The organism is Sphingobacterium tabacisoli (assembly GCF_017908035.1).
In the GTDB taxonomy this organism is placed as follows: Bacteria; Bacteroidota; Bacteroidia; order Sphingobacteriales; family Sphingobacteriaceae; genus Sphingobacterium; species Sphingobacterium tabacisoli.
Window position 1 is genome coordinate 288357 of sequence record NZ_JAEQMU010000004.1, and the last position, 57671, is coordinate 346027.

The 57671-nt window shown below is 39.6% G+C and carries 54 protein-coding genes and 1 pseudogene (2 of these 55 cut by a window edge); 36 read left to right on the forward strand and 19 right to left on the reverse strand.

From position 1 onward, the window contains the following. The 4 genes in view from JKG64_RS15570 to JKG64_RS15585 are tightly spaced (at most 60 nt apart) and all read left to right on the forward strand, a layout consistent with a single transcriptional unit that may run on beyond the window. On the forward strand, positions 1-2362 hold the 3' portion of the coding sequence (locus tag JKG64_RS15570; protein ID WP_210355233.1) for an ABC transporter permease. It extends 53 nt beyond the left edge of the window; the window shows 2362 of its 2415 coding nt (coding positions 54-2415); its start codon lies off the left edge, out of view; the stop codon is at positions 2360-2362. A 60-nt stretch (positions 2363-2422) separates the two neighbouring features. After that, positions 2423-4807 (forward strand): ABC transporter permease, encoded by a 2385-nt coding sequence (locus JKG64_RS15575; RefSeq protein WP_210355234.1) that lies wholly within the window; start codon positions 2423-2425, stop codon positions 4805-4807. A 29-nt stretch (positions 4808-4836) separates the two neighbouring features. Next, on the forward strand, positions 4837-5745 hold the full coding sequence (locus JKG64_RS15580; protein ID WP_210355235.1) for a DUF4097 family beta strand repeat-containing protein: 909 nt from the start codon (positions 4837-4839) through the stop codon (positions 5743-5745). A gap of 6 nt (positions 5746-5751) precedes the next feature. After that, on the forward strand, positions 5752-8157 hold the full coding sequence (locus JKG64_RS15585; protein ID WP_210355236.1) for an ABC transporter permease: 2406 nt from the start codon (positions 5752-5754) through the stop codon (positions 8155-8157). Positions 8158-8257: 100 nt separating this feature from the next. Here the strand turns inward: JKG64_RS15585 and JKG64_RS15595 are convergent, their stop codons facing one another. Next, complete coding sequence (locus JKG64_RS15595) at positions 8258-8932, reverse strand: hypothetical protein (protein ID WP_210355237.1); 675 nt, start codon at positions 8930-8932, stop codon at positions 8258-8260. 135 nt (positions 8933-9067) lie between these two features. Between JKG64_RS15595 and JKG64_RS15600 the strand changes: the two genes are divergently transcribed. From JKG64_RS15600 to JKG64_RS15625, 6 genes are all read left to right on the forward strand, one after another. Continuing rightward, positions 9068-9289, forward strand: coding sequence for a helix-turn-helix domain-containing protein (locus tag JKG64_RS15600; RefSeq protein ID WP_021068856.1), 222 nt, complete (start codon positions 9068-9070; stop codon positions 9287-9289). An 804-nt stretch (positions 9290-10093) separates the two neighbouring features. Further along, positions 10094-12511, forward strand: coding sequence for an ABC transporter permease (locus JKG64_RS15605; protein WP_210355238.1), 2418 nt, complete (start codon positions 10094-10096; stop codon positions 12509-12511). Next, positions 12504-14867, forward strand: coding sequence for an ABC transporter permease (locus JKG64_RS15610; RefSeq protein WP_210355239.1), 2364 nt, complete (start codon positions 12504-12506; stop codon positions 14865-14867). The genes JKG64_RS15605 and JKG64_RS15610 overlap by 8 nt, the downstream gene beginning before the upstream one ends. 21 nt (positions 14868-14888) lie before the next feature. Next, positions 14889-17270 carry an ABC transporter permease gene (locus JKG64_RS15615; RefSeq protein WP_210355240.1) on the forward strand — a complete coding sequence of 794 codons (2382 nt, stop codon included), beginning with the start codon at positions 14889-14891 and terminating at the stop codon, positions 17268-17270. A 151-nt stretch (positions 17271-17421) separates the two neighbouring features. After that, complete coding sequence (locus JKG64_RS15620) at positions 17422-18087, forward strand: ABC transporter ATP-binding protein (protein WP_210355241.1); 666 nt, start codon at positions 17422-17424, stop codon at positions 18085-18087. A 45-nt stretch (positions 18088-18132) separates the two neighbouring features. After that, positions 18133-18981 carry a transglutaminase-like domain-containing protein gene (locus JKG64_RS15625; protein WP_210355242.1) on the forward strand — a complete coding sequence of 283 codons (849 nt, stop codon included), beginning with the start codon at positions 18133-18135 and terminating at the stop codon, positions 18979-18981. On the opposite strand, the gene JKG64_RS15630 is transcribed toward JKG64_RS15625, so the two are convergent. Further along, a complete protein-coding gene (locus JKG64_RS15630; protein WP_210355243.1) occupies positions 18978-20099 on the reverse strand; it encodes a hypothetical protein in 1122 nt (373 codons plus the stop codon). The two genes, JKG64_RS15625 and JKG64_RS15630, sit on opposite strands and share 4 nt — an antisense overlap. Positions 20100-20279: 180 nt before the next feature. Here JKG64_RS15630 and JKG64_RS15635 point away from each other — a divergent pair, with 180 nt between their 5' ends. The 14 genes from JKG64_RS15635 to JKG64_RS15700 all read left to right on the forward strand — a co-directional run bounded on the left by JKG64_RS15635 (position 20280) and on the right by JKG64_RS15700 (position 31716). Beyond that, positions 20280-20942, forward strand: coding sequence for an epoxyqueuosine reductase QueH (locus JKG64_RS15635; RefSeq protein WP_210355244.1), 663 nt, complete (start codon positions 20280-20282; stop codon positions 20940-20942). A 70-nt stretch (positions 20943-21012) separates the two neighbouring features. Further along, entirely contained in the window at positions 21013-21555 is a 543-nt protein-coding gene (locus tag JKG64_RS15640) for a YceD family protein (RefSeq protein WP_210355245.1), read from the forward strand. Between the two features lie 15 nt (positions 21556-21570). Further along, entirely contained in the window at positions 21571-21762 is a 192-nt protein-coding gene (rpmF, locus tag JKG64_RS15645; RefSeq protein WP_021068848.1) for a 50S ribosomal protein L32, read from the forward strand. A 103-nt stretch (positions 21763-21865) separates the two neighbouring features. Then, on the forward strand, positions 21866-22804 hold the full coding sequence (gene plsX / locus JKG64_RS15650; RefSeq protein ID WP_210355246.1) for a phosphate acyltransferase PlsX: 939 nt from the start codon (positions 21866-21868) through the stop codon (positions 22802-22804). A 6-nt stretch (positions 22805-22810) separates the two neighbouring features. Then, positions 22811-23800 carry a beta-ketoacyl-ACP synthase III gene (locus tag JKG64_RS15655; protein WP_210355247.1) on the forward strand — a complete coding sequence of 330 codons (990 nt, stop codon included), beginning with the start codon at positions 22811-22813 and terminating at the stop codon, positions 23798-23800. A gap of 69 nt (positions 23801-23869) precedes the next feature. Then, positions 23870-24349 (forward strand): acetyl-CoA carboxylase biotin carboxyl carrier protein, encoded by a 480-nt coding sequence (gene accB / locus JKG64_RS15660; protein ID WP_210355248.1) that lies wholly within the window; start codon positions 23870-23872, stop codon positions 24347-24349. 135 nt (positions 24350-24484) lie between these two features. Continuing rightward, entirely contained in the window at positions 24485-25840 is a 1356-nt protein-coding gene (gene accC, locus JKG64_RS15665) for an acetyl-CoA carboxylase biotin carboxylase subunit (RefSeq protein WP_210355249.1), read from the forward strand. 82 nt (positions 25841-25922) lie between these two features. After that, entirely contained in the window at positions 25923-26789 is an 867-nt protein-coding gene (tatC, locus tag JKG64_RS15670; protein ID WP_210355250.1) for a twin-arginine translocase subunit TatC, read from the forward strand. Between the two features lie 11 nt (positions 26790-26800). Continuing rightward, positions 26801-27232, forward strand: a complete 432-nt coding sequence (gene rpiB, locus JKG64_RS15675; RefSeq protein WP_210355251.1) for a ribose 5-phosphate isomerase B — start codon at positions 26801-26803, stop codon at positions 27230-27232. Between the two features lie 16 nt (positions 27233-27248). Next, a complete protein-coding gene (locus tag JKG64_RS15680) occupies positions 27249-28820 on the forward strand; it encodes a M28 family peptidase (RefSeq protein ID WP_210355252.1) in 1572 nt (523 codons plus the stop codon). Positions 28821-28923: 103 nt separating this feature from the next. Then, complete coding sequence (locus JKG64_RS15685) at positions 28924-29841, forward strand: DnaJ C-terminal domain-containing protein (protein ID WP_210355253.1); 918 nt, start codon at positions 28924-28926, stop codon at positions 29839-29841. A gap of 1 nt (position 29842) precedes the next feature. Continuing rightward, complete coding sequence (locus JKG64_RS15690; protein WP_210355254.1) at positions 29843-30118, forward strand: chaperone modulator CbpM; 276 nt, start codon at positions 29843-29845, stop codon at positions 30116-30118. A 138-nt stretch (positions 30119-30256) separates the two neighbouring features. Then, positions 30257-31000: an SDR family NAD(P)-dependent oxidoreductase gene (locus tag JKG64_RS15695; protein ID WP_210355255.1), complete on the forward strand. Its 744-nt coding sequence runs from the start codon at positions 30257-30259 to the stop codon at positions 30998-31000. Positions 31001-31032: 32 nt separating this feature from the next. Beyond that, positions 31033-31716, forward strand: a complete 684-nt coding sequence (locus JKG64_RS15700) for a phosphoribosylaminoimidazolesuccinocarboxamide synthase (protein WP_210355256.1) — start codon at positions 31033-31035, stop codon at positions 31714-31716. 58 nt (positions 31717-31774) lie between these two features. On the opposite strand, the gene JKG64_RS15705 is transcribed toward JKG64_RS15700, so the two are convergent. The 4 genes and pseudogenes from JKG64_RS15705 to arfB form a co-directional block, all read right to left on the reverse strand. Further along, positions 31775-32611 (reverse strand): hypothetical protein, encoded by an 837-nt coding sequence (locus tag JKG64_RS15705; protein ID WP_210355257.1) that lies wholly within the window; start codon positions 32609-32611, stop codon positions 31775-31777. A gap of 7 nt (positions 32612-32618) precedes the next feature. Continuing rightward, positions 32619-33917: a M56 family metallopeptidase gene (locus tag JKG64_RS23060; RefSeq protein WP_246512628.1), complete on the reverse strand. Its 1299-nt coding sequence runs from the start codon at positions 33915-33917 to the stop codon at positions 32619-32621. Between the two features lie 37 nt (positions 33918-33954). Then, positions 33955-34323 carry a BlaI/MecI/CopY family transcriptional regulator gene (locus JKG64_RS15715; RefSeq protein WP_210355258.1) on the reverse strand — a complete coding sequence of 123 codons (369 nt, stop codon included), beginning with the start codon at positions 34321-34323 and terminating at the stop codon, positions 33955-33957. Between the two features lie 128 nt (positions 34324-34451). Continuing rightward, positions 34452-34829 (reverse strand): annotated as a pseudogene (arfB, locus tag JKG64_RS15720) (alternative ribosome rescue aminoacyl-tRNA hydrolase ArfB); the annotation flags it as partial. A gap of 195 nt (positions 34830-35024) precedes the next feature. On the opposite strand from arfB, the gene bshA reads away from it, so the two are divergent. From bshA to JKG64_RS15740, 4 genes are all read left to right on the forward strand, one after another. Next, positions 35025-36173, forward strand: coding sequence for an N-acetyl-alpha-D-glucosaminyl L-malate synthase BshA (gene bshA, locus JKG64_RS15725; RefSeq protein ID WP_210355260.1), 1149 nt, complete (start codon positions 35025-35027; stop codon positions 36171-36173). A 64-nt stretch (positions 36174-36237) separates the two neighbouring features. Continuing rightward, positions 36238-36942 carry a UMP kinase gene (pyrH, locus tag JKG64_RS15730; RefSeq protein ID WP_133585348.1) on the forward strand — a complete coding sequence of 235 codons (705 nt, stop codon included), beginning with the start codon at positions 36238-36240 and terminating at the stop codon, positions 36940-36942. A gap of 21 nt (positions 36943-36963) precedes the next feature. Continuing rightward, the gene (gene frr, locus JKG64_RS15735) at positions 36964-37527 is read left to right on the forward strand and encodes a ribosome recycling factor (protein ID WP_210355261.1); all 564 of its coding nucleotides are present in this window, start codon (positions 36964-36966) and stop codon (positions 37525-37527) included. A gap of 143 nt (positions 37528-37670) precedes the next feature. Then, entirely contained in the window at positions 37671-38648 is a 978-nt protein-coding gene (locus JKG64_RS15740) for a sugar phosphate isomerase/epimerase family protein (RefSeq protein WP_210355262.1), read from the forward strand. 43 nt (positions 38649-38691) lie between these two features. Here JKG64_RS15740 and purE read toward each other — a convergent pair whose 3' ends face one another. The 9 genes from purE to JKG64_RS15785 form a co-directional block, all read right to left on the reverse strand. Beyond that, entirely contained in the window at positions 38692-39198 is a 507-nt protein-coding gene (purE, locus tag JKG64_RS15745) for a 5-(carboxyamino)imidazole ribonucleotide mutase (RefSeq protein ID WP_210355263.1), read from the reverse strand. Positions 39199-39205: 7 nt separating this feature from the next. Further along, positions 39206-40348, reverse strand: a complete 1143-nt coding sequence (locus JKG64_RS15750; RefSeq protein WP_210355264.1) for a 5-(carboxyamino)imidazole ribonucleotide synthase — start codon at positions 40346-40348, stop codon at positions 39206-39208. A gap of 16 nt (positions 40349-40364) precedes the next feature. Then, the gene (locus JKG64_RS15755; protein ID WP_133585353.1) at positions 40365-40868 is read right to left on the reverse strand and encodes an NADH-quinone oxidoreductase subunit B; all 504 of its coding nucleotides are present in this window, start codon (positions 40866-40868) and stop codon (positions 40365-40367) included. Beyond that, positions 40865-41458 carry an NADH-quinone oxidoreductase subunit A gene (locus JKG64_RS15760; protein ID WP_210355265.1) on the reverse strand — a complete coding sequence of 198 codons (594 nt, stop codon included), beginning with the start codon at positions 41456-41458 and terminating at the stop codon, positions 40865-40867. The genes JKG64_RS15755 and JKG64_RS15760 overlap by 4 nt, the downstream gene beginning before the upstream one ends. A 134-nt stretch (positions 41459-41592) precedes the next feature. Further along, positions 41593-42930 carry a signal recognition particle protein gene (gene ffh / locus JKG64_RS15765; RefSeq protein ID WP_210355266.1) on the reverse strand — a complete coding sequence of 446 codons (1338 nt, stop codon included), beginning with the start codon at positions 42928-42930 and terminating at the stop codon, positions 41593-41595. A 172-nt stretch (positions 42931-43102) separates the two neighbouring features. Then, positions 43103-43789 carry a zinc metallopeptidase gene (locus JKG64_RS15770; RefSeq protein ID WP_210355267.1) on the reverse strand — a complete coding sequence of 229 codons (687 nt, stop codon included), beginning with the start codon at positions 43787-43789 and terminating at the stop codon, positions 43103-43105. A 251-nt stretch (positions 43790-44040) separates the two neighbouring features. Then, entirely contained in the window at positions 44041-44631 is a 591-nt protein-coding gene (locus tag JKG64_RS15775; RefSeq protein WP_210355268.1) for an RNA polymerase sigma factor, read from the reverse strand. A 354-nt stretch (positions 44632-44985) separates the two neighbouring features. Further along, positions 44986-46257: a serine hydroxymethyltransferase gene (locus JKG64_RS15780; protein ID WP_133585358.1), complete on the reverse strand. Its 1272-nt coding sequence runs from the start codon at positions 46255-46257 to the stop codon at positions 44986-44988. A gap of 166 nt (positions 46258-46423) precedes the next feature. Continuing rightward, positions 46424-46951: a DUF7935 family protein gene (locus JKG64_RS15785; RefSeq protein ID WP_210355269.1), complete on the reverse strand. Its 528-nt coding sequence runs from the start codon at positions 46949-46951 to the stop codon at positions 46424-46426. Positions 46952-47054: 103 nt separating this feature from the next. Here JKG64_RS15785 and JKG64_RS15790 point away from each other — a divergent pair, with 103 nt between their 5' ends. The 7 genes from JKG64_RS15790 to JKG64_RS15820 all read left to right on the forward strand — a co-directional run bounded on the left by JKG64_RS15790 (position 47055) and on the right by JKG64_RS15820 (position 54596). After that, positions 47055-47408 (forward strand): HesB/IscA family protein, encoded by a 354-nt coding sequence (locus JKG64_RS15790; RefSeq protein ID WP_021068820.1) that lies wholly within the window; start codon positions 47055-47057, stop codon positions 47406-47408. A gap of 210 nt (positions 47409-47618) precedes the next feature. Further along, the gene (ileS, locus tag JKG64_RS15795; RefSeq protein WP_210355270.1) at positions 47619-51032 is read left to right on the forward strand and encodes an isoleucine--tRNA ligase; all 3414 of its coding nucleotides are present in this window, start codon (positions 47619-47621) and stop codon (positions 51030-51032) included. A gap of 3 nt (positions 51033-51035) precedes the next feature. Further along, positions 51036-51422, forward strand: a complete 387-nt coding sequence (locus JKG64_RS15800; protein WP_133585362.1) for a TraR/DksA family transcriptional regulator — start codon at positions 51036-51038, stop codon at positions 51420-51422. Between the two features lie 57 nt (positions 51423-51479). Further along, the gene (locus JKG64_RS15805; RefSeq protein WP_133585363.1) at positions 51480-52130 is read left to right on the forward strand and encodes a lipoprotein signal peptidase; all 651 of its coding nucleotides are present in this window, start codon (positions 51480-51482) and stop codon (positions 52128-52130) included. An 83-nt stretch (positions 52131-52213) separates the two neighbouring features. Beyond that, positions 52214-53155 carry a M20/M25/M40 family metallo-hydrolase gene (locus JKG64_RS15810; RefSeq protein WP_246512629.1) on the forward strand — a complete coding sequence of 314 codons (942 nt, stop codon included), beginning with the start codon at positions 52214-52216 and terminating at the stop codon, positions 53153-53155. Between the two features lie 4 nt (positions 53156-53159). Continuing rightward, on the forward strand, positions 53160-54071 hold the full coding sequence (locus tag JKG64_RS15815) for an SDR family oxidoreductase (protein WP_246512630.1): 912 nt from the start codon (positions 53160-53162) through the stop codon (positions 54069-54071). Continuing rightward, positions 54072-54596, forward strand: a complete 525-nt coding sequence (locus JKG64_RS15820; RefSeq protein WP_210355272.1) for an acyl-CoA thioesterase — start codon at positions 54072-54074, stop codon at positions 54594-54596. 51 nt (positions 54597-54647) lie between these two features. Here JKG64_RS15820 and JKG64_RS15825 read toward each other — a convergent pair whose 3' ends face one another. The 4 genes from JKG64_RS15825 to JKG64_RS15840 all read right to left on the reverse strand — a co-directional run bounded on the left by JKG64_RS15825 (position 54648) and on the right by JKG64_RS15840 (position 57088). After that, a complete protein-coding gene (locus tag JKG64_RS15825) occupies positions 54648-55055 on the reverse strand; it encodes an EVE domain-containing protein (RefSeq protein ID WP_210355273.1) in 408 nt (135 codons plus the stop codon). A 1-nt stretch (position 55056) separates the two neighbouring features. Further along, entirely contained in the window at positions 55057-55407 is a 351-nt protein-coding gene (gene gldC, locus JKG64_RS15830) for a gliding motility protein GldC (RefSeq protein ID WP_133585367.1), read from the reverse strand. Positions 55408-55495: 88 nt separating this feature from the next. Beyond that, the gene (locus JKG64_RS15835) at positions 55496-55735 is read right to left on the reverse strand and encodes a hypothetical protein (protein WP_210355274.1); all 240 of its coding nucleotides are present in this window, start codon (positions 55733-55735) and stop codon (positions 55496-55498) included. 3 nt (positions 55736-55738) lie between these two features. Continuing rightward, the gene (locus tag JKG64_RS15840) at positions 55739-57088 is read right to left on the reverse strand and encodes a DEAD/DEAH box helicase (RefSeq protein ID WP_210355275.1); all 1350 of its coding nucleotides are present in this window, start codon (positions 57086-57088) and stop codon (positions 55739-55741) included. 141 nt (positions 57089-57229) lie between these two features. Between JKG64_RS15840 and JKG64_RS15845 the strand changes: the two genes are divergently transcribed. Then, on the forward strand, positions 57230-57671 hold the 5' end (the start) of the coding sequence (locus tag JKG64_RS15845; RefSeq protein WP_210355276.1) for a S46 family peptidase. Its footprint extends 1697 nt past the window's final position; 442 of the gene's 2139 nt are visible here — the first part of the coding sequence; it begins with the start codon at positions 57230-57232; the stop codon falls past the right edge of the window.

Below are 57671 nucleotides of genomic sequence, written 5' to 3' on the forward strand. Positions count from 1 at the left end.
CACACTGAATATCCTAGGCCTTGCTATTGGTATTAGTGCATGCTGGATTATATTTCGCATTGTCAATTATGAATTGAGTTTTGACAAATCCATTCCTAACAACAAGCATATCTATCAGATTGTACATAAGTCAGTTTTCGATGGTAAAGAAAATGGATTTGGCGGACTTCCTCTTCCCTTATACCCATACATATTGGAAAAGTTTACAAACATTGATCAGCTTGTCCCTGTGTATAATAGATCTTACGAGGAGGTTAGTATTCCTTCATCAACAAACACTCCGATTTCCTTTGATGAACCTCAAGAGATTAAAAGCACTACTTCGGCTTATTTTGATATGCTGCCATACGAATGGATTGTAGGAAATCCTAAACAAGCATTATCTGCCCCCAAGCAAGTGGTACTTACATTATCCCGAGTTAAACAATACTTTGGCAACACCCCACCGGAATCTGTATTAGGTCGAACCTTAAATTACGATTCCACCTTGTTCACTGTGACAGGCATTGTAAAGGATCTAGATGACCCGAGCAGTTTCACTGCGAAAGAGTTTATGCCGATTCCAAAAGAGGAATTACAAAATGATCGATGGTCGAATTCTAATTCGGACCATAAGCTGTATGTAAAAATTGCTGAACCACAAACAGCCCCGCTACTTAAGAACATTAATGCAAAAGTAGCGGAAATGAACAAAGAAATATTCGAAAAATACCATTTTAAAGTTTGGTTTGATCTATTACCTCTTTCTCAAAAACACTTTACACCCGAGTATGCATCCGGTGAATACACCGCTAATCGAAAGATGTTACTAGGATTAATCGGTATCGGCATATTTTTACTTATACTTGCCTGTATAAACTATGTCAATCTTTCCACAGCACAACTCCCCTATCGCGCTAAAGAAATAGGAATTCGGAAAACCCTTGGTGAGAAAGGCCAACATTTGACTTTAAAATTTGCGTTAGAAACTTTTACCATATCGATACTAGCGCTATTGTTATCAATTCCCTTCGTTTCTTACTTTACCTGGCAGTTTAATGACTTCCTTCCCAATAACTTTCAGGATTTTAATGCTCCAATTGCTACTTTAATATTTTTAGCAACCTTAATTATCTTAATTACCCTATTATCGAGTATATATCCTACATTTCTAATAAATAAAGTAAAGGTCATTGACGTATTAAAAATAAAAAGTTTAGGTAGCATCATTCAAAGCGGTGTATCGCTACGAAAAGTACTCATTGTATTCCAATTCGTCATTGCACAGTTCTTTGTCATAGGGACTTTCATCATTACTGCACAAATAACATTTATGATGAAGGCTGATCTAGGCTTTGAGAAAAATGCAATTATATCGATCCCTATTCCACAGAAAGCCAAATACGAGGCACCTGCCAACCCATTTCTTTATAAACAAGCCATACTACAACACGCAAAAATACAAGACGTAGCACTTGGACATCAGCCGCTAGACAATAACCACTGGGGAAGTAATCTTGCAGTTCCATCCGACACAGGTGAAATACAACTCAATCTAGCCTTCAAGTACACTGACGCAGACTACTTGTCTTTTTATAGAATAAAACTGTTAGCGGGAAGAAGTACTGTTCCAGGCGATACTACGGGGAGTATATTTATAAACGAATCAACTCGAAAAGCATTAGGTTTTGCTAGTAATGAGATCGCTGCAGGTCAAAACATCAACGACCACAGTGGTGCGCCTATACGAATACAGGGGGTATTTCAGGATTTTCACTCAAAAAACCTGCATACACCTGTAGCACCATTAGCCTTAGTGGTAACAAATAACAAACACAGTCTACGCTACTTCAATGTAAGACTGCCCGACCAGCCTTCTAAATGGCCTAAAGCCATCGCTACCTTGGAAAAAGAATGGATAAAAATCTACCCAAAAGCCCCCTTTATATACAGCTTTTATGACGAGGACCTCAAAACATTCTACGAATCAGACATAAAACAAAGTCGTATAATCAATCTAGCAACTGCTATCACAATTATCCTTAGTTGTCTTGGATTGATTGGCCTAGTAACGGTGACTTCTTTTCAACGAACAAAAGAAATAGGGATACGAAAAGTGCTTGGCAGTTCGGTTTTTGGTATCATCACGTTATTATCCAGGGAGTACATAAGACTGATTATTATTGCCGTATTAATCACCTTACCCATAGCTTATTGGAGTATGAACAAATGGCTGCAAGAGTTTGCTTATCGCATAGAGATACAACCTTGGATGCTACTACTGGCAGGATTTAGCACGCTTCTTATTGCGCTATTATCTGTCAGCTACCAAGCATTAAAAGCTGCTAGAGCCAATCCAATTGAGAGTTTGAAGGATGAATAAGGAATATAAAGACCATACGAATGTCTACGTACTCAATACTCACATCTTAATACTAAAGACATGTTAAGAAACTATATCAAAATCGCATGGAGAAACCTTTGGAAAAACAAAAGGTATTCTTTTATTAATATCTTAGGATTGGCCTTAGGCATGGGCATTTCATTAATTATCGCCCTTTGGATTAATTCAGAGATAAGATATGACCGATTCTACTCCAAAACAGACAGACTATATCAAGTGTATACGAGAGATATATTCGATGGCAACCAACATACCTGGGGCGGAACCCCTAACATTCTTGGTCCTATTTTACACCAGGAACATCCAGAAATAGAAGAAGTCGTACGTATATGGAATATTGATCACCGTATTCATCATGATGCCGAACCGAGCCTCAGTGCTTCAGGAATAGCGGCGGATCCTGCATTTTTGAAACTATTTGATTTCAAAGTTGTCTCCGGTAGTTACACAACAACTTTATCCCGTCCTGACGCAATAGTACTAACGGCCTCCATGGCTAAAAAGCTATTCGGTAAAACAGATATAATTGGTCGCAGAGTGGATATGGACACGACCGTTTCCCTAACTATAGAGGCCGTTATCGAGGACATACCACGTAACTCCAAATTCTATGGAAACGACTTTATCTGCTCCCTGAATTATCTCGCAAAAAGAGGGAAAACTTTTTCTGACTCTTGGACTGCTTACAACCATGAAACCTATGCCCTTTTAACAGAAGGAGCATCACTCCCCTCGATCAACAGGAACATAGAAAACCTTGTTTCCAAACATACCAACGGCACCGCAAAAGCGACCATATACCTATACCCTGCCCATCGTTGGCACTTATATAACAAGTCTGTTAATGGGCAGATGGTAGCCGGCAATATCACCACTCTACAGCTATTTGGACTAATCGGTATATTCATTCTTTTGATTGCTTGCATCAATTTTATCAACCTAAGCACTGCAGGTGCAGAAAGACGAGCCAAAGAAATAGGTGTACGTAAGGTGGTCGGAGCACCGAAAAAATCACTTGTTCAACAGTTTCTATTAGAATCTTTTATACTAACCTTTTTGGCCGCTATCTTAGCATTATTGATTATTTTCTTAGCTCTTCCATTTTTCAACAACCTAATACATGGAGATCTTTCGATCGGCGACGATCCGATATTTTTTTGGTCTATATTTCTTATCATTATCTTCTTTTGTTCCTTATGTGCTGGATTATATCCTGCCTTTGTTCTAGCAGCCTTTGATCCCATAAAAACCTTAAAAGGAAATTATCTGATTTTAAACTCTGGCCTACAACCCAGAAAAATCCTTGTCACCTTACAGTTTACCATATCAATCGGCCTAGGAATATGCACTTTTATTATCGGTCAGCAGATACGCTTTGGAGAAGAACGAAATGTGGGATACGACCGTAATAACCTCGTTTATTTACCATTAGAAGGTAATCTCGGCAAAAACTATGAAGCATTGAGAAATGAGCTATTTCAGCAAGGAATTGCCACCAACATTAGCAAAACATGGGGACGTATCAGTCGTAATGGTAGTAACAGCTGGGGCTATTCCTGGCCTAATAGCAGACCAGAAGATTACGATGTCGTATTCAATAATATGGCTACAGATTGTGATTTTACCCAAACAATGGGAATAAAATTACTACAAGGACGAGATATTGACATTTACAGACACGCTTCCGACTCTAGTTCCCTCCTGCTCAATGAAACCGCTGTTGCCAAAATGCAATTGACCAATCCTATAGGCGCACAAGTGACCGTAGGCCAAGGCACAGAATATCAACAGGTCTATACTGTTATCGGGATCATTGAGGATTTTGTATGGCAATCCCCCTATCAGAACATTGAGCCTATGATGATCAAAGGTCCGTCCACTTGGTCAGATTACATACATATTAGATTAAACAGTGCAAAAAGCTTACTAACGAACATAGAAGCAATTCAAGCCTTAGTAAAGAAATACAATCCTGACTATCCAATCGATATCCACTTTACAGATGACGATTACGCTTTAAAATTTGCTACTCAAAAACGTACTGCGGCACTCACGGGGCTTTTCTCAGGCTTGGCCATCTTTATAGCTTGTTTGGGTCTACTTGGGCTAGTATCATTCGCAACTATCCAAAAGCAAAAAGAAATTGGCATACGCAAGGTACTTGGCGCAACAGTGTCAAGTATAATCGCTATGCTATCACGCGATTTTGTAAAATTAGTCATCATTGCCCTGCTCATAGCCTCCCCTATCACCTGGTGGATTATGGATCAGTGGCTATCCGACTATGTATACCGTATCCGTATACAATGGTGGATGTTTGCATTTGCTGGAACCCTAGCTGTAGGTATCGCATTGATTACCGTCAGTTTCCAAACATTCAAAGTTGCTAAAGCTAATCCAGTAAAGAGCCTTAGAGATGAGTAAAACCAAGAAATAATTAAACCTTTCACGATATGTACAAACTAATTAAAACAATCATCTTACTTTTCATAGCAAATCTTGCTATCGGGCAACAAATGTTAAGAAAAGAAACCTTTGATCTAAACAAAATAAAGGAACTAACCGTCAGTACCACTGGTGGACAGATAAAAGTTGACGGAACAAAATCAGGCTCCGCTTCTGTAGAGGTCTGGGTATCCCGCAATGGTATGCGCCTCGGTTCATCAGACAATCTAGAAGCCTTACTTAAAGAAAATTTCGATATCAATATCGAACTCCAAGGAGGAAAACTTAATGCAACCGCTAAACGTAAAAATGGGCAACGTAGCAACTCCCCGATTTCTGTGACCTTTCATGTCACTGTACCTCAGAACGTAAATACGAACCTACAGACTGCCGGAGGAAGTATAACGATGAACACACTTCAGGGAGAGCAAAATTTCCAAACTTCAGGTGGGAGTTTAAACCTGTCATCAATATCAGGTAATATTAATGGTCAAACATCAGGAGGCAGTATCAGTGCCAGCAACTGCGATGGCAACGTGGTATTGTCAACTTCTGGGGGCTCCATTAATTTAGATAAAATCTCAGGGAAAGTCAAAGTTTCCACCAGCGGAGGTTCTATACAAGGAAAAAATATCAATGGTGCCATCCAAGGCCACACCAGCGGTAATAGTATTACTGTAAATATGAACAGCATATCTGATGATATTTCATTATCTACAGCAGGCGGAAGCGTAAGGCTACATGTTCCACAAGGAAAATACGATATAGACTTAAAAGGTTCGCGAGTTGAACTCCCATCCGCTGCCAACTTTAGTGGTACTTCCAAAAAAACATCTGCTCAAGGAACACTTAACGGTGGAGGTAAGAAAATAAGTGCCAGTACCTCTGGCGGTTCTGTATCCCTTGATTTTAAATAGTCGTATATGCTGAAAAACCACCTCATAACCGCGTGGCGAAATATTTCTAAAAGAAAATCGCTAACACTGATAAATACATTAGGCCTATACGCTGCTTTTGTCTTTGTGCTACTTATAGGAGCCTATATATGGCAGGTCTTTCAAGTCAACTCAACTCTGAGGCACAAAGAAAGACAGTATGCTCTACAAAGTATCTACAAGGAAGCAGGCATGGGAATGGAACTTACCACTGTAGGAGCTCTTCCAAAGTCACTTAAAGAAGAATACCCTGACTTAGTGGCCGACTATTACCGTATAGATGGGCTGACCTGTATCGTATCACAGGGGGACGTCATACATGAAGAAGCAGCCTCTCTAGGTGACCCTTCGCTCCTAGACATGTATGGTTTTGAGCTATATGAAGGGGATACCAAGACAGCCTTGCTGTCCCCTTTTTCTATAGTCATCACCGAAGCCACCGCTATGCGCTATTTTGGAGACACAGATGCTATTGGCAAAACCCTCCAAATAAAAAATTTCAATGGCGATAACCAGCCGTTTACAGTAACTGGGGTAATGAAACCCACCGTACAAAACTCGGTTATGGAACTGATGCCGGCTATGCGGGCAAGTATATTCCTACCGTTGGGCAGTCAATCCTATTTTGGTCGAGACATGGACAACTGGGATAACCTTTGGATTGCAGGTTTTATTGAACTTCAAGAAGGTGTTACCCCTTCACAACTACAGCAACCAATCAAAGATTTACTGCGCCGACATGCCGACCCAAAAGTAGCAGCGAATCTAACTCCAAATATTAAACCACTAGACACCTATTATTTAGAAGATAATAATGGTGCCATAAAGCAGATGGTCATAATTCTCACAGCGACTGCATGCTTTTTGCTGCTAATGGCAATTATCAATTTCATCAACTTTACCATCGGGCAGAGTTTATCTCGGTTAAAAGAAATCGGCATTCGTAAAGTAATGGGCAGCAGTAGCCGATTACTAGCCTTACAGCTTTTGATCGAATATGTAATCATCGTCGCCATAGCAGGCATACTCGCTATTTCCAGCTATCCGCTATTCAAACCACTATTCGACTCTTTACTGGACAGTTCGCTTCCCCGATTGATGGCACTACCTATTCCGTTTTTCGCTTACTTTGCTCTTGTAGTGTTACTTATTGGTCTATTTTCTGGAAGCTATCCTGCATACAAGCTGGCCAACAATGACGCTATATATGCTGTTAAAAATCAACTGACAAATACAGACTCTAAAAAATCTTTGAGACATGTTCTTTTATTTGTACAATTTGCCGTCGCCATCTTTGTCTTCATCTCCTCACTCATTGTCAGCAAACAAGTCCAAACCTTTATCTCAGAAAAATTAGGTTACAATAAAGAACATCTTCTTACGGTAAAGGTTCCAAGAGACTGGTCGGATGCTGGTCTTAACCACATGGAAGCTGTTCGTGAACAGCTGAGCAAACTTCCTCAAATCGAAGCGATAAGTCTGTCTTACGGTATACCAGGAGCATTTGGCAATGGTGTACAGCAGATCAAAAAAAGAGGAGCTTCATCTACAACAGATGCACTATTCATTACTGCTGACGAGCATTTTGCAGAGACCTACCAGATTCCCGTAATAGCAGGACAATTTTCAAATTTAAACGGCAACTACCAAGACAATAATATCAAAGTTGTTATCAACCAAAAGACAGCTACCAACCTAGGATATACAATCCCTGAGGAGGCTATAGGTCAGTCGATAACCATGTCTGATGATAGACTCACTACAGAGATTGTCGCTGTCACAGATGACTTTTATGCCAATACCATGCACAGCCAATCACCTGCTGTTGTTTGGTTTCCCGTGAAAGCCAGTCCACAATACCGCTATCTTTCGATTCGACTTAAGAACGGTGAAATGGCGGGCAAAATAAAAACGCTGGAAAAAGAATGGAAGCGCCTTCTACCAGATGCTCCATTTGAATTTGAGTTTTTAGACGCTACTATAGCTAAGATGTACAAAACTGAACTGCAGTTGAAAAGAGCATCCCAAACCGCAACAGTGATTTCTATTCTTATTGTTGTATTGGGCATTATAGGTCTCACCTCTCTCTCCGTCAATAGCCGTCTGAAAGAAATTGGCATCCGTAAGGTATTAGGTGCGTCTCCTACTGGCCTTGTTTTATTATTTGGCAAAGATTTCTACCGGACATTTCTTGCTTCTCTATTCGTCAGTATCCCACTCGTATATATTGCTATGAATCACTGGCTCCAAAGATTTGCTGTACAAACCTCCATAGACCTTGTTTCTGTTCTCCTTCCTACAGTTTTGCTCGCTGTCATGGTTACTATTCTTATTACTGGTATTATCTTCTGGTCGACCCGCAATAATATCAGCAATAGCTTAAGGGACGAATGAGGTTAAAATAAGCCGTAGGTTGCGAGAATAAGTTTGCTATCAATCATCGAGAAAAGATTGGTTTATAATTGTTAATACCTACGGCTTATAGTATTGTCCTCTATATATCAACAGCTGAAGTAGCTATATAATATGCTCCACTTTTGCTCTCTACTCTTTTAATGGTAGGGAAATCTTTCAAATTAACTTGTTCATGTAATATCGTTAAAACGACTATGGGCTTCACCCTGTTCTCGAAATCAACACAATTTTTTTTATATATTTCAAGCGGCGTTCTACCTTCTTGAAAATAGTCTTCTTCAAATACAGTCTTCAACCAATCTCTTACCTCTTGTATTTCTGATTCTGAATAACGCTGGTAAATATTTATATCATATTTTTGGTCAATTAATTGGAACTCATCAATAAATACCTCTTTCTCCGAATCCATTTTTTTCATATCATAGACCACGTAATCCTCATATGTCTTTATAGAGATTTGATATAGGAAAGTTTCGGTTATATCGGCTTTTACACTAGGAAATAGGAGTCCTATTCCATCGATTTTTAAAGATCTTCCTGTTCTGAAAAAGTCGCTTATCATCCATCTAATAAACTTAATCCGCTCTACTTTAGTCATAAAATCCAATGGCTTTCCCATCAAAAAAGACATTTCTTTTGGTGATAAATTCTGTGATATCCGATGTATCAGCATTCGATAGTAAATTGCAATGTACATAGGGTAGCATTTGCGGGTATAAACTCTTATTTTCGGTTCATCATTCTTCTTTTTCATAATTCAATATTTACATTTGTATAGTTTATCAATACAAAAGAAAAGAAAAACAATCAATATTCAAAACATTTGTTATAATAATAACTACATTTTATAAATTTATATATACATACTAATAGATAAACGAAAAATAGCATGACTAGACTTGGTGAATACTTAGCAAAAAAATCGGTAAATAAATCTATGATAGCACGTAAGACTGGACTCAGTAAAGCGAGAATAAACGAACTTACGATGACCGATACCTCCAAACTACGCTTAGATGAAATGTATCTGATTGCTTTGGCTATCGATACCAATCCTTGCGATATGATGAATGTCTTATGCGAGGGTTTAGCATTACAGGAAGAGGAATAGACTTCTCTTCAAAGTCAAAACCTGATTAAATTAACACAAAAGAGCTTTCTAAAAACCCTTTGTCGCTGTGCTTCTATGCTTCTAGTAATCGGCTCGCAGAAGCACAGATGAACAGAGAGTCTGCCCTAACTGTTGAATTTCTCCTCTATTGAACTTTAAATACTAATTTCACTTCCTAAAACCCATTAATTAAACTTCTCATATTTCTCTAGTCACAGGAGAATCCACTGAAACGCTTGCTCGAACTATATAAAGAAACACTTAGTTGTTGAAACAACATCATTACATCCCAATCTTGTCCCCCAGTCAGAACTCACAAAATTTGATTACTAATTTATGTCCAAAACGTTTTTAACTTCTTTATGACAAGTTCTAAACAGACTCCTTATGGCTTATATATTTATAGTGATATCATAGAGGTATAATAGAGGATTTATAGAGGGTTCATAGAGGTAAAACACTAGAAAGACTCAGTAATATCTCTCTTAAAATAGTAGCTACTCTCAGTTGTTATATAATCAAGATAGAACTTATAAATAATCAACCCCATTACTGTCACTAGTTAACGATTTGTATGATGTTGGACAGACTCTCTAAATACCTAAGAAAAAAATAGTTGCATGTGCTGATGTAAGTTCTAATTATTCTCAAAAAACATTATTGTCCATTAATGTACAGCTACTGTTCGAAAGCGGACAATAAAACACCAACCAAAAACAGCATAAATCTAACAATCAAACAGTTATCAAAACGGCCTACAATTTGAAAGAATCATTAAACGGTTCAAATAAACATAATGTTGCAATGAAACAAGCTATTTTTAGTACATGGAGAAATATTCGAAAGCGAAAACTACAGACCTTCATACAGATAGGAAGTCTTACACTTGCCTTTGCGATCGGAATAATCCTTTTCCTATCAGCCAGCTTCGAATTATCCTTTGATCATTTTCATAACCACATTGACCGTATCGGCGCACTCTACTTTCAGTCTCAAGAAGACCACAAAAATAATGCGGCCAGCACCATGCCTCTCCCCTTAGCATCTACCTTAAAAGAGGAACTTCCTTATATCGAAAAAGCGACACGTTGGGGCAACGGAGGATTAGTTCTGAGAACAGATCAAAAAGAAATAAACATAGGAACACGTTATGTCGATCCCGACTTCTTTTCCATGTTTAATTTCGAATTTCAGATGGGGAATAATCATGCGCTAGATGATCTCAATAATATTGTCCTTACACAATCTACTGCCGAGAATCTTTTTGGAAATACAGATAAAAGCATTATCGGCCGCCAGATTGAAGTCAATATAAATGGTCAATGGCAGAACATGCAAGTTTCTGCGATCTTAAAAGATCCGCCTCGAAATTCCAGTCTGTCATTCAAATCCTTGCTAAGGTTTGAAAAATTCCCAAATGCTTTTGATAAAAACAGCTGGTCTAATAAAAACCATGATGTATTTGTGCTTAGTCAAACACCAAGCATCGATGCCCAGTCGTTCGCTGTCGCCGCAAAATCCTTCACGACCAAATACTTTGCTGACGATATAGCAAAGCTTAAGCGCGACGGCACAAGTCCTAACAAAGATGGCAGTTATCTTGCTCTCTCCTTAATTCCTTTCAAAAACTATCATCTCAATGACCTACAGATAGGAAATCCTAATAGCCCCCTACTTCCGAAGCTGCTGCTGGGATTAGCACTGTTGATCCTTATTATATCGGGCAGCAATTTTATCAATATACAACTGGTCAACTCTGTATCCCGTAGTCAAGAAGTTGCCATTAGAAAGACCCTTGGAGGCAGTATATTACAGATTACTGTGCAACTGTGGTTAGAGACACTGATTTGTTGTTTACTATCGCTTGGGCTCGGTCTATTGTTAGCTTGGTCTTTGATCCCTTTCTATAACAGCAATACCCATTATCGATTGGCAATCATCGACCTTTTTACCTGGAGGCATGTCCTTATAACCCTACTTTCTTTTTTGACAATCAGTATCGTTGCAGGTGGTTATCCAGCATTACGTATTACTAGAGAAAGTATCTTATCCTTAGTAAAAGGCAACTCGGGTATACGTAACCGTTGGAATATACAACGCATATTACCGCTGATTCAATTTACAATAGCCATCGTTCTAGTTGTATGCAGTGTCGTTCTCGTCTTACAGATCAATCATGTAAAGCATCTCCCTTTGGGTTTTGAGAAACAGGAAGTCATCAGTATTCCAATCGGTCCAAAATTAGATGGCAATCAGGCTTTACATAGAATGCGACAGGCTTCCTTGGGTAATCCATTTATTATGAGTGTGACGGGATCAGACATTAATTTGGGATTGGGGCGCGATGGCAGTCAGTCTAACTCTCAATTGGGATTTGATTATCAAGGCAAGGGATATAGCACCAATTGGCAACGTGTAGATCTTGATTATTTCAGCACCTTAGAGATACCGCTGGTCGCTGGCCGCAGCTTCTCAGCAGATCGACCGACAGACTCCACAGCACTGGTCATTAATGAGCAGATGGCGGCGCAGCTCGGAGGCATAGAGCATGTATTAAATAAGCAATTACCCTTATTTGATAAGCAAATGACGGTAATCGGTGTTGCAAAAGATTACAATTTCAAAGACCTGAAACAAAGAATAGAACCTCTTTCTCTATTTATGGATCCAGATCTAGGGTTTAACATCAAATATATACTGGTACGTATAAAATCAGGCAACTTGATCCAATCCCTCCAAGAGGTCGAAGGTATCTGGAAAACTATTGATACCGACTATAAAAACAATGCTTCGTATCTTGACGAGAATACAGACCGGATGTATGAACAGGAGCAACAAATGATGAAGATAATAAGTGTAGGAGGAGTTATTGCAGTTATTATTGCCTGCATGGGACTCTTTGCGGCTACATTGGTTGCTATCAGTGCACGTGTCAAGGAAATCGGCATCCGCAAGGTACTGGGTAGTTCGATATGGAAACTGGTGATCTTATTGTCGAAAGATTTTCTGCAGATTGTCCTGATCGCATTACTCATCGGTCTACCTATAGCTTGGTATCTTTCTCAAGAATGGCTTAGCAGCTTCTCTTATCGTTTTAATTTTCACTTTGGAATCTTGTTTTTCTGCGCACTCGCCGTACTAGCTCTAGCAGCTATTACGATAGGAATGCATACTATAAAAGCGGCGAGTACGAAACCAGTAAATGCACTTAAAGATGAATAATCACCTTAAAATAGCCTATCGAAGCCTTTTAAAGAACAAAGGTTATACAGCCATCAATATTATCGGGCTGTCCACAGCCATAGTGGCTGTACTGTTTATCGGTATCTGGATTCAGAACCAATTCCTCTATGATAATTTTTATCCCAATAAAACCAGTATTTATAAGCTTTACAATCGTTCAGAAAATCAAGGTCAAATTTACGTTGGCGATATCACGATGGCACCTGCCGCTGCTATTTTAAAAAGCGAATATCCAGAAGTCGAATACAGCGCCCGTCTTTATTGGACTACAGAAAACCTGATCACAACAGGAGACACCAAAGTAAAATCGAACGGTAACGAGGTCGATCCAGACTTTATAAAAATATTCAGTTTTCCTGTTATAGAGGGATCTTCTGAGAGTATGCTCAACTCCCCCAATAACATCGTACTAACGGAGCAGCTGGCCAAAAGTCTATTTGGTAATACACCAGCATTGAATAAGGTGGTACAGTTTGATTCGGGAGAATCCTACAAAGTTTCCGGTGTTCTAGAAGACCTTCCTTCCTATACGGATTTTAACTTTAAATATCTTGTTCCTCTGAACGAAAACAAAACAAAAGATTATGGTTCAAATTGGAACACGAATACATACTATACCTTTCTCCGTTTAAAGACAGGAAGCGATGTCGAACAGTTTAACAACAAGATCAGCTCCCTCGTACACGACAATGCCGCAGATCTAAAAGGTACTTCGGTATTTTTATATCCACAATCTAAGACACATCTTTATTCCAAATTTAGAGACGGAATCCCCAACGGTGGTAAGATAGACCAAATCCGCTTAGTGGGAGTAATCGGATTACTCATACTCGTCATTGCCTGTATTAATTTCGTCAACTTGAGTACAGCTCGCGCTCAAAAGCGCAGTAAAGAAATAGGAGTACGTAAAATTGTAGGTGCTACTAAACTCGTCTTGGTAAAGCAATTTCTTACTGAATCCATACTACTTACCATAATATCTGGCACTACTGCTCTTCTGATCGCTCTAGGAGCTTTACCTGTATTCAACCGTGTTCTAGGTCAAGCATTGTTTATCGAATGGAGCAACCCAATAGTATGGGCGATACTCATCGTATTTTTATTACTTACAGGTTTACTTGCTGGTATATATCCAGCTTTCGTACTATCGACAATCCAACCTATAAAATCCCTAAAGGTAAGCTTAAAGAGAAACCGCTTACTCAACTTCAGAGAAGTTTTAGTTGTCCTTCAATTTAGCATAGCTGTAATCCTAATCATAGCGACTATGGTCATCCGGCAACAGATAACCTTTGCCGGAGAAAGAGAAGTGGGGTATCATGCCGATCAGTTGATAGAGATCCCTATTGAGGGAAATATAGAACAACATTACCAAGCTATTAAAACAGAGCTTATCAACAATAGAACGGCTAGTCATATCACCCGTACGGGCTGGACGGTCACTGCAGACAATGCTTCTTCCAGCGGCAATTTTTCTTGGGAAAAAGCAACTCCTGAACAACAGAAAAACACTGTATTCACGATCCTTCGGGTATCTGGAGATGACTTTGTCCATACATTAGGCTTGACACTTCTTGAAGGAAGGGATATCAACTACGAAACCCTACTAGCGGATAGCACGGCAGTTCTTCTCAATGAGACGGCCATCAAGACTATGGGGCTACAAAATCCAATTGGCAAATATTTCAAATGGGGGGATGCAACTTTTACTATTGTAGGGATCGTCAAAGACTATATAAGCGGATCACCTTATCAAACGATACGCCCTCTACTGATCCACCCCTCCAAAAGGTATCTACAAAATATGCTGATACGTACAAACGAACAATTCGATGCCAAACAGAATTTGGCTCACATAGAAACGGTAATCAAGAAATTTAATCCGAACTATCCTTTTAATTACCAATTCGTCAATGAGCAGTTTGCCAGAAAATTCAAACAACAGGAACAGATAGGAAATCTCACTTTTGTTTTTTCCTTACTCGCTATTATTATTTCCTGTTTAGGCCTATTTGGACTCGCGGCCTACATCACCGAAACACGGACAAAAGAAATCGGTATCCGAAAAGTACTAGGAGCATCGATCAATAACATCAATATACTGCTCTCGAAGGATTTTATTAAACTAGTCATTATAGCCATTTTGATCGGTGCGCCTATAGCTTGGTGGAGCATGAACCAATGGCTCAACGATTTTGCCTATCGTATACATATCGGATGGTGGCTTATTGCATCGGCTGGTATCATGGCCGTTATAGTTGCTCTTGTCACTGTCAACGTGCAATCCTTAAGAGCTGCTAGAACGAATCCTATAAAGTCTTTGAGAGATGAATAACAATAATCAAAACAGCCAAAGATGATAAGACATTTTTTTATAACAGCAATCCGTCATCTGTCCAAACATAAAAAACATACGCTGCTCAACGTATGGGGATTGGCGTTGGCTATAGCATGCTGTCTGTTCATTTATACCTTCGTTGTATACCAACTCGGCTTTGACCGTTTCCACCGACAAAGTGACCGCATATTCATGATTGTACAGGATCTGAAACTGGAGCAACTCGAGCATAGTAAGGGCGGATCTTATGCTATGTACACTGCTATTGAAAAAGAAATCCCACAGGTAGAACATGTCACCCTATATATGGATAAGCAGGATCTCACGCTTAAAATAAACAATAAGTTATTTAAAACAGAAGGCAAAGCTGCATTTACAAATGCTACCTATTTTGACATCTTAAATTTTCCATGGCTGGCAGGAGATGTCCAACAGTTGAATGAACCGAATACTGTCGCACTAACCAAGGCTATCGCTGAAAGATATTTCGGCACTACAGATGCCATTGGTAAGACCATCTGGGTGGAAAGCCAGCATCCGGTTACCGTGGTCGGAATTATTGACGACAGTAGAAGAAACTCGGACTTCCGCTCCGAAATCTACTTTGCATTAGCATCAGTCAAAGAACTTAAGGGAATTAAGGAGGACGGTACCTTTAACAATTGGGGCTATACCCATACCAGTAATAATATTCTAATGTCCTTGCGCCAGTCTAATGCAAAGTCTTTGGTAGAAAAAAGTCTGCACGATCTCGTGGCTAAACATTGGCACAAAGATGTGCTTGAGTACTATTCGTACAGACTATTAGGATTACCGGACTTTCACTTTGATAAAGATTACGGTAGCGGTACGCAAAAGTCGCTATTGTTGATCCTTGGCAGCATTGGTCTTGGCATACTGGGAATGGCCTCTGTAAATTATATCAATATGACCTCTGCCCAACAACTATACCGAAGCACAGAAATGGGAATACGGAAGGCATTAGGAGGGACAAAAAAACAATTGTTCCTGCAATTTACGATAGAGACCTTATTGTTGTCACTTATCGCCTTAATACTAGCTTGGCTATTGTTTTTTATCGCATTCGACTGGGCAAATAAATATCTCTTCTTAGCAGATCCTATTCAGCGAATACCTCTGGGATCTTCCTTGATTATATCCCTACTATTATGGTGGGGAATAGCCATACTGACCAGTATTTATCCGAGTCTATTCCTTAAACAGTTACATATACAGACCGGGATAAAGAAGCTAGCACTAGGCCGATGGAACATTACTCAACGGACACTAGTCGTACTTCAAAACTCAATTGCTCTCTTATTGGTTACAGGCACTATTGTAATCGTGAGCCAGGTCCGCTATTTAAAAAATACCGACAAGGGCTTTGACCGGTCATCGGCCCTGATTATTCCTATAAAAAGCGAAATGTGGAGTCAAAAAGAAAAAATATCTAATCTATTACGAGAAAACCCTGCAATAATCAGCTATTCCTTTTGCGATAATCCACCATCATATGATAAAGTATGGGGCGGTACTGTACAATTTGATGATAATGCAGAATGGGAAACCTGGGCTCCACGATTTGCAATTGGAGATAGTTCCTATCTGCGTACTTTCGGCATTCACTTGTTGGCCGGAAATAATTTTAATCACGACATGAAAAATCCACAATTCTTGATTAATGAGACTATGCTTAACAAATTAGGTTATACGCATGCGCAGGATATTATCGGCAAGAATCTTATGGCCGGCGGATTGAATGACCAACATAAAGGCAAGATCATAGGTGTAGTCGCCGATTTCAGTACACACTCCTTAAATGAAGCTATAGCGCCCACAGTATTGGGGTATAATGAAACACGGTTTAAAAATATCGCTATAAAATACGCGGGAACAGCATCGAGCAGGCTACTGAACACTCTAGAACAACAATGGAAAAGCTTATACCCGAATGAGGTCTTTGAATATCACTTTTATGATGAACAGATTGCCAATCTCTATAAAAAGGAAGCGCTATTGGAAAAACTGATCTGGATTGCCGCGATGCTGTCTATTACAATCAGTACATTCGGCTTTTTAGGACTTCTATCCGTCATAATTGCCAAGCGAACCAAAGAAATCGGCATACGGAAAGTTTTGGGTTCGAGCAATGTGGGTATCTTTCAACTGTTGGCAAAAGACTTTGTGCGCTGGGTACTGATTGCCTTTCTAATTTCTGCTCCTGTAGCTTGGTATCTGCTCAGTAAATGGCTGGAAGATTTTACCTACCATATAACGCTAAGCTGGTGGATGTTTGTCTTGACTGGGATAATAGGTATTTTTACAACCTTACTCACCATCAGCTTTCAATCATTCAAAGCCGCAAAAACGAATCCGGTAAACTCGCTTAGAGACGAATGACCGAAACAAAGTAGCTGTTTACAGCACTAAATACTAAATACTAAATACTAAATACTAAATACTAAATACTAAATACTAAATACTAAATACTAAATACTAAATACTAAATACTAAATACTAAATACTAAATACTAAATACTAAATACTAAAAATGATTAAGCTAGAAAATATATTCAAATGGTATCAAGTCAGTGGTGCCCGTTCTTTCGTGTTAAAAGATATCAATCTACATATAGAGCAAGGAGATTTTGTGTCTATCATGGGCCCCTCTGGCTCGGGTAAATCGACATTACTTAATGTTATCGGTTTACTTGATGAGCCCAATGAAGGGAAATACTACTTTATGGATGAAGATGTCCTTGCCCTTAAGGCAAAAAAAAGAGCGGCTCTATTCCAATCTCATATGGGATATGTCTTTCAATCCTATCATCTCATTGACGAGCTTACCGTTTACGAAAATATAGAGACACCACTTATCTATAAAAATCTATCCAGCAAAGAACGTAAAGCAATCGTTGCCGACATGCTCGACCGTTTCGGTATCGTAGGTAAAAAGGAACTTTTCCCTTCTCAGCTCTCTGGTGGACAGCAACAGGTAGTAGGTATCGCTAGAGCTCTGGCCGGCTCACCTAAGCTTTTACTCGCGGATGAACCTACGGGCAACCTCAACTCCAAGCAAGGCGAGGATATCATGTCCCTCTTTAAACAGTTGAATGAAGAGGGGGTCACCATCATACAGGTAACACATTCTGAGAAGAATGCAGCATATGGCCATCGCATCATCAATTTGCTAGATGGTCAATTAAAAGACATATAACAGTAGAAATATTGTACAAGCGCTTTCTTTTTCGTAAATTGGTATATGAAGGAAGCGGAATTGAAAGCACTTATTTCATTGTTGGATGATCCCGACATGGAGATTTTCAATCAGGTCGAGCAGCAATTGATTATTTATGGACCTGAAGTTGTTCCCCAACTCGAGGCGAGTTGGGAGTCCTCTTTTGACCCTTTATCCCAAACGCGCATTGAAAACATTATCCATAAAATCCAGTTTGAGCAGGTTCAGAATGATTTACAGTTATGGGCACTAAAAAACAATGAAGATCTTCTGGAAGGGCTTCTGATTGTCAATCGCTATCAGTACCCCAACTTAGATGAAAATGTCGTTCAATATCAATTAGCAGAACTACGGCGAAATGCCTGGTTTCAACTGATGTATGATATGAGCCCATTAGAAAAGGTCAAACTCCTGAATAATATCATCTTTAGAGAATTTGGCCTTTCAGGCAACACAACAAATTACCACGACCCTCAGAACTCGTTTTTACACAAAGTACTGGAAACAAAAAAAGGAAATCCAATTTCCCTTGCCTGTATCTACAGTATTGTTGCACAAAAATTAGACATCCCCATTTATGGCATCAACTTGCCAAAACATTTTGTGGTTGCCTATATCGAAGAAGAGCATCAGAGCCCATTGTTTTACATCAATGTATTCAATCGGGGTCAGGTCATGAAACATGATGATATCTATTCTTTCTTGAAACAACTCAACCTACCACCGAAGGAAGAGTATACACTCCCCTGCTCTAATATCGCTATTGTCAAGCGTGTGCTCCGCAACTTGACAACAGCCTATGACAATCTTGGAAACATGCAGAAAAAGGAAGAAATAGCTTCCTTACTTCAGTTATTAAGCGATTTTGACTAGCGGGAGTCCAAAGATACAGATTCCGGAGGTCTATTGTCAAAATTCAATTCACCATTGGGCTTAACGTTCCCATTATCGCTAATCAAGAAACGATATACACGTTTACTGACAGGATCAGCGACAAAGAAATATTTTCCACCCGCTTTGCCATCTATTGCGACATCAGTTGGTCCTTTAAGTTGAGTTAAATCCCCTTCTACAATACGAGTCGGGGTAATGTCCTGTGCTTCTTTATACTGTGAAAACTTCTCAAAAATCAAAATTCGACCTGCATTTCCTGGCGTTGTTGCTGAGGTTGACGATCCAAAGTCTGTCACCATCAAGATATCTGCAGATTTGGAATAGCTTATCCCTCTTACATTATTAGCACCTGGGATATTCAACACGTAGTGATCCAATTCCTGCATTACCGAATCACCGTTTTGCAGTAATTTATTTCTATAGCCTTTATAAATAATAATTGCACCTTTCCCTTCTTCAGCCCTAGAAATAATTAAATCTCTATCGATAGTCAGTACGCCCCAAGGATTATGACGTAACTTCATACGATATCTAGGTCGAGAGTAACTTCCTGTATTTTCAGGTTTAAAAACAGCAAATAAGGTATAGTTAGGATCATTAGCACCATCTGTTGTGTCCGACGCATTAGCTATAAGTAAGTAATCTTCTGTTAATTTCCCATCACTCTCTACCGTATAATACAGTCCTCTCACATTGTCGTAAATTCGACTATTCAAACTGCTTTTATTATTCAACACTCCAGTTTTACTAATTCCCATGACATGCACTGCCGTATCCAAATTAGAAATAGGATTCATACTTCCCTGAAAGATTCTACCGCCGTTAAAAGGGCTATAATGAATCATTCTTCCCCCTTTTGCTGCAGATTTAAAGGGGCGGAATTCCGATCTATCGGGCAACTCCTCTCCATCAACATTATCAACAGGCCAAACATTAAAAATAGAAGCAGAAGCAGACCCTGCTGAATAATCAGAAGTCGACACGTACAACCTTGAGATTGGCTTCCGAACCCGTTCTGGTTCATCATCATCACGCTTACAACCTGCTATGGATATCAGTATACACCCTGCTACTATACTAAAGAGATAATTCTTCATGCTACGTCTTAATTCTTATATGCAAACTTATATAAAATGCTTTGTATTCATGCACACCTTACATAAAATTCACACTTAATAACATAGCTAACGAATAAAGAACACAAAGTGCCACAATACAATTAAAACTTTCTAATGTAGAGAGTTTTCCGTAAAATTGCACTTCAGAAGGAAATTACAATGGATGGTAACAACAAATTGATAAGGGAAAGAATAGCTTTACCTAAAGATGGTAAAAAGCTCTTATTGCACTCTTGCTGTGCTCCTTGTGCGGGCGAAGTAATGGAAGCTTTGATTTCTTCGGATATCGACTTTACGATTTACTTCTATAACCCCAATATCCACCCTCGGAATGAATATGACATCCGTAAGGAAGAAAACATACGTTTTGCTGAAAAGCATAACATCCCGTTTATAGATGCTGATTATGATGTAGATCACTGGTTTGAGCTCGCCAAAGGCATGGAGCATGAGCCAGAGAAAGGTATACGATGCACTATGTGCTTTGACATGCGTTTTGAAAAAACCGCAGAGTATGCTGCGGCAAACGGCTTCGATGTCATCTCCAGCTCTTTAGGTATCTCCCGTTGGAAGAATATGGACCAGATCAATGACTGTGGTGTACGTGCTGCATCCCGTCATCCCGACATGGAATATTGGACCTTCAACTGGCGAAAAAAAGGAGGCTCTGCCCGTATGCTAGAAATTAGCAAAAGGGAGAGATTCTATATGCAAGAATATTGCGGATGTGCTTATTCCCTTCGCGACACCAACAAATGGCGTATGGCAAATGGTCGTCAGAAAATAGAATTAGGCACTAAATATTACGGTGACGAGGAATAAAAATTATTTTGACAAAATAATTGCATCCTTGATTTTAAAACATTAATTTTGCAGGCTCAAATACAGGATTGTGAAGTATCTAAAACAATATAGAATACCTTTTTCAGGACTTGCTGCGGGGATACATGATTTTGAGTTTGAGATTGACGACAAGTTCTTTGACTGCTTTGAGCATTCATTAGTAAAAAAAGGAAAGCTTCTTGCAAAGGTTTCATTACAGAAGCAAGAGACCATGTTGATAGTTAATTTTGACATCAACGGAAAGATTTTACTAACTTGCGATGTATGTTTAACGGAGTTTTATTCTCCGCTTCACTTTACAGAGCGTGTGATTGTAAAGTTTATTGATGAAGAGTGGACAAATGACACCGAAGAAGTCATCGTCTTAAACAAGGCAGATCATGAATTAGACATTGCCAATCTACTGTATGAGTATATCAACGTACAGGTTCCCTACTACGCTAAATGTAGCGAACAGGGTGAAAACATATCTTGCGACCCAGAAATGCTAGCAAAGATAAGTGGCACAGTAGATGCTGAAGAAGAGTCAATAACAGAGAGTGAGCGTATAGACCCACGTTGGGACGCATTAAAGAATATTAAAAACAATTAAAAAACATAATACGAGATGGCACATCCAAAACGTAAGACTTCGAAATCGAGAAGAGACAAAAGAAGAACACATTATAAGGCTGAAAGACCTACATTGACAGTGTGTAAAGAAACTGGCGCTGTACACGTACCACACAAAGCGTATGAAGTAGATGGCAATTTATATTACAACGGTAAATTGATTATCGAGAACACAGCCGCTGTCTAAAAAATATCTTTTGAAAAACATCCCAAAAAAGCTTAATTATTTAACATTTTGCTTTAATTTGGGATGTTTTTTGCGTATTATTGATTTAGAAAAATAATAACGGATGAAGATCGGATTAGACGTCTTAGGAGGAGATTATGCTCCAAATTCCACAATACTTGGTGCCATAGAGGCCCAAAAAGTTCTTAAAAATGATCAACGTATTGTATTGATCGGAAATGAAGAAGACAGTAAAAATCGAATAATAGAAGCAGGTGCAGACCCTTCGCTATTTGATTATATTCATGCACCAGAAAACATTTCGATGCATGAACACCCTACCAAAGCTATCACTCAGAAACCAAATTCAAGTGTAGCTAAAGGCTTTGAATTACTAAAAAACGGTGAGATAGATTCATTCTCTTCTGCGGGCAATACAGGCGCTATGCTTGTTGGTGCCATGTTTAGTGTAAAAACAATTCCGGGCGTATTGAGACCTGCAATAGCAACTAACGTACCCAAACTAAAAGATGGTTACGGAATCCTATTAGATGTAGGAGCCAATGCAGACTGTAAACCCGAGATGCTCAATCAGTTCGCTTTATTAGGAAGCTTATATTCCGAGCATGTATACGGAGTACAAAACCCAAAAGTTGGGCTCCTAAATATTGGCGAAGAAGAAGAAAAAGGAAACATCTTAACCATATCAACCTATCCTCTGTTAAAAGCCAACCAAAAAATCAATTTCATAGGTAATGCCGAGGGTCGTGATTTATTCACGGATCAAGCTGATGTCTATGTGTGTGATGGGTATACAGGCAATGTGGTCTTGAAACTAGCTGAGTCCTTCTACGTAGTGACTCTAAAAAAAGGATTTAAAGACGACTTTTTTGACAGGTTCAATTATGAGCGATATGGCGGGAGCCCTATACTAGGTGTCAATGCTCCTGTTATTATAGGACATGGGATTTCCAGTCCTAAAGCTATAAAAAACATGCTATTATTATCTAAGGATATGATAGAATCCAAATTTATTGACAAAATCAAATCTGCTTTTAACTAAGATAATATGTCTAAAATTCATGCAGCTATTACGGCCGTAAATGGTTATGTTCCGGATTATATATTAACAAACAAGGAACTAGAAACAATGGTTGACACCAATGACGAGTGGATTGTCTCTCGCACAGGTATCAAAGAACGTCGCATCCTTAAAGGTGAAGGTCTTGCGACATCAGACCTAGCCGTACCCGCTGTCAAAGGATTGCTTGAAAAAAGAGGAATAACGGCTGCAGAAATCGATTTAATTATCTTCTGTACCAGTACGCCAGACATGTTATTTCCAGCAACCGCAAATATTTTAGCTGACAAAATCGGCGCTAAAAACGCTTGGGGATATGATTTACAGGCTGCCTGCTCTGGTTTTTTATTCGGTCTAACGACTGGTTCACAGTTTATCGAATCCGGAAAACATAAAAAAGTATTGGTTGTCGGTGCAGATAAAATGTCTTCTGTCGTAAACTATACAGACCGTAATACTTGTATCCTTTTTGGGGATGGCTGTGGCGCAGTATTATTAGAGCCCAATACAGAAGGAAATGGAATACAAGACACTATATTGAAGACGGATGGTTCAGGCGGACAATACCTCAATATCAAAGGTGGCGGTTCGTTAAATCCTGCAAGCCACGAAACAGTAGAGGCTGGTTTACATTATGCATATCAGGAGGGTAAGACTGTATTCAAATTTGCCGTTACAAATATGGCTGATGTTGCTCATGAAATCATGGTTCGCAATCAGCTGACAGCAGATGATATCGCATGGCTTGTACCCCACCAGGCAAACAAACGTATCATCGATGCGACCGCCGAACGTGCTGGGCTTCCTGAAGAAAAAGTAATGATAAACATCCACAAATATGGAAATACCACCAGTGGAACAATTCCACTTTGCCTTTGGGAATGGGAAAGTCAACTTAAAAAAGGAGACAACTTGATTCTCGCTGCATTTGGTGGAGGATTTACATGGGGTTCTATATATTTAAAATGGGCTTACTAAGTTTGTCCTTTTTATGTATCTTTACACGCTATTTTAAAATTATTTAAATAAAATAAAACCTACTGAAGTATGAGTATGGATATCAAGCAAATTCAAGATCTGATTAAATTTGTATCTAAATCAGGTGTGAATGAAGTATCGATTGAAGAAAAAGATTTCAAGATTACAATAAAAACAAATCAGGAACCTACTTACGTAACGGCGGCTATACCTGCTGTAGCACCTGTAGCTGCACCAACTGCACCTGTGACGCCTACTACAGCACCTGTAACGGTAGTTGCTACTCCTGCGGCTGATGATGAATCGCATTTGATTACGGTAAAATCACCTATGATAGGTACATTTTATCGCTCACCAGGTCCAGACAAAGCATCTTTTGTCAATGTAGGTGACGATATCACTCCTGGAAAAGTAATCTGTATCGTTGAAGCCATGAAATTGTTCAATGAAATTGAATCTGAAGTTTCTGGTAAAATCGTAAAAATATTAGTGAACGACGCTCAACCTGTCGAGTACGATCAACCTTTATTCTTGGTTGACCCAAGATAATCTTAAGCTGCTTAAAAGCAGCTTTTTGAATTTAGAAAAACAGTAGCATGCGCATAAGCACCTACTGTTTTTTCTGAAAAGCCTACAGTACGGAATAAAACTGTCCCGTATAAAGTATTCACCAAGTCATTTACTATGTTCAAAAAAATATTAATAGCAAATAGAGGCGAAATCGCTTTACGCATCATCCGCACTTGCCGGGAGATGGGAATCAAAAGTGTAGCCGTATATTCAACAGCAGATAGAGATAGTCTTCATGTGCGTTTTGCTGATGAAGCAGTCTGTATAGGCCCTCCAGCGAGTAAAGATTCTTATCTTAATATACCTAATATCATTGCAGCAGCCGAGTTAACCAATGCTGATGCGATACATCCAGGATACGGCTTCCTATCTGAGAATGCCAAATTCTCAGCAATATGTGCAGAGTATGGAATCAAGTTCATTGGTGCCACTGCTGATCAGATTGAAAAAATGGGTGACAAAGCATCTGCAAAGGACACCATGAAGAAAGCAGGAGTACCTACAGTACCCGGTTCCGATGGTCTTGTACCAGATGTAAAAACAGGTATCAGATTAGCCAATGAGATCGGCTACCCTGTCATTATTAAAGCGACAGCTGGTGGCGGTGGTCGTGGTATGCGTATCATTACGAAAGACGAGGATTTTGAGCCTAGTTGGGACTCTGCACGTCAAGAGTCTGCTGCCGCTTTTGGCAATGATGGTATCTATCTTGAAAAATACGTTGAAGAGCCTCGTCACATCGAGATCCAAGTTATTGGTGACCAATACGGTACAGTATGTCATCTTTCTGAGAGAGATTGTTCTATACAACGCCGCCATCAAAAATTGGTAGAAGAAGCCCCTTCTCCTTTTATCACGCCAGAACTTCGGGATAAAATGGGCGAAGCAGCGATAAAAGGAGCTCAAGCTGTTAAATACGAAGGCGCTGGTACGATCGAATTTTTGGTAGATAAACATCGTAACTTCTACTTCATGGAAATGAATACACGTATACAGGTAGAGCACCCTGTTACAGAAGAGGTTATTAACTTTGATTTGATCAAAGAACAGATAAAAGTGGCAGCAGGTATTCCTATTTCAGGAAAAAGCTACGAACCAACAATGCATGCGATTGAGTGTAGAATAAATGCGGAGGATCCATTTAACAACTTCCGCCCTTCACCAGGAAAGATTACAAATTTCCACTCGCCAGGAGGTCATGGCGTACGTGTAGATACACACGTCTATGCAGGATATACCATCCCTTCCAACTACGATTCAATGATTGCAAAACTAATCTGTGTTGCACAGACAAGAGAAGAAGCAATCAATACTATGGAGCGTGCGCTTAGCGAATTTGTGATCGAGGGAGTCAAAACAACAATCCCTCTGCATTTACGTTTGATGCGTGACCCTAATTTCAGAGCAGGCAATTTTACCACAAAATTCATGGAAACCTTTGATCTAACTGCTTATCCAGACGAAGATTAAACGTAAAATTTTTGTTTTATATTAAAAGATACCATTCTTCTCCTAAAGAATGGTATTTTTGTTTTCTATACAAACACCCAATATGTCTAGTAAAAAACTAATTGACGCCATCAAAGAAAAAGGAAAGAATATAGAAGCCGAAATGTCATTTTTCGAACATTTAGAAGTTCTGCGATGGCATATCATACGCTCAGTCATAGCTATTATCGTCTTTGCTATCTTATCATTTACGTTCTACGATTTCGTTTTCAATCAGATCATCATGGGGCCTAAGAATTTAGATTTCTGGACTTATAGAATGATGTGTAAGGTCGCTGATGTATTAAGCCTTGATGATTTTTGTGTACAACGGATTCCGTTTAATATCATAAGCACTGAACTAACGGGGCAATTCATGCTACAGATCAACTCTTGTTTACTCATGGCTGTTGCTTTAGGTTTTCCATATTTACTATTTGAAGTATGGCTCTTTGTAAAACCAGCATTAACCGCAAGGGAGCAAAAATCAGCACGTGGCTTTGTATTTTATGCCACGTTATTATTTGCGCTTGGTGCGCTCTTTGGTTATTATATTGTTGTCCCATTATCGATTAATTTCCTAGCTAATATTTCCTTAAGTGCCGAAATCACAAATCAGATCACAATAGACAACTACCTTTCTACAGTCGCGACGCTTAGTTTGGGTTGTGGAATCGTTTTTTTACTGCCTATACTGATTTTTATCCTATCAAAACTAGGCATCATGACCCCGCAATTTATGCGTGCGAGTAGACGTTATGCTGCTGTAATCATACTAGTAATAGCTGCCGTAATTACACCATCAGCAGATGTGATTACTATGCTGACAGTGGCTGCCCCTATGTTTCTACTATATGAAATCAGCATCATGGTTTCTTCAAAAGTGAAGAAAGAAAAGGAATTAAAAGAGAAAGAGTTTTATAAAAGTTAATTATTAGAGAGATGAAAATAGCAATAGGTAGCGATCACGCTGGATTTGATTACAAAGTAGAGATCATTTCATATCTAGAGAAACTCGGTTACGAAGTTCAAGACTTTGGACCTTCTAGTGCAGATTCTGTGGACTACCCAGACTTTGCCCACCCTGTAGCTACATCTGTAGAAACAGCAGAAAACACGCTAGGTGTCTTAATCTGTGGAAGTGCAAACGGTGTCGCCATTACAGCCAATAAACATCAAGGAATACGTGCGGCTATAGCTTGGCAAAATGAAATTGCTGCTCTAGCCCGTCAGCATAATAATGCAAATATTATCTGTATTCCGGCTCGTTTTGTCGATTTAGAACTTGCAAAAAAAATCACACAGACCTTCCTAACGACAGATTTTGAAGGAGGCAGACATGCCAACCGTGTCAATAAGATTGCTTGTAATTAGCTAAAAGACTAAAGCCATGAGGAAACTATTTTCTATTTTATTAATACTACCTGCGCTATATAGCTGTAGCTTCGCTCAGGTACAAAAGAAGTACGGAGAACTCATCACGGAGGAGAGTTCTCGAAAACACCTCACCATATTAGCCAGTAAAGAATTTGAAGGAAGAGGTACAGGTCAGGAAGGTGGAAGAAAAGCTGCAAACTATATTGCCGAGCACTTCAAAACCTACGGACTGAAACCGATCGTCAACAATGATTCATTCTTTCAGCCCGTCTCTTTGTTACGTACAGAACATATTGTAAAAAATTTCAGTATAGACCAGATCCCTTTTGAAAATGGGAAAGACTTCTATGTTCAAGGAGACAATGATATCAAAAAGTTCTCTTCACAAGAAATAGTTTTTGTAGGCTATGGTCTTCAACACAACGCTTACAACGAACTTAAGTCTACCGATATCAAAGGAAAAGTTGTTTTGGTACTGAATGAAGGAGAGCCATTTGATCAAAATGGAAATTCACTTTTGACGGGCAATAGTACAGAATCCGAATGGTCTAAAAGTCGTTTCAAACGAATACAGGAACTTGTCAAGCTAGAGCCAGAGCTCATTTTAGCAACAACGCCTCTTGTGGCCAACATGTTAAACAGGATGAAAGGTAGGTCATCATCTGCACGCATTTCATTGGATGAGGGAAATGTAAACCGTATAGTTACTCAATCCATTCCTGTTGTTAACATAAACGAAAACATAGCCAATCAAATATTATCAAAAGCCAGTAGTTCTTTGGCTACTTTTAAGGAACTTGCACGTAAAGGTATTCAAAAACCGATAATAATAAAGAGTCAATTAGAAACTGAAATGGGGGTGAACCAAGAAAAACTGGATGACCCTAACGTCCTTGGCCTCTTAGAAGGTTCTGACTTAAAAGATGAGGTTATTGTTATCTGCGGACATTATGACCATGATGGTATATTACCTGACGGAACATTTTTCCCTGGAGCAGACGACAATGGCTCTGGAACTGTTGCCGTTCTGGAATTAGCAAGAGCTTTTTCTGTAGCCAAAAAAGAGGGTAAAGGGCCGCGGAGAAGTATTCTTTTTATTGGCTTAGCTGCTGAAGAGAAGGGTCTGCTCGGATCCAAATTCTACGTAGAGCACCCTATAATCCCTTTAAAAAACACGGTAGCCTGCATCAACATAGATATGATAGGTCGTATTGATGACAAACATTTAAATGGAGACCACAACTACTTACATGCAATAGGGCTCGACAAATTAAGTTCCGAGCTACAACAGGTTACCGAGAAAGCCAATAAAGACTTTGTGCAGATCGGATTGGATTATTCTTATAATGACCCCAATGAGCCTATGCGCCTTTATTACCGGTCTGATCATTACAACTTTGCAGAAAAAGGAATTCCTTCAGCTTTCTTCTTCTCAGGACTACACCCCCACTACCACACACCTGAGGATACTGTCGACAAAATCGATTTTCCGATGATGGTAAAACGAGAAAAATTAATTTTCTATACGACTTGGGAAATAGCCAATAGAGCAAAAAGACTGGTCGTAGATAGCAATAAGAAATAGATTTCAGATCAATAAAAGTAATAAAGCCGTTCCGAACTAGGAACGGCTTTATTATTTAAACAAATCGTCCAACCAATTGTTTATTACATATCAACAAGTAATTATGGCATTTGTAGATTATTATAGCACATTGGGGCTTGACAAAACCGCAAGCCAAGAGGACATCAAAAAAGCTTATCGCAAACTCGCACGCAAATATCACCCAGACTTGAATCCGGATGATGAGGCTGCTAAAAAGAAATTCCAAGAGCTCAATGAAGCCAATGAAGTTTTGACAGATCCTGAAAAGAGGAAGAAGTACGACCAATATGGTGAAAATTGGAAACACGGTGAAGAATACGAGCGGACTCAGCAGCAATACAGAGGGAGACCCGGTGGCTCGTCGCAACAAAATCCTTTTGAGGGCTTCGATTTCGATTATAACGGCAACTATGAAACCGGTGAATATTCCGATTTCTTCGAACAGCTTTTTGGATCTCGATTCGGAGCTGGGCGTAAAGGTTCATTTAAAGGCCAAGATTATAACGCCGAAGTCGAACTCACACTACAGCAAGCCAGCAATACCCATCAGCAGACCTTCACCGTAAACGGTAAAAATATTCGCATTACGATTCCTGCAGGTGTCCAAGACGGTCAGAAAATCCGTCTCAAAGGGCAAGGTGCCACAGGTGTAAATGGAGGCCCTAACGGAGACCTTTATATCACATTCCACATTCTACCTGACCCACGTTTTGACCGCAGGGGCGACGATTTATACAGCAAGGTCGAAATAGACCTGTTTACAGCTTTACTTGGTGGAGAGGCAATCGTAGAGACCCTAGGGGGGAAAATAAAAGTAAAAGTAAAATCCGGCACACAGAACGGTTCAAAAATCCGCTTAAAAGAAAAAGGATTCCCAATTTATAAACAGGAAGGTAAATTTGGCGATTTCTATGCCGAGGTCACGGTAAAAATACCGAACGACCTCACTGAAGAACAAAAGAAACTCTTTGAACAAGCAGCCGCTTTAAATAAAAAATAATATGGAAGCTACATTATTCAAAATAGTCGACATCTGCCGATCCAACAACATCGAGGCGGCCTTTATTAAAGAACTGCACCAAAATGGTCTGATAGAAATCACTATCATAGAGAGTCAAGAGTTTGTACATGAGGACGAAGTGGCGCGAATCCAAAAGTACCAAAACTGGCATTACGATTTGGAACTCAATATTCAAGGAATAGAAATTGTACAGCACCTCTTATATAAGATCGAATCACTAAAGCAACAGGTACAAAGCCTAAAGAGAGGACATTAGTATCTTCACGTAAATGTAAACTCTTCGTGTTTTTTTCTTAGTAGAGTCATAATCAACCTCTTTCTTTTCTCCTCCATACTTTTCTAAAGAGATATTGGTTAACTTGTTAGTGAAGGACACAACATAAGTTAAACACATATGAAACAGTTAGAAAATAAGGTAGCCATCGTAACCGGTGGAGCTTCAGGAATTGGAAAGGCAATTGCAGAAATCTTTATTAGAGAAGGTGCCAAGGTCATAATCTCGGACATCAATGACCAAGCGGGCAATGATTTTATCAATAATTGTGGGGGGAATAACGCAATTTTTGTTAAAGCTGATTCTTCCTCCCCCAAAGACAATGAAAAGATTGTAGAGGCCGCTATTGCGAATTTTGGAGCGTTGCATATTGCCGTTAATAATGCAGGAATTGGAGGTGAATCTAACCCAGTCGGCGAATTATCAATCGAAGGTTGGAATAAAGTTATTGACATCAATCTAAATGGTGTTTTCTATGGCATGCACTATCAACTACCCGAAATAGCTAAAGTGGGCGGTAGCATTATCAATGTGGCTTCTATCTTAGGATCCGTTGGATTTATGAATTCCGCAGCTTACGTCGCAGCAAAACATGGTGTAGTCGGGTTGACCAAAACAGCCGGTTGGGAATATGCAACTAAGGGAGTGCGAGTCAATGCCATAGGCCCTGGATTCATAGAGACTCCACTGATCGAAAATGCGTTAGATAAAGACACCCAAACATACTTAGCTAGCCAGCATGCTTTCCAACGACTAGGAAGACCTGAAGAAGTGGCTGAACTCGCACTTTGGCTTGCTACAGAAAAATCATCATTTGTAACAGCATCATATTATCCTGTCGATGGCGGATATTTGGCAAAATAGTATTAAATTGCGCGCTTTAAACTCAACTTCTCATGCAATTAATCTATAAAGGTAAGACCAAAGATGTCTACAATCTAGGTAACAGTCAGTATCTATTAAAATTCAAAGATGACGTAACAGGCGAAAATGGAGTCTTTGACCCCGGAGCGAATACCGTAGGCTTGACTATAGACGGAGCTGGTAAATCAGGGCTAAAGATGACCAAATATTTTTACGAGCTGTTAAATGGCCTTCAGATTCCTACACACTTAATTTCAGTTGATCTAGACGATGTCAGTATGGTCGTCAAGGAGGCAGAGGTATTAGGGAAAGGACTAGAGGTGATATGCCGTTACAAAGCAGTTGGAAGTTTTTACAGACGTTATGCGGCTTATTGCGAAGAAGGCCAAGACTTAAATGGTTTTGTAGAGGTGACAATCAAAGATGATGAACGCGGAGATCCTGTTATCTCCGAAGATGCATTGGAAAATCTGGGTATCTTAACCAAAGAATTATATCAGGAATTAAAAGCGCTAACGGTAAAAATCTGTGATATTGTCAAGGCGGAATTGGCAAAAAAAGGATTAGACCTTTATGATATCAAACTAGAATTCGGGTACGATAAAACAAACAATCAAATCATCCTCATTGATGAGATTTCAGGAGGCAACATGCGTGTTTATAAAAATGGACAGTATATCGCTCCTTTAGATTTAGAAAAAGAATTCTTAGCATAACATAAAATAAGAGCTGACCCAAAAAGTCAGCTCTTATTCTTTCTAAGCATGTTAAACACTAATCTCTGATAGATACCGTATCTCTTTGCAGCACTTTTGATTCGGAATCCTGATATTCCACATAATATTGTCCTGGACACAAGCTCACCTCTATACAATCACGATCCGCTGGTCTTAGGATCTGAAAGTACTGGAGACCTACATTTCCATTTTCAAAGTCCAAATACACTTTTAAAAAAGCAATCTGATCCGAGGAAAACATACCGAGGTTCGGTTCTAAACGGACATCCCTTTTTGCCTCTCTGTCTCTACACTCCGTTATCTGCCAACGGAGACTATCACTCTCTTTTTTCTGTAACTCCAACGCATTAATACGTGCCAGATAATCCACTTTACAGAAACGACAGTCAAGGTGCTTTTCAGTACTAATATAGTAGATGAGACTCAACCCGCCATCTTCCCTATACGGGATATAAATATGCCGAATATCTAACCTACCCAACGTTATATCTCGTTGAAAATAAAATGCGCTGTCCTGCACTTTCCGTTCATAACCATCTAACTTTTCAACTCCATTCCGGTGCTGTAGGGCAATAAGGTGATACTGAGGTTCTGAATCTGGAACTGCCGAAAACAAAAGCTTACTTCCCTTGGTATGAATACCAACTGATTTCATGACCAGCTTATCATTGGGATAAAGTTGCTTCATCTTTAATCCTGTCTCCTTTGAATCAAAAGGCCTAATATCCATATACAACCAGACATTTGAATTGTTTAAATCTGTATTGAAATACCGGTCTACATCCTCGACAAATACCCCTCCCTTGGCAAACCTAGGAGATTTACACCCCGCGAACACCGCTAAAACAAGAATTATTACTACTCTTTGCAGCATCGTAAAATTACATATTCGTTAAATCCAATCGTATTGGTAATGTGTATGCAACTCGTACCGCTTTCCCATTTTGGATAGCCGGCGTCCACTTAGCTGATTGACTAAGCATATCAAGAGCGGCCTGTCCCGTACCATATCCAATGTCCTGAACCACTTTAAGATTACTCAACTGTCCATCTTTCTCAACAACAAAATAAATTTGCATTGTCCCCTTTATACCAGCATCTATCACTGCTTTTGGAAATTGATAATTTAACCCAATCCATTTGCGATAGGCAGCCATTCCTCCAGGAGGTTCGGGATTGATTTCAGCAGTTTCAAAAATCATATCATCATCAACCCGCCCCTGTGCATTAATCTTCTTCGAAGTATCCTGATCCGTTAGGGATAGAAGGCTCGAGGTTTCTTCTTCCATTTCCGCAGGACCACCTAATATAGCCTTAGGAAAAGCAACATCAGCCAACTGTGTCTCCACACCAGCTACCACCTCTTTGGCTCTGCTTGTATTAAAAACCAAAGTAGATCCAATTGTTATTAACAGCACAGGAAGGCCGGCTAAATAAAACAACTTATTTCTATTCGACGATTTATTTTTAAATAACATCATAATTCTCTTTTTTAAAAATGACTGGTTCGAAAACTCATGGACCAGACTATTTAAGTCGGATCGCATCGCATTCGCAACCAACAATTCCGCATAAGCGACCTTATCTTCCGAACAAAGATCATCAGCAATACACTCATGTTGAAATTTCAACTCCTTTCGAATAAGATAAACTATGGGGTTAAACCAATTAAACACACAAATAAGCTCTAACAATAATATATCGTAGGAATGTCCCTGTTCTACATGAACTTGTTCATGCCGATCTATTACCTGCTCATTCTTTACTTCTGTTCCTAAAAACACCCATTTAAAAAATGAAAAACTCACATAACGCTCTTCACTAACGAATGCCCGTTTGACCGTCCATAACCGGTATACCAAAGCTATTACTCCAAGGCTGACAACAGCCCAATACAGAACCGTAAGCAAGTCAACCAAGCTGTAAGAAGTCTGTGCCACCGCCATGGGGATATACATCACATCCATAACCTCTATAAAGCTGACTTGTGGAATGACTTCATCCTCCGCTATTAAGCTTGATATATCAATGAATAGCCCTATAGGTATAAGGATTGCTAATACCACAATTCCTAATAAATACAGTCTATTCCACTGAAAGAAGGTCAACTTTCGGAAACAAATATGATATAGGCCAAAACCTATCGTCAAGGCGATATTAACCAGAAGTAAGTAAACCATAATTAGTTAAGTTTATAATCAAGCAATAGATAGCTTGTTATTTGTGTCTATTGATTATTGCCAATATTTCATCCAATTCTTTTACATCCAACTTATTTTCTTCCAGAAAAAAAGACAGCATTCGTTTCGGCGAGTTATCAAAATAACCATTCAACAACTTGTCCGCAACTACTTTCTTATACATTTCCTTAGAAATCGTTGGAATATAGCGATGGCTTTTGCCAAACGCTTGATGATCTACAAAACCCTTGGCTTGTAGAATCCTGATAATAGTAGAAACTGTATTATATGCAGGTTTTGGTTCTGGGAGTCTATCGATAACTTCCTTAACAAATCCGCCCCCCATATCCCAGAGCTCCTGCATGATCTGCTCTTCTGCTTTTGTAAGTTCTTTAATTTCGTCCATAATACTGTTTATTAAAAAAGGCACGTCTGCCGATAATCGATTATAAAACGAATGTATAACTAAAAAACTAGTTTTAAAACTATTTTTTTAGTTAATAACACAAACAACTACAATACAGCACATTAAAATCAATCCAATCGCCATCTTCGATTCGACTTTTTCTCGGACAGCTTGTTTTTTCGGTCCAATCGTGCCAATACTTTCGAGCGAGGTATTTTTGTTGGGATTCGCTTTTTCGTGGGTGTCAAAGCCTTTTCCAATAAGTCCTGTAGTCGTTCTACAGCGATATCTTTATTTGCCAACTGACTCCTACTCTCCGAAACCTCCAACTGTAACAACCCTTCTGATTGTATGCGATGTGCCAACTTAAACCTAACAATATCTTTTTGTATGGGAGACAGTAATAGAGAATTTGCCACATCCCACAGCAAAGTCACTTTCGTTTCTACTTTATTTACATTCTGTCCTCCAGCTCCCCCAGACCGGGAAGTCTTAAATGTCACTTCCTTCCTTAAATCTTCCGATTTAATATACATACTATAAACTTTACGATTTTATTGCAAAATGATTGCTAAACCTTACTTAAATTTGATTGTTATAAATATAAACAAAACTTCATGAAACCATCATGGGTAAATCGGGCTATATGCCTCCGAAAATGCTCTTGATAGCTTCATCACTTAACTTAATAGAAATTATTGATGAAAATAGGAATAGTTTGTTATCCCACATTTGGTGGTTCAGGAGTAGTAGCTACAGAGCTAGGAAAAGGATTAGCCTCCGAAGGTCACCAGGTACATTTCATTACTTACAGCCAACCTGCACGGCTAGACTTCTTTTCCGAAAACCTATTCTATCACGAAGTTGCCGTTTCGCAGTATCCACTTTTTGATTTTCCTCCTTACGAATCGGCATTAGCTAGCAAGCTCGTCGATGTGGTTCGCTTCGAACAGCTGGATGTATTACATGTACATTATGCTATTCCACATGCATCTGCCGCCTACCTAGCAAAACAGATTCTTCGCAGTTATGGTATCCATATCCCCGTAGTCACTACACTACATGGCACGGATATCACATTGGTAGGGAAAGACAAAAGTTTCAAGCCAGTTGTACAGTTCTCCATCAATGAATCCGATGGTGTCACCACCGTATCCGAAAGTCTAAAAAAACAAACTTTAGAGTTTTTCGATATTACTAGAGACATCGAGGTAATCCCCAACTTTATAGATCTCGAAAGATTTTTCAACAAAAAGAGAGAGCACTTCAAAAAAGCCATCGCCCCAGATGATGAGCGTATCCTGATACATACTTCCAATTTTAGAAAGGTAAAGAATACGACAGATGTAGTACGCATATTCCATCAAGTCAATCAAAAAATACCAAGCAAATTATTAATGGTCGGCGATGGTCCCGAACGTAGTAATGCCGAAGAGCTTTCAAGACAATTGGGAATCTCTAGTAGTGTCCGTTTCTTGGGCAAGCAAGATGCCATCGAAGAAATATTATCCGTTTCTGACCTATTCCTCATGCCTTCATCTTCCGAGAGTTTTGGATTGGCTGCATTAGAAGCAATGGCCTGTAGCGTGCCTGTAATCTCTACGAATACCGGAGGACTTCCTGAGCTGAATGTCAATGGCGTAACCGGATTTTTGAGTGATATTGGCGACGTAGATGACATGGCAAAGAATGCCATCCATATTCTAGAGGACTGCCCTCGTCTGGAAGAATTTAAAAAAGCAGCTTATGCTCGTGCCAAAGATTTTGATATCAAACAGATTTTGCCCTTATATGAGCGCTATTATCAAAAAGCCATTGACAGCTTAAAAAAAGAAAACAAATCGCTTTAAGTCCGTCGTAGGCGGAAAAAAAATTATATCTTTGACTTTTGGAAATATTCCGAAAAAATCAAGCATGAAATATAAACGTATCCTACTAAAACTCAGCGGTGAAGCTCTAATGGGAGAGCAAAACTATGGTATTGACATCAATAGAGTAGCTCAATATGCCAAAGACATTAAAGAAATCCATGAACAAGGTTTAGAAATAGCTATTGTCATTGGAGGAGGAAATATCTACAGAGGCCTAAGCGCAGAAAAAGCAGGTATGGACCGAGTGCAAGCTGACTATATGGGCATGCTAGCAACCGTAATAAATAGTATGGCTCTACAAGATGCTTTAGAAAAAGTTGGGCTAAAAACAAGACTACTTACTGCGATCAAAATGGAGCAGATTTGTGAGCCATTCATTCGCAGGAGAGCAGTAAGACACCTAGAAAAAGGTAGAATTGTAATCTTCGGTGCAGGTACTGGTAACCCTTATTTCACAACAGACACAGCTGCTTCGTTAAGAGCTATTGAAATTAATGCAGACGCTGTTTTAAAAGGAACTCGTGTTGATGGAATTTATTCAGCCGACCCAGAGAAAGATCCAAGTGCAACTCGTTTTGACAACATCTCATTCACCGAGGTTTATCAAAAAGGGCTCAATGTAATGGACATGACAGCATTTACATTATGCCAGGAGAACAATCTTCCAATTATAGTTTTTGATATGAATAAACCTGGTAATTTGAAAAAACTGGCCGAAGGAGAACATATTGGAACTGTTGTTAGCTAAGAAAAATAAAACTACAAACATATGAACGAACTGATATCTATAGAATTGGATGACTGCAAAGAGAGAATGACAAAAGCCGTGCAGCATACCGAATCAGAACTTACAAAAATTCGTGCTGGAAAAGCGACACCATCCATGTTGGACGGTATTTATGTAGACTATTATGGCTCCGCTACTGCACTCTCTCAAGTTAGTAACATCAATACTACGGATGCTCGTACAATTGTAATCCAACCTTGGGAAAAAAACCTTTTAACCACGATAGAAAAAGCTATCATGGATTCCAATATTGGATTAAATCCACAAAATGATGGTTCTGTAATACGTTTGGTTGTTCCTCCTTTGACAGAAGAAAGAAGACGTGACCTTGTAAAAAAAGCTAAAGAAGAGGCTGAAAAAGGACGCGTCACAGTGCGCAACATCCGCAAAGAGACCAACGAGTCTATCAAAAAACTAAAAAACGATGGTGCTTCTGAAGACGAGATTAAAATTGGTGAAGCTGAAGTTCAGAAACTAACAGACAGCTATATCGTAAAAGTTGATCAGTTAGCAGAGTTGAAAGAAAAAGACATTATGACGGTGTAACCCTTCATACATACCTTAACAAAAGCCATCCTTCAAAAAAAGGGTGGCTTTTTTAATGCCTATATTATCCTTATCACTAATTTTCTATTCGTATTTGTCAACAGCATTTATTAAATTTAGTACGCTATATAATTTTATCGAGGATGACTACAAGACGTAACTTTATCAAAAAGACAGGCTTAGGACTAGCGGGCGCATATTTTGGATCTTCACTATTGCATGCCTGTACACCGAACAAACAAAAAGGAGAAGGTCCTTTCGCCAATATAGGCTTACAGATATACTCTTTACGAGACCTCTTAGGCCAAGATGCCAAGCTCACGTTGGAAACCGTTTCAAAAATAGGCTATAGTCATATCGAAACATTTGGTCTAGATACCACTACGAATTCCTTTTGGGGACTTAGCGTACCCGAACTAAAGAAGATAATGACCGGAATCGACCTAAAGACCTATAGTGGACACTATGACTTGAGTAGATACCTCAGCAGACATCATACCGATAAAGAACCGATTGAAAAATATATCGAAACAGCACATGAGCTGGGTCAAAAGTACGTCATAGCACCCGTAACTCCTATGGATGACCTTAACAACCTAAAGGTTGAGGATTACCAATATGCCGCCGAACAGCTTAACAACGCTGGGGAAATAGCCAAAAAAGCAGGTATAAAAATTGGCTACCACAATCATTTCTGGGAGTTCAGAACATTTGCCAATGGTACAAAGGGATTAGATATTTTAATTGCTTTTACAGAGCCCGAATTGGTCGCTTTTGAATTGGACATCTATTGGATCGAAAAGTCGGGGTTCAGCCCACAATCTTATTTTCAGAAATACCCAAGTCGTTTTCCAATGTGGCACATAAAAGATATGGATAAAAACTATTCGCAACCTATAGTGGGGAAAGAGTACGACAGTTTACCTTTTGATTCTATACAGAACAAAGTACGCTTTACCGAAGTTGGTAGCGGACAGATCGACTATATCAACATCTCACAAAGTGCAAAGCAGGCGGGTCTAGAATATGCGTTTGTTGAACAAGACGACATCTATATGCCGAACAAATTTGAGAGTATCAAAAAGAGTTACGACTATGTCCAAAAATTCCTGACTAAATAACGGAAAATAAAGAAGGGCTGTAAAATCATTACAGCCCTTCTTTTTAAAAATTCATTGCTTCTACTTCCGAAGCTGTTTCTTCTACCTTCTCTTTTAGTCCTTTCTTGAAGCTCAATAAGTTCTCTCCTATTGTTTCATCAAAAGTTCCTATAATTTGCGCTGCCAGAATTCCTGCATTTTTTGCTGCATTCAAAGCCACAGTTGCCACAGGAATACCGTTAGGCATCTGTAGTATGGATAATACTGAATCCCAACCATCGATAGAGTTCGAAGACTTTACAGGTACACCAATTACAGGAAGGTGTGTTATTGACGCTACCATACCTGGCAGATGCGCAGCTCCACCAGCTCCAGCTATAATTACTTTAATACCTCTAGAAGCTGCTTCTTCAGCATATGAAAACATACGATGAGGCGTACGGTGAGCTGATACAATAGTAACTTCAAAACCTACTCCTAATTCCTTTAACACTTCTACTGCATCTTGCATAACAGGGAGATCAGATTTACTCCCCATAATAATTCCAACTTGGATTGATTGTGTGCTCATTTCTTTATTATGCTATTACTTTCAATATTTCCTGTACCTTACGGGCATTAATAATTGCAAGCTCCCGATCTGCATTCACAATACAGACGTGTCCCATCTTCCGGAAGGGTTTGGTATACTTTTTACCGTACAAGTGTAAATACACACCTTCCATTGCCAGGATTTCTTCTATCCCCTCATACTTAGCCAATCCTTCATATCCTTCTTCTCCCAAAAGATTAATCATCACAGCATTCGAGCGTGCTTCTGTATTTCCTAACGGCAGATTGAATATTGCTCTAAGGTGTTGACCGAACTGAGAAGTAAAGTTTCCTTCGATAGTTTGGTGTCCCGAATTATGAGGACGTGGTGCTAGCTCGTTGACTAGAATTTCACCTTCTTCAGTCAAGAACATCTCAACAGCCAATAAACCTACTATCTGCAAATCGTTTGCAATCTTCTTAGCTAGTTCCTCAGCCTTCTGTTGGATTTCGAAACTATAAGTCGATGGGGAGATTAAGAACTCTACTAAGTTCGCTTGCGGGTTAAACTCCATTTCCACCATTGGAAAGGTTTTGACCTCACCACGATCATTGCGAGAGACAATAACAGCAATCTCTTTCTGGAATTTTACAATCTCCTCAATGATACTTGGTTCCTCAAACGCAGTCTGCAAATCATCTTCGTTAAGAATCATTTTAACGCCCTTCCCATCGTATCCATCTTTACGCAGTTTCTGCACAAAAGGCAACGATAAATTCGCATTACGAAGAGATTCACGATTAGAAATCAGTTGAAACGCCGATGTCGGAATATCATTTTGTTTGAAGAATTGCTTCTGCAAGCCTTTATCCTGAATCAAACGTATCACACGAGACTGTGGATACACAATCACCCCTTTATCCTCCAGTGCCTCCAATGCATCGACATTGACTTTTTCAATCTCTATCGTCAGCATATCTAGGTTCTTTCCAAAATTAAAGACCGTATCATAATCGCTAAGTGATCCACATTCAAAGTGATCACATAATTTACGACAAGGTGCATTTTTATCTGGATCTAGCACATGCACATTCACATTATAACTAATTGCTTCCTGAATGAGCATCCGGCCCAACTGGCCACCGCCAAGAATCCCTAGCTGCAACTCACCATAAAAATCTTTTCCCATAATTTAACTTATATCCTTAGCAGTTCTCCTCAAAGTATTTCTCGTGAAGAATCTGTTCTTTTTCAATCTTTTTTTGTAACTCTAAAAATGCACCTATAAGCGCTTCCGGTCTAGGCGGACAACCTTGCACGTACACATCTACCGGGATGATTTTATCGACCCCTTTCACCACATGATAGCCATGTTGCCAATACGGCCCACCGCAGTTTGAGCAAGAGCCCATTGAAATAACATATCGAGGCTCGGGCATCTGTTCATACAGCCTTTTGATACGATCAGCCATTTTAAAAGTCACCGTACCTGCAATAATCATAACATCAGATTGTCTTGGAGACGGCCTAGGAAAAACTCCTAGACGATCTAGATCATATGTTGCGGCCATCGCTCCCATCATTTCAATAGCACAGCATGCAATACCAAAACTGACAGGCCACATAGATGATAATCTCGCCCAATTCAGCAAATCATCAATCTTAGCCACAATGACACCATCAGACCTTAACTGTTCATCTATACTCATGGCTTTTTGAATCTAGGTTTAAACCCAACGGATGGCTTAGAAACACGATCTTCCACGACATCATTTTTATCCTCTACAAGAGAGTCTATACTAGCGTGGTAATCTCGGACTGCATACACACTATTATTAAGCTGTGCATACGCATCCTGTGGTATATTCACATTAACAACAGGTCGTACATGATTTGGCTTAATCCAATTTAAATCACCTTTACGCCATACGTAGATTAGACCAATAATCAGGATCGCAAGAAAAATACCCATCTCTGCCATCGTAAACCACCCCCATCGCCCATCTGCTGCAATAAGAAATTCATTTCCAAATACGACAGACCACGGAAAAATAAAGATAAGCTCGACATCAAAAAGTAAAAAGATAAGTGCTATGACATAGAATCGTGGATTAAATTGAACCCAGGCAGTTCCCACTGTCTCTTCACCACATTCATACGTACTCTCTTTGATTGGATTGGGCTTCTTTGGAGCAATCAACTTGGCTAGAAAAATCGTCACGCAGACTAACAGGATACCAATAATCCCCATAAGGAGAATAGCTCCATAAGCTGAAAGTTGCGAGGGATGATCGTCCATAACCACAAAATTAACAATAAATTCTATTCTTTCTAAAAATAACCGTCAAATTTAGGTCTAAAACAAAACGGAGGGACAACTATAAAAATTATACTTGCCCCTCCGTCTCTTATTCCGGAATCAACTTTCCGAATCTATCTACCAGGCATCTTCGGCATATTGCGCATCATTTTTGCGGCCATAGCTGGATTAGACATCTGTTTCATCACTTTACGCATATCCATAAATTGTTTCAACAGCTTATTAACCTCATTAATATCTGTACCGGATCCTTTCGCGATACGCATTCTTCTTTTTTGATCGATTGCATCTGGGTTTTCTCTCTCGAAAGGAGTCATTGAATCGATAATCGCTTCGATTGGTTTAAAAGCGTCATCTTCAATTTCCACATCTTTAAGAGCTTTACCGGCTCCAGGTATCATACCTATCAAATCCTTCATATTACCCATCTTCTTGATCTGTTGAATTTGGGATCTGAAATCATTGAAGTCAAACTTATTCTTACGGATTTTCTTCTGAAGCTCCGCTGCCTGCTTCTCATCGAATTGCTGCTGAGCACGTTCCACCAAGGAAACAACGTCACCCATCCCTAAGATACGAGAAGCCATACGGTCAGGATAGAACATATCCAACGCATCCATCTTCTCTCCTGTACCAATAAATTTAATTGGCTTGTTTACAACAGATTTAATAGATAGCGCGGCTCCACCACGAGTATCCCCATCAAGTTTCGTTAATACAACCCCAGTAAAGTCTAATCTATCATTGAAAGCCTTAGCTGTATTTACGGCATCCTGTCCAGTCATAGCATCTACGACAAACAAAATCTCATGTGGCTGAGTAGCATCCTTTACCGCAGTTATCTCATTCATGAGTGCCTCATCAATCGCAAGACGACCTGCCGTATCTATAATGATAACATTATTACCATTGCGTTTACCTTCCTCTACCCCAGCTTTTGCAATTGCAATTGGATCTGTCGAATTTCTATCTGTATATACAGGTACTCCTACTTGCTCTGCTAGAACCTCTAATTGATCGATCGCTGCAGGACGATATACGTCACCAGCAACCAAAAGAGGTTTTTTACCTTTCTTATCTTTCAAAAAATTAGCAAGCTTTCCAGTAAACGTAGTTTTACCCGCACCATTCAGACCCGCAATTAGAATAACTGTTGGATTCTTTGATAGATCGAGTTCAGTTACCGAGCCCCCCATTAAACCAGTCAACTCATCATTCATGATTTTAGTCAACAACTGTCCAGGAGAAATACTGCTCAATACATTTTCACCTAATGCCTTTTGTTTGACATCGTCTGTAAACGTTTTTGCAGTTTTATAATTCACATCGGCATCCAACAAGGCCTTGCGAATTTCTTTCATCGTCTCAGCGACGTTTATTTCGGTAATATTCCCTTGGCCTTTTAATACCTTAAAGGCTCTATCTAGTTTATCCTGAAGATTTGAAAACATAGTTAATTTTTTGAAACTCTTATGCTAAGTTGCAAAGTTAACAATAATTTGCTTTTTCTCAACTCCTGTATTATACAGAATTGTTTTAACCGGAGATGCATCTATTCCACAAAAAAGCCGAAACAATATTGCTTCGGCTTTTCCTTATTAATTCTTTATAGATGAGTTAGTACTAATCTCTTCTTCCCAATAGGATAGACGCATAATATAAGAGCGTAACCAGTGCAGACAATGCTGCGATTACATAGGTCATTGCAGCCCATTTCAAGGCATCTTTTGCCCCGTCATGTTCTTCCTGACTATGTGTTACATTAGCCCGATCCAACCAAGCTAAAGCCCTTTTCGATGCATCAAACTCAACAGGCAAAGTGATAAAACTAAACACTGTAGTGACTGCTAACGCTGCAACACCTATTTGCAATAATAAAAAGCTCTTTGAAAAAATAGCCAACATCACACCTATCATCAACGTGAAAGAGACAATCTTCGAAGAAAAGTTTACAATCGGCACCATAGATGACCGAAACTGCAACCAGGAATAGGCTGTCGCATGTTGTACAGCGTGTCCACATTCGTGCGCGGCCACCGCAGCAGCAGCAACGCTACGCCCATGGTATACCTCAGGGCTCAAGTTTACAGTTCGATCGCTAGGATTATAGTGATCCGTAAGCTGCCCCTCCACTGATACAATATTTACATCATAAATATTATTATCATGCAACATCTTCTGCGCTATCTCTGCACCCGATAACCCAGAGGTTAAAGGCATTTCAGAATACTTTTTAAACTTATTTTTAAATCTTGTTTGGACAATCATACTAATGATCCCAATAACAATCAATAAAATCCAAATTCCCATATCTTTTTTTTTCTTGTTTTTTTATCTATTCTTAATTACACAAAAACCAATTTCAAAGGTCATGCCACAACAAATAAACGCAAATTTTCTGTCATTTTGACAACAAATGAGACATATAGCTTCATCTAACCGTCATAAATTCTGAAAACATCTTACCGGCCATTAATGGCTAGTAGCATGAAGCAATAAGCAAAATGGACTCTTGGTAAAACCAAAAGTCCATTTGAATATTCTTAAATTTAAAATGGAATCTAATTAAACTGGAAGGTCATATTATGATCTTCAATCATTTTACGGAGATTACTCAAGGCATACCGCATACGTCCCAATGCTGTGTTGATACTCACTTCCGTGATCTCCGCAATATCTTTAAAGCTCATATCACAAAAATGCCGCATAATCAATACCTCTTTTTGGTCATCAGGTAGCAACTGTATAAGTTTCTTTAAATCCACATCGACCTGACTCCGCACCAACTTACTTTCAGCATCGTCATCAGCAAAGTTGAGCACTTCAAAAATATCGTAGCCATCGCCATTAATCACAGTAGGTCCTCGTTTTTCCTTTCTAAAATGGTCAATCACCATATTATGGGCAATACGAATCACCCAAGGTAAAAACTTTCCCTCCTCATTATAGCGTCCTGTTTTAATAGTATTGATGACCTTGATAAAGGTCTCTTGAAAAATGTCCTCTGCCAAGAACTCATCTTTGACACGAACAAAAATAGAAGTATATATCTTAGTCTTGTAACGATCTATCAGCACCTTCAATCCACTCTCATCGCCATTGATATAGGCCCGGATTAACTCTTGATCTGTTTTGCTTTTCAATAGTTTCATAATAATTCCCCTAATATTTTAAGTATAGAGCATGTAAGCAATTCAATTTTTTAGAGTAACCGTGTTTCGATAGGCATCTATTTTTAATTGTTTTAAATATCGTTATCTACCCCAAAGTAGCTGAAAAAAAATGACGTTTCAAATTTACGTCACGAGTTTTAACATTAATTCACAGTTCTTAAACGCAATAATTATACCACAAAGCCAGTCCAACGAACAGCCACCAGAGAGAACATACAGAACTCCAAATTATCTTATCCTTCAAATCGGTACACCCCAGCAAACCAAAGTCAATTTCAACAAAAAAAGCTCCAAAATTTCTTCTGGAGCTTTCTATATTATTCATTCACCTACCTACTTGTATAGTGGGAACTGAGCCATCATAGCTTTCACTTTATCATGGATTTTTGCCAACTGTGCTTCGTTTGCACGGTTTTGCAATGCTTCATCGATCAACTCACCAATTTGAACCATCTCTGCTTCTTTCACCCCACGAGTGGTAATCGCTGCTGTACCGAAACGAACACCTGAAGTAACAAAAGGAGAACGTGTATCAAACGGAACCATATTTTTGTTGGTAGTTATACCTGCTAATCCCAATACAGCTTCTGCTTCCTTACCTGAGATATCTTTATTACGTAAATCCACTAACATCAAGTGATTATCTGTTCCTCCTGAGATAATCTTGTAATCGCGATCCACGAAGAATTTGGCCAAAGCCTGAGCATTGCTCTGTACTTGCTTCACATAAGCTAAATAATCATCGCTCAATGCTTCACCATAAGCTACAGCTTTAGCCGCGATAGTGTGCTCCAAAGGACCACCTTGCGTACCTGGGAATACCGCCAAATCCAACAATTGTGTGATTGTACGAGTCTCTCCTTTAGGAGTCTTCGCACCCCAAGTGTTTTCAAAATCCTTACCTACCATGATCATACCACCACGAGGTCCACGCAATGTTTTGTGCGTAGTCGTAGTCACGATATGACAGTGAGGAAGAGGATCATTCAATAATCCTTTAGCAATCAATCCTGCCGGGTGAGAGATATCAGCCAATAATAAGGCTCCTACCTCATCTGCAACTTTACGCATACGTGCATAATCCCAATCACGTGAATATGCAGAAGCACCACAAATAATCATCTTTGGTTTCTCACGTAGTGCAGTCTCTTCTAGTTGTTCGTAATCGATTAAGCCTGTATCCTCTTTTACACCATAGAATAAAGGCTGGTAGATTTTTCCAGAAAGATTGGCAGGAGAACCATGCGTCAAGTGACCGCCATGAGAAAGATCAAGACCTAGGATTTTATCTCCAGGTTTTATTGTAGCCAAAAAGACAGCTGCATTCGCCTGTGCGCCAGAGTGCGGTTGCACGTTAACCCATTCTGCACCAAAAAGCTTTTTAGCACGTTCGATAGCGATTGTCTCTATTTCATCGACAACTTCGCATCCGCCATAATAACGTTTTCCTGGAAGTCCTTCAGCGTATTTATTGGTCAATACAGAACCTGCTGCTTCCATTACTTGTTTGCTCACGAAGTTTTCTGATGCGATTAATTCAATGCCTTCTTCCTGGCGTTTTAGCTCATCTGCGATTAGATTAAAGATAGCTTGATCTCTTTCCATTCTTGTGTAATTATTATTGGGGTGTTGAGAATAAATTATTTTGCCGCAAATATACGATTATCTTAGCTTTTAAAGGAATTCTTTAATGTATCTTTTAAAAAACAAATCTTACATTAAACAATTATCAATCAAAGACATCTTATCTTTATCAGGCATCACACGTACTCTAGACAGCAAGTTCCTTCTTAAGTAACACCTGAGCAGCTTCATAGGGATTCACATCAAGCGCTTTCATATGTTTTAAAACGACCTCTATATAACTATCAACTGAATCATCTGCTCGCATACCTTTATTTGCATTGCGCATCAAATCCAACGTATTATCCTTCAAATCCCGCACAATAGTCCAAGCTAAGTCTGACACATACAGTTGTTGTGTAAAATTGTGCTGAAATTCAGATTCGATATCTGCCAGTATAGCCTGCTTAAACTGATGGAGCGAAATTCCCTGTCCGTGATGTCTGAGCATAAGCTGCTCTGGCGACACCCGATGAACAAACAACAACAACCGTTCATAAGCTGCAAAACGTAACTGCAACCGGTCCTTAAGGAGTTCTTTGTTTTGGTTGATATTACCCATCTTCAGAAAATGCCCCTCTATTTTGGGCCAGATAATGTAAAATGCTAATACCAAAGCTATAAATACGCCAAAAGCTAAAACGAAAAGTTGTTTAAAAAAATCAATATACTCCATTATCAAGTCTTGTTTATATAGTGTCAAAAAAAACACAGCATGTTTATTTCGGCTAAAAATATGTATTTTTGTTTAACTATCAACAATAGGGAAAGGTAAGAAAATGAGTATCGAACATACAACAGGCACAGCACCCGTAAAAATGACGGAAGGCGCTGTTACGGAATTAAGAAAATTAATAAGCCAACAAGAGATAAGTGCTGACTACGGTCTTCGCATTGGTGTTGAAGGTGGAGGTTGTTCTGGCATGAACTATATCCTTGGCTTCGACCAAAAGAAAGATGGCGATTCGGAATACGAGATCGAAGGTCTCCGTGTATTCATGAACAAAGCTCATGGAATGTATCTTGCAGGGATGGAGATTGATTTCAAGAATGGTTTGGACGCAAGAGGCTTTACATTTAACAACCCGAATGCCACAAGCACTTGTGGATGCGGATCTAGTTTCTCCGCTTAAAAAGAATAAAAGCTGTCTTCAGGTATCTCTAAAAATAGATAACTAAGACAGCTTTTCACCTCCCTTCTCTATCTAATCGCTCAAAAAGGGCCTTAAAGCTCTAATTTCCCGTCTATAAAAAGCGAGCTCAATATTATCCGTTTCTAACTTTTACCTTTCCTTAATATTCATTAAATTAGCCACCTTTAAAAATTGATTTACAAATACGTGATGTACAAGGAATATAAGCAGTTAAATTTACCGGAAATCGGCAAAGAAGTATTAAAACGTTGGGAAACAGAAAATATATTTGAAAAAAGTATTTCAAACCGTCCAGCGAGCAAGCCCTACACTTTCTATGAAGGTCCTCCTTCTGCAAATGGTACCCCTGGTATCCACCATGTGATGGCGCGTGCTATTAAAGATATTTTTTGCCGTTACAAAACCTTAAAGGGATTTCAGGTAAAACGTAAGGGAGGCTGGGATACCCACGGTCTACCAATCGAACTCGCTGTCGAAAAATCCTTGGGTATCACCAAAGAAGATATCGGAGTTAAGATCTCTGTCGAGGCCTATAACGATGCGTGTCGCAAAGAGGTGATGAAATACACCGACCTCTGGAACGACCTTACCGAAAAAATGGGATACTGGGTAGATCTAGAGAATCCTTATATCACTTATGAAAATGAGTACATAGAGACCTTATGGTTCTTATTGAAAGACCTATACAAAAAAGGCCTTCTATACAAGGGCTACACCATACAACCTTACTCGCCTGCTGCAGGTACAGGGTTGAGCTCCCATGAGCTCAATCAACCAGGTACGTACAAAGATGTCAAGGACACCACCATCGTTGCGGAGTTTCGCTTAGACAAAAAGCAACTACACCCTATGGTAAATACGTTGGTAGAGACACCTGAAGAAGATGTAGCTTTCATCGCTTGGACGACTACCCCTTGGACCCTACCAAGCAACACGGCACTTGTAGTTGGCAAAAACATTGACTACGTCAAAATCAAAACGTTCAACCAGTATACTGGCGAGCCTGTTTCTGTTATCTTGGCCAAAAACCTAATCAGTAAACACTTCAAAGCTGAAGGCGAAAATGCTTCTTTCCAAGATTATAAAACAGGAGACAAAATCGTCCCTTGGGAAAAAGCAGCCGAATTCAAAGGAGCAGAGTTAGTGGACCTGAGATATCACCAGTTGCTACCTTACATTACATCCGAAGAGTTGTTAGAAAATGCTTTCCGAGTGATTCCAGGTGATTTTGTAACGACCGAAGATGGTACAGGTATCGTGCATGCTGCGCCGACTTACGGTGCGGATGACTTTAGAGTATCCAAAGAAAATGGTATCCCTGCTATCTTGGTCAAAGACGAGAATGGCAAAGATGTGCCTACTGTAGACCGTACAGGACGTTTCGTCAAAGAAATCAGCGACTTTGCCGGGCGTTTTGTAAAAGAAGAATATTACAGTGCTGAAGAACGTGCGGACAAAGATTTCCGCCCAACCGATGTACTCATTGCCATCAAATTAAAAGAAGACAACAAAGCATTTGATGTCAAAAAATACGAACACACCTATCCACATTGCTGGCGTACAGACAAACCTGTATTATACTATCCATTGGATAGCTGGTTCATCAAAACCACTGCTGTAAAAGAACAATTGGTTGCTTTGAACAAAACCATCAACTGGAAACCAGAAGCAACAGGTACAGGACGATTTGGAAACTGGTTAGAAAACCTTGTTGACTGGAACTTATCCCGTTCTAGATACTGGGGTACTCCCCTACCTATCTGGCGTTCGGAAGATGAAAACGAAGAAATCTGTATCGGCTCTATGTCCGAGTTGAAATCCTACCTAGAAGCTTCACTTACATCTGATGTTTTGAGCGATGCCGAAAAGGAAATCAACAGCGAATACTTAGCCAAATTCGGAACAGAGAAACTAGACCTTCACCGTCCGTACGTAGACCATGTTGTATTAGTATCCGATGCCGGGCAGAAACTATTCCGCGAGCCAGACCTTATCGACGTATGGTTTGACTCTGGAGCTATGCCTTATGCACAATGGGGACTAGACTATGACAAGCTTGCAAATGGCGATGCATTACCATTCAAAAATGAATATAACAATGCGTTTCCTGCAGACTTCATCGCCGAAGGTGTTGACCAAACCCGCGGATGGTTCTTCACATTACACGCTATCTCGACTATGGTTACGGGTTCTGTAGCCTTCAAAAACGTGGTTTCAAATGGACTTGTACTGGATAAAAACGGTAACAAAATGTCTAAGCGTCTAGGCAACGGAGTAGACCCATTTGCAACGATAGAAAAGTACAGTGCTGATGCCACCCGCTGGTATATGATCAGCAATGCAGCCCCTTGGGATAATTTAAAATTCAACGAAGAAGGCTTAGACGAGGTACGTCGTAAATTCTTCGGAACACTATATAACACCTATGCGTTCTTTGCGCTTTATGCCAATATCGACAACTTCAGCTACGCTGAACCCGAAATTGCGTTAGCCAACAGACCAGAGATCGATAGATGGATATTATCCTTACTGAATACCCTTACCAAGGAAGTTGATGAATGCTATAGCGATTACGAGCCTACAAAAGCAGCACGCGCTATACAGAACTTTGTAGACGAACATTTGAGCAACTGGTATGTAAGGTTATGCCGCCGTCGCTTCTGGAAAGGAGATTATACGGAAGACAAAATCTCAGCCTACCAAACATTGTACACCTGTTTGGACACCATTGCTAAATTGATGTCTCCGATATCTCCATTCTTTGCAGATCAGCTTTATCTTGACTTGAACCAAGCTACAAAAAAACAGACCTTCGAATCTGTACATCTAGCCGACTTCCCTGTTTACCAAGCTGACCTGGTAGACAAAGAGCTAGAAGAGCGCATGGGTCTAGCACAGGATATTTCGTCATTGACACTATCTCTACGTAAGAAAACGGCAATCAATGTACGTCAGCCTTTGAGCAAAATTTTGATCCCTGTATTGGATGCTGCTTTCCAGACAAAAGTCGAAAAAGTAAAAGATTTGATTCTATCGGAGACCAACATTAAGAATATCGAATTCATTACAGACACCGCTGGTCTTATCAAGAAAAAGATAAAACCTAACTTCAAGGCCCTAGGTGCCAAAGTCGGCAAAGACATGAAGACCGTGAGCGCGGCAATTCAAGCTTTCACACTAGAGCAGATCAGTCAGTTAGAAAAAGCGGGAACCCTTGAGCTAGAAGGCACACCTTATAGCATCGGCTTAGAAGATGTAGAGATTATCGCAGAAGACGTAGCGGGATGGCAAGTAGCCAATCTAGGCAACCTTACCGTAGCTTTAGATATACAAATCAGCGACGAGCTAAAACAAGAAGGAATCGCGCGCGAACTGATAAACCGCATACAGAATCTACGCAAAGAAAAAGGATTTGAGGTAACTGACAGAATACGAGTTCAGTTGACACAAAATAATGAAATTGAACAAGCTGCCAAGAATAATTTATCGTATATTTGCACGGAAATATTAGCTGATTCATTGATTTTTGAACAAGAGGTAATAGGAGGAGAAAGCATAGAAATCAATGATAATAAACTTGAGGTATTAATTGAAAAAAATTAAACTATGGGAGAAAACACAGAAAAAACCCGCTATAGTGACGCTGAATTATTAGAATTCAAAGCCATTATAATGGACAAGTTAAGAATTGCGAAGGAAGAGCTCCTAGCCTTAACAAAGACTTTGAGTGGAGGAAATGCCAACGGAACGGATGACACAGCTGGTACCTACAAGACACTAGAAGATGGTTCTGCAACATTGGAAAAAGAACAGACAAACCAATTGGCAGCACGTCAAAAGAAGTTTATTGATAACTTAGAAGCAGCTTTGGTCCGCATCGAAAACAAAACGTATGGAGTCTGCCGGGAGACTGGTAAATTGATTCAAAAGGAGCGCCTTAAAGCAGTTCCACATACTACATTGAGCATCGAAGCCAAGAACAAACAATACTAAACAAAATACAAATAGCCTTTGCCACTTCTTGCGCAAAGGCTATTTTATGAATTCACTATGAAAGGCTATACAAGACCTATTACGCTAATTATCATCGTTTTATTAATAGACCAAATCTCCAAGTTTTGGATTAAGCTGAATATGACTATTGGTCAAGATTTCAAAATTCTTGGCGATAAGTTTTTGATTCACTTTATCGAAAACCCAGGAATGGCCTACGGCATGGAATTTGGCGGAGAATATGGCAAATTATTCTTAAGTGTATTTCGAATAATTGCGGTATCAGGAATTGGCTATGGACTTTATTATATGGTCAAGAACAAATATAACCGAGGCTTTATATTGAACGTAGCCCTCATCTTTGCGGGCGCACTGGGCAATATCATCGACTCGGCATTCTATGGCTTAATATTTAGTGAAAGTACATTTTATGAAAAAGCAGTTCTTTTTCCTGAAGGAGGGGGCTATGCCTCTTTTCTACATGGAAAAGTAGTTGACATGCTTTATTTCCCTTTAATCGAAGGAAACTTTCCCGATTGGCTACCAATATGGGGAGGTGAACACTTCTTATTCTTCCGGCCTGTATTCAATATCGCGGATTCGGCTATCTCCGTTGGTGTATTCTTAATCTTAATCTTCCAGAAACGCTATTTCAAAGAAGAGCACAAAGAAGAAGACAGCGTACACAGCGAAATACTAGAAGATTAAAAAATATGATAAGAGCGGAATATTTCCGCTCTTATTCATTATATACTATTTTTGTAATCAATAACACCTTCATCCACATGTATATGAAACGACTCAAAATCCTTTTCCTATCAATATTCAGTCTATCCATTTTTCTCTCTACTGCTCAAGAAATCAACATAGACAACTTAAAAAAACACATCTATTACCTTTCTTCAGATAAAATGAAAGGCAGGGCAACAGGTAGCAAAGAACTCAAGAAATCAGCCAACTACATCGAAAAAGAATTCAAAAAATATAAACTATCCCCAAAAGGAAATAAAGGCTATCGCCAATCTTTCACGGCCAAAGTCAGCCGCGTTATTGTCCCTGACAGCTTACGCCGAGCAGAAAACATCATTGGTTTTTTAGACAATGGCGCTCCCTACACTGTTGTGATCGGTGCGCACTATGACCATTTGGGACTAGGTGACTTCGGCGGATCAAAAGACCCTGACAATATCGGCAAGATACACAATGGTGCCGATGACAATGCTTCTGGTGTAGCCGGCTTACTTGAGCTTGCCAGACATTATTCTAGTAATGGCATCAAAGAACAGTTCAACATCCTCTTTATTGCATTCAGCGCTGAAGAGCTTGGGTTACTAGGTTCAAAACACTGGACTGAGAATCCCACAGTCCCACTATCCGAGATACACTGGATGCTTAATATGGATATGATTGGCCGCTACAATCCAGCCAATGGGTTAGCCGTTATCGGTTACGGTACTAGTCCACAGTTTCCCGCAATCTTTGAAGGTATACAAAGTGATATCAAATTCAATCTAAGCAAAGATGGCAATGGTGGTTCCGACCAAACCTCTTTCTATAAAAAGAACATCCCTGTCCTATTTTTCCATACCGGTGGACATGAAGATTACCATAAAACAGGAGATGATGCCGAAAAAATTGACTATACGGTTTTAAAGAGCATTCTTCAATTAGAAGTAAAGGTCATTGACAAGTCAATGCAACAACAAAAAATGGATTTTACCTGGACAAATTAACCGTATGCGTATATTTATTACCGGTTCCAATGGCTTCGTTGCTCAAAAGTTCTGCGAGCTTTGGCAACATGCCCAAATAGAGAGCGAACTCTTAGGCGTATCTAAGACAGCCAATAGAAATAAAGACCTTCCCTCCTCTTCTTTTAGGCAATGTGACCTAATAGATCTAGAAGCTCTTAACAACTTACTTGTAACATTTCGCCCTACCCATATTTTACACACCGCAGCGCTGAGCAGTGTCGAGTCTTGTGTAGACAATCCGGATATGGCACAAAAAATCAATGTAGACCTAACCACATTTTTAGGAGAATACGCTTTCTCCCAAAATGTGCATTTGACATTCTTATCTACAGATTTCGTATTCGATGGGCTACAAGGCCCCTATAAAGAGGAAGACCGCACCGCTCCAGTCAATGCTTACGGACAGAGCAAAGTAAGAGCAGAACAGTCTCTCCTGCCATTGGATGGCAAAATAGCCATACTAAGAACTATCCTGGTATACGGTTGTATCGCTGACTCTACGCGTGGCAACCTCGTATTATGGGCAAAAAAACAACTGGAAGAAGGCAATTCTATCCGTGTCGTTCGCGACCAATGGCGTATGCCCACTTGGGTCGATGACCTTGCTCAAGCCTGCCTTTTAGCGATGAAGAAAGAAGCACAAGGCCTATTTCATATATCTGGTTCAGAGCTATATAGTATAGAAGAAGTAGTACACAAAGTCGCTGACTATTGGCACCTCGACAAATCCTTGATTAGCTCCATCACAGCCAAGGATATTGGACAGGATCAAAACCGTCCAGCTAGAACAGGCTTTGTTCTTGACAAAGCACAGACTGTTTTAGGCTTTACACCTACTCCTTTTGTAGTATCTTTGCAAAAAATTGACGAACAACTAAAACAACATAACAGATAGATGGAAGGGAAAAAAGCAAAAGATTCGTACACCGAAATGAACGAATTGGTTTTACCAAACGACACCAATACCTTTGGTAATCTAATGGGGGGCAGACTATTATACTGGATGGATATTTGTTCTGCTATGGCAGCCCAAAAGCACTCCAATAGTCCTGTAGTAACTGTATCTGTAGATAATGTTTCGTTCAAAAGGTCGATTAAATTGGGCGAGGTAGTTACTATTCAGGCCAAAGTTTCACGCGCTTTCAACTCTTCTATGGAAGTCCGGATGGAGATATTTGCACACAATCTTCCCGAAGGGACAAAAGTTAAGAGCAATGAAGCTTATTATACTTTTGTAGCAGTTGATGAAAATACCAAACCCAAAAGAGTTGCGGACCTTATCCCAGAAACGGAAGAAGAAATCCACTTGTACGACGAAGCATTACAACGTCGGGAATTACGTTTGATTCTTGCTGGAAAAATGGAAATGAAAGATTCCAAAAGCTTAAAGAAGCTTATAAACCATGCAAAAAGTCATTAAAGAGAAAAGGTTCAGTTTGATAAACTGAACCTTTTCTCTTTATGAATAGAGTTACCCATTCCCCAACTCTAGGATACGGTCAAATTCTTCTTGCTTGAGTGGCATCACCGACAGACGCCCTTGTTTTACCAGCGCAATATTTTGCAGAAACTCATCGGCTTTTACCATTTCCAGTGTAACCGGCTTTTTTAAAGTCTCTACCGGAGCAAGGTCTACCACTACCCATTTAGGGTCTTCCGTAGTAGGATCCTGATAATATTCATTGACGACCTTAGCTACGCCAACCACTTCTTTACCTTCATTACTGTGATAGAAAAGGACCAAATCTCCGACCTTCATGGCCTTCATGTTATTCCGGGCTTGGTAATTACGTACGCCATCCCAGAATGTCTGTCCATCTTTATTAAACTGCTCCCAGCTATATTTAAAGGGTTCTGATTTTACTAAGAAATAATTCATATTAGCCCTCTCCTTCCAAAACTTCCATCTTATCGGCAAAGTGTGCACAATAATCACGAAGGTCACCGATTACTTTTTCTGCCATTGGATCGCCACCAGATGCTCTTAAAAAAGAATCACCCATCGTTTGCATCGTTTCATAAAAAAAGCGCTTCATCTCATCATACGGCATATCTTTCGTCCATAAGTCAATGCGTAGAGAGTTTTTATACTGTGCATCCCACAATGATAAAAACATTGCTTTAGCGGGCAACGTATCTGAAGTCTCTCCATCCGTAGAAGACCATTGAATTACTTCTGGAACATTATTTTCGTCTAACTCGACGTTCAATTTTATTTCTGCTTTTTTCATTCTATTATTTAATTTTTAATACCCGCAGAGAATCCTCATAAATAGTATCTCTACTGATTATCGATATTATAAAAACCTTTCGGTCTCCTTATTGCATTTTCAATATAACCATCAATATACCTACAAGCAGTATAAAACCAATCTGTAGAAACCAAATTCGCTTTAAATCTTTAAAGAACAAGCGAAAGCCCAAATCTATCAACGCCAAGAATATAGTTAACAACAGCAACCAGCCCCAAGACATGATCTTTTCCTCTCCACTCCCCCATTCAGAGACCACCCATACCAAGATACAGGCCAAAGTAATATTTAGGGGTGTCAGCTTCACAGATTAACTATTTTTAAACTTTTTGCCCTTCTTTTTTACTCCAGAAGATTTAGCTGTTGTTTTTTTCGGCTTGAACCCAGACTTTAGCGCTTCCTTTTGTTTAATAACAAACTTTTTCTCATGAAAAGCCCCTTTAAAATCAGGATTGTCTTTCTTCTTTTGATTATCGATTTCCCGAGCTATAGTTTGTCGTTCGTCGAATGGAGTTTTCTCCACAAAGACGTCCTCAGGCAGTTCAGAAACCGGGATAGATTGACGGATTAGCTTTTCAATCTTTTCCACATAATATTCTTCTGCAGGGTTTGCAAAAGTAATCGCATCTCCTTTATTGAAGGCCCTTCCTGTACGTCCTATTCGGTGTACATAGTCTTCAATAACGATAGGTACATCAAAATTTATCACATGACTTACGTTAGAGACATCCAGTCCTCTAGCGGCCACATCCGTAGCCACCAAAAACCGAATCTCACCCGACTTAAATGCATTGATAGAGTTTATTCGCGTATTCTGTCCTTTATTCGCATGAATGACACGCACATTATCTTCACCATACTTACGGTCCAAGAAGCCAAATACATTATCAGCCACCTCCTTCGTCTTACAAAAAACGATAACCCGATGGAATGCTTCGTCATCTTTAAATAGGTGCTGTAACAGATTGATCTTAGTCTTCAGGTTAGGCACCCGGTACAACGTCTGCGAGACTGTCTTGGCCGGTGTAGCCTGCTCCGTAACTTCAATTACAGTCGGGAATGCCAAGAAATCGCCAGCAATCTTACGCACGAGCTCACTCATCGTTGCCGAGAACAAAAGGTTTTGGCGTTTGCGAGGGACAACCTCCAACACACGGTGTATCTTGCTGATGAAGCCCATATCCATCATCTTATCCGCTTCATCCATCACCAAAAACTTCAACGATTTCATATTGATATATCCTTCCAGATATAAATCCAGAAAACGACCAGGAGTTGCGACTATAATGTCACAGCCTTTCTCCAGTTGTTCCTTTTGGGTCTTCGGTCCCAAGCCACCATACAAAAGTACCGTACGAAGGTCCAGATTAGTGGAGAAGAGGCGTATATGCTCCTCTATCTGCATAGCCAGCTCGCGAGTCGGGCTCAGTATTAAGGCCCTAGGGTCCATACCCTGCGCATACTTCAACTTCATTAATAACGGCAGCACAAAAGCGGCTGTTTTACCTGTCCCTGTCTGCGCTATTCCCATCACATCCTGTCCAGCTAGAATTGGCGTGATAGCCTTCTGCTGAATCTCCGTAGGCTCTTTATAACCTGCCTCCGCGATTGCGTCTAGTATTTGCTTATTGAGTTTAAAATCTTCGAACGATACCTGCATCTTACAAAGATAATGAAAAAGATATTAGATGTAAGTCATAAGACGGGAGAATGCAAACAGATATGACTTCCAAATTTTATTTTTCAAAATTTTGTTTTGCCAGCGATTTAAAGCAATTTTGTTTTAGAAAAAATAATTAGAATGAAGAAAATAGTATCGTTATTAGTGCTATGTGCAGTCACCTTGACGACCATGGCAGATGAGGGAATGTGGTTCCTCATGCATTTAAAGCGTCTGAACGAAGCTGACATGCAGAAAAAAGGTCTTAAACTGACCGCCGAAGAAATTTACAGTATCAACAATTCCAGCTTAAAAGATGCTATTGTACAGTTTGCTGGAGGTTGTACAGCCGAAATCGTATCTGGTTCAGGCCTTGTTATGACCAACCACCACTGTGGATACGGTGCCATTGCAGAATTATCCTCTCCAGAGCATGATTACCTGACCAATGGTTTCTGGGCAAAAAACCACAGCGAAGAGTTGAAACCAAAATCTCTTTCGGTTCGCTTCTTTGTACGTATGGACGATGTTTCAAAACGTATCTTAAGCTTAGTAAATGATAAGATGTCTGAAAAAGAAAGAC

Bases quoted from the DNA above. Each gene is read 5' to 3' on its own strand.
- JKG64_RS15575 (WP_210355234.1), top strand. From the start codon at position 2,423: ATGTTAAGAAACTATATCAAAATCGCATGGAGAAACCTTTGGAAAAAC.
- JKG64_RS15580 (WP_210355235.1), top strand. From the start codon at position 4,837: ATGTACAAACTAATTAAAACAATCATCTTACTTTTCATAGCAAATCTT.
- JKG64_RS15585 (WP_210355236.1), top strand. From the start codon at position 5,752: ATGCTGAAAAACCACCTCATAACCGCGTGGCGAAATATTTCTAAAAGA.
- JKG64_RS15595 (WP_210355237.1), bottom strand. From the start codon at position 8,932: ATGAAAAAGAAGAATGATGAACCGAAAATAAGAGTTTATACCCGCAAA.
- JKG64_RS15600 (WP_021068856.1), top strand. From the start codon at position 9,068: ATGACTAGACTTGGTGAATACTTAGCAAAAAAATCGGTAAATAAATCT.
- JKG64_RS15605 (WP_210355238.1), top strand. From the start codon at position 10,094: ATGAAACAAGCTATTTTTAGTACATGGAGAAATATTCGAAAGCGAAAA.
- JKG64_RS15610 (WP_210355239.1), top strand. From the start codon at position 12,504: ATGAATAATCACCTTAAAATAGCCTATCGAAGCCTTTTAAAGAACAAA.
- JKG64_RS15615 (WP_210355240.1), top strand. From the start codon at position 14,889: ATGATAAGACATTTTTTTATAACAGCAATCCGTCATCTGTCCAAACAT.
- JKG64_RS15620 (WP_210355241.1), top strand. From the start codon at position 17,422: ATGATTAAGCTAGAAAATATATTCAAATGGTATCAAGTCAGTGGTGCC.
- JKG64_RS15625 (WP_210355242.1), top strand. From the start codon at position 18,133: ATGAAGGAAGCGGAATTGAAAGCACTTATTTCATTGTTGGATGATCCC.
- JKG64_RS15630 (WP_210355243.1), bottom strand. From the start codon at position 20,099: ATGAAGAATTATCTCTTTAGTATAGTAGCAGGGTGTATACTGATATCC.
- JKG64_RS15635 (WP_210355244.1), top strand. From the start codon at position 20,280: ATGGATGGTAACAACAAATTGATAAGGGAAAGAATAGCTTTACCTAAA.
- rpmF (WP_021068848.1), top strand. From the start codon at position 21,571: ATGGCACATCCAAAACGTAAGACTTCGAAATCGAGAAGAGACAAAAGA.
- plsX (WP_210355246.1), top strand. From the start codon at position 21,866: ATGAAGATCGGATTAGACGTCTTAGGAGGAGATTATGCTCCAAATTCC.
- JKG64_RS15655 (WP_210355247.1), top strand. From the start codon at position 22,811: ATGTCTAAAATTCATGCAGCTATTACGGCCGTAAATGGTTATGTTCCG.
- accB (WP_210355248.1), top strand. From the start codon at position 23,870: ATGAGTATGGATATCAAGCAAATTCAAGATCTGATTAAATTTGTATCT.
- accC (WP_210355249.1), top strand. From the start codon at position 24,485: ATGTTCAAAAAAATATTAATAGCAAATAGAGGCGAAATCGCTTTACGC.
- tatC (WP_210355250.1), top strand. From the start codon at position 25,923: ATGTCTAGTAAAAAACTAATTGACGCCATCAAAGAAAAAGGAAAGAAT.
- rpiB (WP_210355251.1), top strand. From the start codon at position 26,801: ATGAAAATAGCAATAGGTAGCGATCACGCTGGATTTGATTACAAAGTA.
- JKG64_RS15680 (WP_210355252.1), top strand. From the start codon at position 27,249: ATGAGGAAACTATTTTCTATTTTATTAATACTACCTGCGCTATATAGC.
- JKG64_RS15685 (WP_210355253.1), top strand. From the start codon at position 28,924: ATGGCATTTGTAGATTATTATAGCACATTGGGGCTTGACAAAACCGCA.
- JKG64_RS15690 (WP_210355254.1), top strand. From the start codon at position 29,843: ATGGAAGCTACATTATTCAAAATAGTCGACATCTGCCGATCCAACAAC.
- JKG64_RS15695 (WP_210355255.1), top strand. From the start codon at position 30,257: ATGAAACAGTTAGAAAATAAGGTAGCCATCGTAACCGGTGGAGCTTCA.
- JKG64_RS15700 (WP_210355256.1), top strand. From the start codon at position 31,033: ATGCAATTAATCTATAAAGGTAAGACCAAAGATGTCTACAATCTAGGT.
- JKG64_RS15705 (WP_210355257.1), bottom strand. From the start codon at position 32,611: ATGCTGCAAAGAGTAGTAATAATTCTTGTTTTAGCGGTGTTCGCGGGG.
- JKG64_RS23060 (WP_246512628.1), bottom strand. From the start codon at position 33,917: ATGGTTTACTTACTTCTGGTTAATATCGCCTTGACGATAGGTTTTGGC.
- JKG64_RS15715 (WP_210355258.1), bottom strand. From the start codon at position 34,323: ATGGACGAAATTAAAGAACTTACAAAAGCAGAAGAGCAGATCATGCAG.
- bshA (WP_210355260.1), top strand. From the start codon at position 35,025: ATGAAAATAGGAATAGTTTGTTATCCCACATTTGGTGGTTCAGGAGTA.
- pyrH (WP_133585348.1), top strand. From the start codon at position 36,238: ATGAAATATAAACGTATCCTACTAAAACTCAGCGGTGAAGCTCTAATG.
- frr (WP_210355261.1), top strand. From the start codon at position 36,964: ATGAACGAACTGATATCTATAGAATTGGATGACTGCAAAGAGAGAATG.
- JKG64_RS15740 (WP_210355262.1), top strand. From the start codon at position 37,671: ATGACTACAAGACGTAACTTTATCAAAAAGACAGGCTTAGGACTAGCG.
- purE (WP_210355263.1), bottom strand. From the start codon at position 39,198: ATGAGCACACAATCAATCCAAGTTGGAATTATTATGGGGAGTAAATCT.
- JKG64_RS15750 (WP_210355264.1), bottom strand. From the start codon at position 40,348: ATGGGAAAAGATTTTTATGGTGAGTTGCAGCTAGGGATTCTTGGCGGT.
- JKG64_RS15755 (WP_133585353.1), bottom strand. From the start codon at position 40,868: ATGAGTATAGATGAACAGTTAAGGTCTGATGGTGTCATTGTGGCTAAG.
- JKG64_RS15760 (WP_210355265.1), bottom strand. From the start codon at position 41,458: ATGGACGATCATCCCTCGCAACTTTCAGCTTATGGAGCTATTCTCCTT.
- ffh (WP_210355266.1), bottom strand. From the start codon at position 42,930: ATGTTTTCAAATCTTCAGGATAAACTAGATAGAGCCTTTAAGGTATTA.
- JKG64_RS15770 (WP_210355267.1), bottom strand. From the start codon at position 43,789: ATGGGAATTTGGATTTTATTGATTGTTATTGGGATCATTAGTATGATT.
- JKG64_RS15775 (WP_210355268.1), bottom strand. From the start codon at position 44,631: ATGAAACTATTGAAAAGCAAAACAGATCAAGAGTTAATCCGGGCCTAT.
- JKG64_RS15780 (WP_133585358.1), bottom strand. From the start codon at position 46,257: ATGGAAAGAGATCAAGCTATCTTTAATCTAATCGCAGATGAGCTAAAA.
- JKG64_RS15785 (WP_210355269.1), bottom strand. From the start codon at position 46,951: ATGGAGTATATTGATTTTTTTAAACAACTTTTCGTTTTAGCTTTTGGC.
- JKG64_RS15790 (WP_021068820.1), top strand. From the start codon at position 47,055: ATGAGTATCGAACATACAACAGGCACAGCACCCGTAAAAATGACGGAA.
- ileS (WP_210355270.1), top strand. From the start codon at position 47,619: ATGTACAAGGAATATAAGCAGTTAAATTTACCGGAAATCGGCAAAGAA.
- JKG64_RS15800 (WP_133585362.1), top strand. From the start codon at position 51,036: ATGGGAGAAAACACAGAAAAAACCCGCTATAGTGACGCTGAATTATTA.
- JKG64_RS15805 (WP_133585363.1), top strand. From the start codon at position 51,480: ATGAAAGGCTATACAAGACCTATTACGCTAATTATCATCGTTTTATTA.
- JKG64_RS15810 (WP_246512629.1), top strand. From the start codon at position 52,214: ATGAAACGACTCAAAATCCTTTTCCTATCAATATTCAGTCTATCCATT.
- JKG64_RS15815 (WP_246512630.1), top strand. From the start codon at position 53,160: ATGCGTATATTTATTACCGGTTCCAATGGCTTCGTTGCTCAAAAGTTC.
- JKG64_RS15820 (WP_210355272.1), top strand. From the start codon at position 54,072: ATGGAAGGGAAAAAAGCAAAAGATTCGTACACCGAAATGAACGAATTG.
- JKG64_RS15825 (WP_210355273.1), bottom strand. From the start codon at position 55,055: ATGAATTATTTCTTAGTAAAATCAGAACCCTTTAAATATAGCTGGGAG.
- gldC (WP_133585367.1), bottom strand. From the start codon at position 55,407: ATGAAAAAAGCAGAAATAAAATTGAACGTCGAGTTAGACGAAAATAAT.
- JKG64_RS15840 (WP_210355275.1), bottom strand. From the start codon at position 57,088: ATGCAGGTATCGTTCGAAGATTTTAAACTCAATAAGCAAATACTAGAC.